49 protein-coding genes (2 of these 49 only partly in view) are annotated in these 57,671 nt (G+C 55.2%); 27 read left to right on the forward strand and 22 right to left on the reverse strand.

Annotated elements, in window-relative coordinates; genetic code table 11:
* The 4 genes from SH678x_RS10620 to ribH all read right to left on the reverse strand — a co-directional run.
* Window positions 1-1,026: the 5' portion of an ammonium transporter gene (locus tag SH678x_RS10620; RefSeq protein WP_496922884.1), read on the reverse strand. Its footprint begins 447 nt before the window's first position; the window shows 1,026 of its 1,473 coding nt (coding positions 1-1,026); its start codon is at window positions 1,024-1,026; the stop codon falls past the left edge of the window.
* 362 nt (window positions 1,027-1,388) lie between these two features.
* The gene (gene ftsY / locus SH678x_RS10625; RefSeq protein ID WP_496922885.1) at window positions 1,389-2,330 is read right to left on the reverse strand and encodes a signal recognition particle-docking protein FtsY; all 942 of its coding nucleotides are present in this window, start codon (window positions 2,328-2,330) and stop codon (window positions 1,389-1,391) included.
* Window positions 2,331-2,437: 107 nt separating this feature from the next.
* Window positions 2,438-2,839 carry a transcription antitermination factor NusB gene (gene nusB / locus SH678x_RS10630; protein WP_496922886.1) on the reverse strand — a complete coding sequence of 134 codons (402 nt, stop codon included), beginning with the start codon at window positions 2,837-2,839 and terminating at the stop codon, window positions 2,438-2,440.
* Window positions 2,840-2,990: 151 nt separating this feature from the next.
* Complete coding sequence (gene ribH / locus SH678x_RS10635) at window positions 2,991-3,464, reverse strand: 6,7-dimethyl-8-ribityllumazine synthase (protein WP_496922887.1); 474 nt, start codon at window positions 3,462-3,464, stop codon at window positions 2,991-2,993.
* A 104-nt stretch (window positions 3,465-3,568) separates the two neighbouring features.
* Here ribH and SH678x_RS10640 point away from each other — a divergent pair, with 104 nt between their 5' ends.
* From SH678x_RS10640 to SH678x_RS10650, 3 genes are all read left to right on the forward strand, one after another.
* Complete coding sequence (locus SH678x_RS10640) at window positions 3,569-3,991, forward strand: EamA family transporter (protein ID WP_496922888.1); 423 nt, start codon at window positions 3,569-3,571, stop codon at window positions 3,989-3,991.
* 98 nt (window positions 3,992-4,089) lie between these two features.
* Entirely contained in the window at window positions 4,090-4,830 is a 741-nt protein-coding gene (locus SH678x_RS10645; protein ID WP_496922889.1) for a methyltransferase family protein, read from the forward strand.
* 125 nt (window positions 4,831-4,955) lie between these two features.
* Entirely contained in the window at window positions 4,956-5,552 is a 597-nt protein-coding gene (locus SH678x_RS10650) for a transposase (protein ID WP_496922890.1), read from the forward strand.
* Window positions 5,553-5,672: 120 nt separating this feature from the next.
* Here the strand turns inward: SH678x_RS10650 and SH678x_RS10655 are convergent, their stop codons facing one another.
* The 3 genes from SH678x_RS10655 to SH678x_RS10665 all read right to left on the reverse strand — a co-directional run bounded on the left by SH678x_RS10655 (window position 5,673) and on the right by SH678x_RS10665 (window position 9,440).
* Entirely contained in the window at window positions 5,673-7,115 is a 1,443-nt protein-coding gene (locus SH678x_RS10655) for a DnaA ATPase domain-containing protein (protein WP_496922891.1), read from the reverse strand.
* A gap of 540 nt (window positions 7,116-7,655) precedes the next feature.
* Entirely contained in the window at window positions 7,656-8,561 is a 906-nt protein-coding gene (locus SH678x_RS10660; RefSeq protein ID WP_496922892.1) for a GNAT family N-acetyltransferase, read from the reverse strand.
* A 30-nt stretch (window positions 8,562-8,591) separates the two neighbouring features.
* The gene (locus tag SH678x_RS10665; protein WP_496922893.1) at window positions 8,592-9,440 is read right to left on the reverse strand and encodes a DUF6690 family protein; all 849 of its coding nucleotides are present in this window, start codon (window positions 9,438-9,440) and stop codon (window positions 8,592-8,594) included.
* Window positions 9,441-9,669: 229 nt separating this feature from the next.
* On the opposite strand from SH678x_RS10665, the gene SH678x_RS10670 reads away from it, so the two are divergent.
* The 5 genes from SH678x_RS10670 to SH678x_RS10690 all read left to right on the forward strand — a co-directional run bounded on the left by SH678x_RS10670 (window position 9,670) and on the right by SH678x_RS10690 (window position 14,886).
* The gene (locus tag SH678x_RS10670) at window positions 9,670-10,839 is read left to right on the forward strand and encodes a THUMP-like domain-containing protein (RefSeq protein WP_496922894.1); all 1,170 of its coding nucleotides are present in this window, start codon (window positions 9,670-9,672) and stop codon (window positions 10,837-10,839) included.
* Window positions 10,840-10,906: 67 nt separating this feature from the next.
* Complete coding sequence (locus SH678x_RS10675) at window positions 10,907-11,770, forward strand: sugar phosphate isomerase/epimerase family protein (RefSeq protein ID WP_496922895.1); 864 nt, start codon at window positions 10,907-10,909, stop codon at window positions 11,768-11,770.
* Complete coding sequence (locus SH678x_RS10680; RefSeq protein ID WP_496922896.1) at window positions 11,767-12,687, forward strand: UbiA family prenyltransferase; 921 nt, start codon at window positions 11,767-11,769, stop codon at window positions 12,685-12,687. The genes SH678x_RS10675 and SH678x_RS10680 overlap by 4 nt, the downstream gene beginning before the upstream one ends.
* A gap of 31 nt (window positions 12,688-12,718) precedes the next feature.
* Window positions 12,719-13,558, forward strand: coding sequence for a sugar phosphate isomerase/epimerase family protein (locus SH678x_RS10685; RefSeq protein ID WP_496922897.1), 840 nt, complete (start codon window positions 12,719-12,721; stop codon window positions 13,556-13,558).
* A 2-nt stretch (window positions 13,559-13,560) separates the two neighbouring features.
* Window positions 13,561-14,886 (forward strand): alkaline phosphatase family protein, encoded by a 1,326-nt coding sequence (locus SH678x_RS10690; protein WP_496922898.1) that lies wholly within the window; start codon window positions 13,561-13,563, stop codon window positions 14,884-14,886.
* 145 nt (window positions 14,887-15,031) lie between these two features.
* Here the strand turns inward: SH678x_RS10690 and SH678x_RS10695 are convergent, their stop codons facing one another.
* The gene (locus SH678x_RS10695) at window positions 15,032-15,751 is read right to left on the reverse strand and encodes a PEP-CTERM sorting domain-containing protein (protein ID WP_496922899.1); all 720 of its coding nucleotides are present in this window, start codon (window positions 15,749-15,751) and stop codon (window positions 15,032-15,034) included.
* Window positions 15,752-16,452: 701 nt separating this feature from the next.
* Here SH678x_RS10695 and SH678x_RS10700 point away from each other — a divergent pair.
* The gene (locus SH678x_RS10700; RefSeq protein ID WP_496922900.1) at window positions 16,453-17,538 is read left to right on the forward strand and encodes a hypothetical protein; all 1,086 of its coding nucleotides are present in this window, start codon (window positions 16,453-16,455) and stop codon (window positions 17,536-17,538) included.
* A 61-nt stretch (window positions 17,539-17,599) separates the two neighbouring features.
* Here the strand turns inward: SH678x_RS10700 and SH678x_RS10705 are convergent, their stop codons facing one another.
* The 6 genes from SH678x_RS10705 to SH678x_RS10730 all read right to left on the reverse strand — a co-directional run bounded on the left by SH678x_RS10705 (window position 17,600) and on the right by SH678x_RS10730 (window position 25,640).
* Window positions 17,600-18,412 (reverse strand): TatD family hydrolase, encoded by an 813-nt coding sequence (locus SH678x_RS10705; RefSeq protein WP_496922901.1) that lies wholly within the window; start codon window positions 18,410-18,412, stop codon window positions 17,600-17,602.
* A 13-nt stretch (window positions 18,413-18,425) separates the two neighbouring features.
* Window positions 18,426-18,683, reverse strand: a complete 258-nt coding sequence (locus tag SH678x_RS10710) for a hypothetical protein (RefSeq protein WP_496922902.1) — start codon at window positions 18,681-18,683, stop codon at window positions 18,426-18,428.
* 14 nt (window positions 18,684-18,697) lie between these two features.
* Window positions 18,698-22,285: a cytochrome c biogenesis protein gene (locus SH678x_RS10715; protein ID WP_496922903.1), complete on the reverse strand. Its 3,588-nt coding sequence runs from the start codon at window positions 22,283-22,285 to the stop codon at window positions 18,698-18,700.
* A gap of 94 nt (window positions 22,286-22,379) precedes the next feature.
* Window positions 22,380-23,480 (reverse strand): hypothetical protein, encoded by a 1,101-nt coding sequence (locus tag SH678x_RS10720; protein WP_496922904.1) that lies wholly within the window; start codon window positions 23,478-23,480, stop codon window positions 22,380-22,382.
* A 97-nt stretch (window positions 23,481-23,577) separates the two neighbouring features.
* Window positions 23,578-25,197 (reverse strand): hypothetical protein, encoded by a 1,620-nt coding sequence (locus tag SH678x_RS10725; protein WP_496922905.1) that lies wholly within the window; start codon window positions 25,195-25,197, stop codon window positions 23,578-23,580.
* Between the two features lie 104 nt (window positions 25,198-25,301).
* On the reverse strand, window positions 25,302-25,640 hold the full coding sequence (locus tag SH678x_RS10730; RefSeq protein WP_496922906.1) for a hypothetical protein: 339 nt from the start codon (window positions 25,638-25,640) through the stop codon (window positions 25,302-25,304).
* A gap of 209 nt (window positions 25,641-25,849) precedes the next feature.
* Here SH678x_RS10730 and hisN point away from each other — a divergent pair, with 209 nt between their 5' ends.
* From hisN to bioA, 7 genes are all read left to right on the forward strand, one after another.
* The gene (gene hisN, locus SH678x_RS10735; RefSeq protein WP_496922907.1) at window positions 25,850-26,680 is read left to right on the forward strand and encodes a histidinol-phosphatase; all 831 of its coding nucleotides are present in this window, start codon (window positions 25,850-25,852) and stop codon (window positions 26,678-26,680) included.
* A 103-nt stretch (window positions 26,681-26,783) separates the two neighbouring features.
* Window positions 26,784-27,059: a 50S ribosomal protein L28 gene (gene rpmB, locus SH678x_RS10740; protein ID WP_496922908.1), complete on the forward strand. Its 276-nt coding sequence runs from the start codon at window positions 26,784-26,786 to the stop codon at window positions 27,057-27,059.
* A 47-nt stretch (window positions 27,060-27,106) separates the two neighbouring features.
* Window positions 27,107-27,397 (forward strand): Asp-tRNA(Asn)/Glu-tRNA(Gln) amidotransferase subunit GatC, encoded by a 291-nt coding sequence (gatC, locus tag SH678x_RS10745; RefSeq protein WP_496922909.1) that lies wholly within the window; start codon window positions 27,107-27,109, stop codon window positions 27,395-27,397.
* Between the two features lie 24 nt (window positions 27,398-27,421).
* Complete coding sequence (gene gatA, locus SH678x_RS10750; RefSeq protein ID WP_496922910.1) at window positions 27,422-28,960, forward strand: Asp-tRNA(Asn)/Glu-tRNA(Gln) amidotransferase subunit GatA; 1,539 nt, start codon at window positions 27,422-27,424, stop codon at window positions 28,958-28,960.
* Between the two features lie 90 nt (window positions 28,961-29,050).
* Window positions 29,051-30,526: an Asp-tRNA(Asn)/Glu-tRNA(Gln) amidotransferase subunit GatB gene (gene gatB / locus SH678x_RS10755; RefSeq protein WP_496922911.1), complete on the forward strand. Its 1,476-nt coding sequence runs from the start codon at window positions 29,051-29,053 to the stop codon at window positions 30,524-30,526.
* Window positions 30,527-30,535: 9 nt separating this feature from the next.
* Window positions 30,536-31,324, forward strand: a complete 789-nt coding sequence (locus SH678x_RS10760) for an SAM hydrolase/SAM-dependent halogenase family protein (protein ID WP_496922912.1) — start codon at window positions 30,536-30,538, stop codon at window positions 31,322-31,324.
* A gap of 13 nt (window positions 31,325-31,337) precedes the next feature.
* Window positions 31,338-32,717: an adenosylmethionine--8-amino-7-oxononanoate transaminase gene (bioA, locus tag SH678x_RS10765; RefSeq protein ID WP_496922913.1), complete on the forward strand. Its 1,380-nt coding sequence runs from the start codon at window positions 31,338-31,340 to the stop codon at window positions 32,715-32,717.
* Here bioA and SH678x_RS10770 read toward each other — a convergent pair whose 3' ends face one another.
* Window positions 32,718-34,127: a hypothetical protein gene (locus SH678x_RS10770; protein WP_496922914.1), complete on the reverse strand. Its 1,410-nt coding sequence runs from the start codon at window positions 34,125-34,127 to the stop codon at window positions 32,718-32,720.
* 378 nt (window positions 34,128-34,505) lie between these two features.
* Between SH678x_RS10770 and polA the strand changes: the two genes are divergently transcribed.
* The 3 genes from polA to rho all read left to right on the forward strand — a co-directional run bounded on the left by polA (window position 34,506) and on the right by rho (window position 39,791).
* Complete coding sequence (gene polA, locus SH678x_RS10775; RefSeq protein ID WP_496922915.1) at window positions 34,506-37,361, forward strand: DNA polymerase I; 2,856 nt, start codon at window positions 34,506-34,508, stop codon at window positions 37,359-37,361.
* 74 nt (window positions 37,362-37,435) lie between these two features.
* Window positions 37,436-38,044, forward strand: a complete 609-nt coding sequence (gene coaE, locus SH678x_RS10780) for a dephospho-CoA kinase (protein WP_496922916.1) — start codon at window positions 37,436-37,438, stop codon at window positions 38,042-38,044.
* Between the two features lie 268 nt (window positions 38,045-38,312).
* Window positions 38,313-39,791 (forward strand): transcription termination factor Rho, encoded by a 1,479-nt coding sequence (rho, locus tag SH678x_RS10785; protein ID WP_496922917.1) that lies wholly within the window; start codon window positions 38,313-38,315, stop codon window positions 39,789-39,791.
* A 79-nt stretch (window positions 39,792-39,870) separates the two neighbouring features.
* Here rho and SH678x_RS10790 read toward each other — a convergent pair whose 3' ends face one another.
* Window positions 39,871-40,575, reverse strand: a complete 705-nt coding sequence (locus SH678x_RS10790) for a carboxylesterase family protein (RefSeq protein ID WP_496922918.1) — start codon at window positions 40,573-40,575, stop codon at window positions 39,871-39,873.
* A gap of 151 nt (window positions 40,576-40,726) precedes the next feature.
* Here SH678x_RS10790 and SH678x_RS10795 point away from each other — a divergent pair, with 151 nt between their 5' ends.
* The 3 genes from SH678x_RS10795 to SH678x_RS10805 all read left to right on the forward strand — a co-directional run bounded on the left by SH678x_RS10795 (window position 40,727) and on the right by SH678x_RS10805 (window position 44,267).
* Window positions 40,727-41,752, forward strand: a complete 1,026-nt coding sequence (locus SH678x_RS10795) for an SMP-30/gluconolactonase/LRE family protein (RefSeq protein WP_496922919.1) — start codon at window positions 40,727-40,729, stop codon at window positions 41,750-41,752.
* 186 nt (window positions 41,753-41,938) lie between these two features.
* Window positions 41,939-43,195: an MFS transporter gene (locus SH678x_RS10800; protein ID WP_496922920.1), complete on the forward strand. Its 1,257-nt coding sequence runs from the start codon at window positions 41,939-41,941 to the stop codon at window positions 43,193-43,195.
* 70 nt (window positions 43,196-43,265) lie between these two features.
* A complete protein-coding gene (locus SH678x_RS10805; RefSeq protein WP_496922921.1) occupies window positions 43,266-44,267 on the forward strand; it encodes a DUF1559 domain-containing protein in 1,002 nt (333 codons plus the stop codon).
* A 9-nt stretch (window positions 44,268-44,276) separates the two neighbouring features.
* Here the strand turns inward: SH678x_RS10805 and SH678x_RS10810 are convergent, their stop codons facing one another.
* The 6 genes from SH678x_RS10810 to SH678x_RS10835 form a co-directional block, all read right to left on the reverse strand.
* Window positions 44,277-45,221 carry a phosphatidate cytidylyltransferase gene (locus tag SH678x_RS10810; RefSeq protein ID WP_496922922.1) on the reverse strand — a complete coding sequence of 315 codons (945 nt, stop codon included), beginning with the start codon at window positions 45,219-45,221 and terminating at the stop codon, window positions 44,277-44,279.
* A gap of 2 nt (window positions 45,222-45,223) precedes the next feature.
* Window positions 45,224-45,826 (reverse strand): lysophospholipid acyltransferase family protein, encoded by a 603-nt coding sequence (locus SH678x_RS10815; protein ID WP_496922923.1) that lies wholly within the window; start codon window positions 45,824-45,826, stop codon window positions 45,224-45,226.
* A 149-nt stretch (window positions 45,827-45,975) separates the two neighbouring features.
* Window positions 45,976-47,163: a glycosyltransferase gene (locus SH678x_RS10820; protein WP_496922924.1), complete on the reverse strand. Its 1,188-nt coding sequence runs from the start codon at window positions 47,161-47,163 to the stop codon at window positions 45,976-45,978.
* Complete coding sequence (locus SH678x_RS10825; RefSeq protein ID WP_496922925.1) at window positions 47,160-48,665, reverse strand: lipopolysaccharide biosynthesis protein; 1,506 nt, start codon at window positions 48,663-48,665, stop codon at window positions 47,160-47,162. Before SH678x_RS10825 ends, SH678x_RS10820 begins: the two co-directional genes overlap by 4 nt.
* Window positions 48,666-48,705: 40 nt before the next feature.
* Window positions 48,706-49,590, reverse strand: a complete 885-nt coding sequence (locus tag SH678x_RS10830; RefSeq protein WP_496922926.1) for a polysaccharide deacetylase family protein — start codon at window positions 49,588-49,590, stop codon at window positions 48,706-48,708.
* Between the two features lie 12 nt (window positions 49,591-49,602).
* Entirely contained in the window at window positions 49,603-50,751 is a 1,149-nt protein-coding gene (locus SH678x_RS10835) for a GNAT family N-acetyltransferase (protein WP_496922927.1), read from the reverse strand.
* A gap of 338 nt (window positions 50,752-51,089) precedes the next feature.
* Between SH678x_RS10835 and SH678x_RS10840 the strand changes: the two genes are divergently transcribed.
* The 5 genes from SH678x_RS10840 to SH678x_RS10860 form a co-directional block, all read left to right on the forward strand.
* Window positions 51,090-52,673 carry a GumC family protein gene (locus SH678x_RS10840; protein WP_496922928.1) on the forward strand — a complete coding sequence of 528 codons (1,584 nt, stop codon included), beginning with the start codon at window positions 51,090-51,092 and terminating at the stop codon, window positions 52,671-52,673.
* A 29-nt stretch (window positions 52,674-52,702) separates the two neighbouring features.
* On the forward strand, window positions 52,703-54,115 hold the full coding sequence (locus SH678x_RS10845; protein WP_496922929.1) for an O-antigen ligase family protein: 1,413 nt from the start codon (window positions 52,703-52,705) through the stop codon (window positions 54,113-54,115).
* A 17-nt stretch (window positions 54,116-54,132) separates the two neighbouring features.
* On the forward strand, window positions 54,133-54,903 hold the full coding sequence (locus tag SH678x_RS10850) for a WecB/TagA/CpsF family glycosyltransferase (protein ID WP_496922930.1): 771 nt from the start codon (window positions 54,133-54,135) through the stop codon (window positions 54,901-54,903).
* A gap of 39 nt (window positions 54,904-54,942) precedes the next feature.
* Window positions 54,943-56,064, forward strand: coding sequence for an alkaline phosphatase family protein (locus SH678x_RS10855; protein ID WP_496922931.1), 1,122 nt, complete (start codon window positions 54,943-54,945; stop codon window positions 56,062-56,064).
* Between the two features lie 209 nt (window positions 56,065-56,273).
* Window positions 56,274-57,671, forward strand: the beginning of a protein-coding gene (locus tag SH678x_RS10860; protein ID WP_496922932.1) for a hypothetical protein. The gene runs 2,370 nt beyond the window's last position; only the first 1,398 of its 3,768 coding nucleotides appear in the window; its start codon is at window positions 56,274-56,276; its stop codon lies beyond the right edge, outside the window.

The raw sequence follows: 57,671 nt of genomic DNA on the forward strand, positions 1-57,671 counted from the left end.
GCCGTTAAGGGCCATACCCAGGTCGGGCTTGCCAAACAACAGCCAAGAACCGAACGTTCCCGCAGCGCCACCAGCGGCAGCAGCCAAGGTCGTCGTGACCGCAACATGCATGACAATATCGATTTCAGCCGTCGCTTGGAAACCAAGTTGGCTGCCGGGATTAAAGCCAAACCACCCCAGCCACAGGATGAACACGCCGAGAGCGGCCAGAGGCAAGCTATGTCCGGGCATCGGCACGGCCTTGCCACCGACGTAGCGACCAATACGAGGTCCGAGCAGCATCGCACCAGCCAAACCGGCAAATCCACCGAGAGCATGGACCACACCCGAACCGGCAAAATCTTGGAAAACCATGCCGTCTTCGAATTGTGTTAACCAACCGCCGCCCCATTTCCAGAAACCGCTGATCGGATAAACAATCGCACAAATGAAAGCACTGTAGACGAAATACGCACCAATCTTGATACGACCGGCCACGGCACCCGACACGATCGTCGCGGCAGTCGCGGCGAACATGCATTGGAAGAACCAGTCCGTCGAAGGACTGAATTCCCGAGGACTCGAAGCTTCGTACAATCCCGTGCCACCGAACGCAAAGTATTTGTGTTCAGTGACATCGACTCCATAATTACCCGGATACATCAATCCGAAACCTACGAAGTAGAACAGGATAGAGCCGATGCAGAAGTCCATCGTGTTCTTGAACAAGATGTTGATTGCATTCTTCGAGGCATTAAAACCTGTTTCCACCAAGGCGAAACCGGCTTGCATGAAAAACACGAGACAGGCACAGACGAACAACATGATGTTGTCCAAAGCGTAGCCCAGACCAAGATCCGTGGGTGCTTCGGTTTCGGCCTTTTCTGCCTCAGCAGCTTCGGCTTCCGGAGTTTCCGCGGGGGCCTCTTCGGTTGCGGCCTCTTCTTGTGCCCAAGAAATTTGGGTCATCATTGGTGTCGCTTGCAGCGACAAGATTAGGGCAACTAGCAGATACTGCCAGCTGCGCAGTGTCAAAACACTTGACATAAGATTCGCCCTTATTGGATTGTCAGAAGGATTAGTCAATCAGGACCTGGAAGTATCTAGAATTCCGCCTTTATAGTCCTGGAAGCGTCACGACAACGCTTCTTGGGTCGCCAGAGAACGCTGAGTCCTTGCATCTATGGCGACATCCGAATCGGTTGGCTTTGCGGAGAGCAATCCCCATGCCATGCCTGGCTTCAGAATGGGCAGGATTGCTGTAAAGTGCCAATTGGCAAGAGTTTGCGCCTGCGGCTTGAGCAAGAAAATCTGGTTGTCACGAGCGCAACCTTACGATTTTGCCAGCAAGGTAATCACACCATGTCGCGCTTGTAGGCAGAAGCCGCAGGAAAAAAAGAGCAGCAGCTTTAGGCAGATGCTGGGGCGGTCTTCTCGATATCTGCGAAGAGCGCGGCCACGAAGTCGCCAGGGCTAAAGAGAGCCCAATCTTCGGGCTGTTCGCCCACGCCGACATACTTCACGGGCAGACCCACCCGCTGTTTGATGGCGACCACAACGCCCCCCTTGGCCGTGCCATCGAGCTTGGCCAGCACGATCCCCGTGCAATCGACTGCCTCGGTAAACTTTTCCGCCTGGCTAATGCCATTTTGGCCCGTCGTGGCATCGAGCACCAGCAACACTTCGTGCGGCGCGGTGGGAATCAGTTTCCGAATCGACTGCTGAATCTTCGTGAGCTCGCTCATGAGATTCTTCTGCGTTTGCAGTCGACCTGCTGTATCGACAATGCAAACATCGGCACCCGTGGCGAGGCATTCTTCCACCGCGCGATAAGCCACCGACGCGGGATGAGCCCCCTGCTCTCCCGTCACGATATTCACACCCAACCGCTTGGACCACAGCGTGAGCTGCTCCACCGCGGCGGCACGGAACGTATCTCCAGCCCCCAGGACGACTGATTTCCCTTGGGATTTCAACAGATGCGCGAGCTTGGCGATCGACGTCGTTTTGCCAGCACCGTTGACGCCGCAGACCATGATCACGGTCGGTCCCGACTCGGCAAAGCGGATCGGCGAATCGGCCTGACCCATCAGCTCGGTGAGCTTCGCTTTCCAGGTGGCCACAACATCTTCCAGGTGAACGACCCGACCGCGGAAATTCTTGGCCACCTCGGTGACGATCTCTTCGGCCGAGTCGTAGCCCATGTCGGTCTTGAACAAGATCGCTCGCATTTCGTCGAGAAATTCTTCGTCGATCAGCCGGCCTTCGCTCTTGAATAAATCTCGAACGTCGGTGAAGAGAACATTCTTGGTCTTCTGCAGACCGCTCTTAATCTTGTCGAAAAAACCCATGAGCTTTTGAAAGTGGTCCTGTGATTTATGTAGGCCGGAACGAGCGGTAGCACTGTTCCGGCAGTTTCTCGGATGTTGCGCCGGAACTGCGCTCGGCTTGTTCCGGCCTACGCTTTCTTCTCGATCAACTTATCCAGAATTCCATTGACGAACTGCGAGGAATTCGCGGCACCAAAGCGTTTGGCCAGTTCCACGGCCTCGTCGACGGCCACTCGTGGGGGTGTGTCGGTGTAGCGAATCTCGTAGGCCCCCATCCGCAAGATATTGCGATCGGTCGCGGCCATTCGCCCCACACTCCAGTTATCGGCCTTGGCGGCGATCAAGGCGTCGAGTTCATCACGATTGCGCAGCACGCCCATCACCAGCGACACGGCAAAGTCGCGGAGATCCGGTTCCTTGAGGCGGTTCTCTAGCAATGGCATGACCTGATCGCGGGAATCTCGGGGATTGAGATCCTCTTGAAACAGGGCCTGCAAGGCAACTTCTCGAGCTCGTGTACGTCCAGCCATCTTCTACAACGCAATCTATGAATTTCTAAAACACCTGCCGTCTCATTCAGCAAATGCAGAACGCTAATCGACGCTTATAACCACTAATCTGGGATCAGTGATGATTAGCGCGGATTAGCGTTCCGTTTCCTCGTGGTCGGCTATCCCTATTCTATTCGGGCGGGCAATTCTTGAGCAATCCGACCATTTTTAGGGCCGCTTCGGCACATTCTACCCCTTTATGGCCAACGTTTCCGCCAGCCCGATGGACCGCCTGTTCCATTGATTCGCAGGTGAGAACGCCAAAAATCATCGGTACTTCGTTGTGCAGGGCAATTTCTTGCAGTCCCAAGCTGACCGCCCGATTGATGTGCTGGTCGTGCGTGGTTTCTCCACGAATCACAGCCCCCAGCGAGATCACCGCGGCGTAGAGCTGACTCTGCGCAAAACGCTGAGCCACAATCGGAATTTCCCACGCCCCCGGCACCCAAGCGACGTCGATATTCTCAGCCGCAACGCCAGCCGCCGTGAGCGTTGTGACGGCACCATCCAAAAGTTTGCCGGTGATCGATTTGTTCCACTCAGCGACGACAATCGCGTAGCGATCTGCAGCATCATGCGGAGCGGGTTCAATAATATTCGCCATCAAAGCATTATCGCACTTAAAAGGAGCTGGCGTAAGCCGTTAAAATAACGCTCAAGAAATCAAATATCCCGTAACGCGAAATCCGAAAGCCAGGAATCTCATCCATGGAACGCTGGGTCATCTTTGCCATCATTTCGATGGTCTTCGCGGGGCTGACAGCGGTCATTGCCAAACAAGGCCTTACGGGAATTTCCGGCGAGCTGGGCCTCGCGGTGCGGACATGCTTTGTGTTCCTTTTCGTGATTGCCTTTGCAATGTTCGCTGTTCCCAAAGCACAGATTCAGCAGCTCACTTCGAGAAATTATTTCTGGTTAGTTTTATCCGCATTAACGACGGCGATCTCGTGGGTTTTCTATTACAAGGCCCTTAAATTGGGCGAAGTCTCCACGATCGCCTTGATCGATAAAGGGAGCTTCGTGGTTGCCGTCTTGCTGGCGTGGCTATTTTTGGGTGAGAATCTCACCCCGCGGATTGCCGTCGGGAGCCTACTGATTCTGGCGGGATTGGTCGTCGTATCCGGAAAGTAGTCAGCAGTCTTAAGGAATCGTAATTGAACTCGTCATGACAGCTATCTGGACTCGCCATACAATAGCACCACATTCCCTAACTCGCTGGAGCAACCGCCTTGTCACTGAAATCAGAAATGGAATTGCACGGCGAATGGTTATTTCGTCGGCGTAGTTATTTGCCGCTTATTGCCGTTCCAATTCTTATCGCCGTGCTGGCAAATATGGTCTGGCCGTTCGGCAGTCTTGAGTTTCACGAAACTTGGGAATTCATTTGTCTGGCGATTTCGTTCGTCGGTCTTGGTGTGCGCATCATCACAGTCGGATTCGTCCCCGAAGGGACTTCGGGCCGTAATACCAAAGGGCAAGTGGCGACTGTTCTCAATACGACCGGTATTTATTCTACGATCCGCCACCCTTTGTATCTGGGAAACTATCTGATCGGCTTGGGTGCTGTCCTTGTGCCGTTTGAGTGGTGGCTCCCGCTGCTCTACACGACGGCTTTTTATCTTTATTACGAACGGATCATGATTGCCGAAGAAGCGTTCTTGCAACGTAAGTTCGGCGAACAGTTCGATCACTGGGCGAGTCGAACGCCCGCGTTCATTCCACGTTTCTCTCAGTGGAAAGCAGCTACGCGCGGTTTTTCGTGGCGCACGGTTTTGCGGCGCGAATATACCGGCGTGTTCATGGTGATCTTGCTGCACACCGCCATTGAGGTGATCGAGCATTGGTTTATCGAAGATCGGCTCACGCTCGAAGCGGAATGGTCGCTACTCTTTGCCGCAGGCGGCATCATCTATTTGCTGCTGCGCACGCTCAAGAAGCACACACAGATTTTGTATTGGGACGAAGTGTAGACACCATAGGAGCCTCCCGCGTCAGCGGGGGGAGCTCTTTCTAAAAATCTCCAAAAACAACCCTCGACAAGTAAGTGTTCGTAAGTACACTATCTGCATCATTCCTTGCATATAGGATTACTCACATGCCTTGTTGGCTCATCACATCGACATTCTATGGCCAATGGTTGCCGGGTAATAAACGAGGGTCCGTGACGAATGTTCGAGAACGGCGCTCCAACGACGCATTGTCATCAGTGCGGCGTGAACATTCTCAACCCGGGCAAGCCTTCGACGGTTCGATGCCGGGGCTCTATCAAGCAGCGCTTGAGCAATTGAAAGGTCAGCCTGTTTGTGTTGATCTCGCACAAGCCGATCAGTTACTCGACCAATTTTTAGAAACGGCTGCCTATCGTGGTTGGGTGCTGGGTGCTGTGTCGATTATGGAGAACCATGTGCATTTGGTCGTAGAGCCTCCCGCGTCAGCGGGGGGAGGCATCGCCATGAAAAGCCAACTCTTGCGAGATTTTAAAGGTTATGGATCGCGAAGGCTGAATCGCTTATTCGGTGAACGCGAAGCGGGGACTTGGTGGTCGGATGGAGGATCAGCTCGGATTGTGAAGAATAAGGCTACGGCGATTCACTATGTTTGTCATTGCCAACCATGGCCGTTGGTTGTGTGGAGTCGTGAACGCGGGAGAATTCCCGTGGAAGAGTCGAGTGTGGGGAATAGGAGATACTGATAAGTGCTGGCGCTCCCCCCGCTTACGCGGGAGGCTCGTGAGCTGACGCGGAAGTTTCCTTGTTCACATACGAGCCTTCCGCGTAAGTGGGGGGAGTTCTTCGCATCAGAGCAAGCCTTTTCACGCTCGGCGCAATTTCTGCTGTACTTTGCGGATTGCTTCTTCGACGCTGCAGTTGAGATGGCCCGTGGAAACGTTGTCACCTTGGCTGACCATCCGCTCGATTTTCTTCTGCGCGGAGATGACCGTGCTATGACTGCGGCGGCCAAAGAATTCGCTGATTTCACCAAGTGCCGACCGCGTAAATTGACAAGCCAGCCACATGGCCAGCATACGTGGCTCGGCCACGTTGCGAACCTTGCTGGCCGACTTGAGACTGCTCGCCTCGACGCCGAACACTTCGCACACGGCCCGTTGAATATCAGCCAGACGCACGGTCGGCGTGATTTGCTGCATGTATTCCGCGAGAATGCTGCGGGCGAGGTCCGCGGTGAGCGGCTTACGCAAGGCTTGGCTGGTGACGATCAAGCGATTGATCGCTCCGCGCAGCTGCCGCGCACTGCCGGCGACTTGCGTGGCGATCACGACAACCGTCTCGTCGTCGATGGCCATGCCAATCACGGGATGCATCTCGGCGATAAACTTCCGCACCAAGGTTTGCCGCGTGGCGAAGTCAGGCATTTCCAATGGCACGGCCAATCCGCCAGAAATTCGCGTTGCCAATTCCGAGCTGACTTTCAGCAAGTCCGTGGGGCTCGTATCACAAGTCAGGATGACTTGCTTTCCCTTTTCCTGCAGCGAATCGATCGTGACCAAGAGCTCGTCGAGTGTGGCCCGTTTGTTGACCAAGAATTGGATGTCGTCGATCAAGAGCACGTCGACCGAACGATACTTATGACGAAAACTCGCCAAGGTGCGCTGATTCAGGGCATCGAGAAATTCGGTTGTGAATTGCTCCGCCGTGAGACGCAGCGCTCGCACGAGCGAATTCGTGCCGCGCAGGTGGTGCAGCATCGCATAGAGCAAATGCGTTTTGCCGATGCCCGAGGGACCGTACAGAAATAAGGGGCCGTAATGGCCAAGGCGTTCGGCCACGGCGATGGTCGTGCGGTGGGCTAATTCATTACAGGGCCCACTCACAAAATTGGCGAACGTCGACCGCGACATGGCCGAGCCCGCAGACCGCGGCGGCTTTTTTGTTGCGACAGGCGGTTGCTGGATCAGCGTGGCGGGCATGACATCGTTGACGGGGGCTAGCGATTCGTCGAGCAAACTTTGCTGGACCAACTTACCATCGGTCTTCACAGGAAGATTTTCGGCCAATTGCACAAAGTATTCAATCGCGACGTCGTGACCGCAGATCAATCGGCAACTTTCCGCAAAGCTGGCATGAACGTGACGGCGAACGCATTGCAACTCGAACTGCGAGCGAGCACCGACTCGCAAAGCGTGTAGGGTAAGCTCAAGCGACGTCTGTGGCCCGACCCACAGTTCGTATCGCTCTCTTCCCAATCGCTTGACAAGTTCAGCGCGCAACGCGGACAGCCTGTCCGAATCGTCCATGTTCACTTCCTGCAAGATCCGATTATCGACTTTCCAAGGCGAGTATCCAATAACTCGCAGTCCTCATTTCCGAGAACCTGACTCCCGCTTGAAAATCGGAGAAAAAGATTGCCCAAAACTCACAGCCGAACTGGCATGTCCGTTTGTCACCGTTTTCCGCCATCAGAAGGTGACTCGCGGTTTCCCTGCCCCGTCGGCAGCCCAATCATTTCCTGTGTGGGGGCTGATTCTAAGAGTGCTAGCACTCGGTTGCTAGGTCTTGACTGTTGCTATGCTCGTGTCCCTTTTCAGACGGTTCACTAAAGCCCAATTTCTGGCCACTTTCTGAGAGCAAAAAGTTGGAAAAATTCTTTCCAAACCCTGACCACCCCTGTGGATAATCTGTTTGTGTGTGACGAGAGACTCGGCGGTCGTTCATCGCAGTGGGGAAGTCGTCGAAATCGTCGAGTAACCGACGGGAAATAAGCGTCACCACAAAATCCTGTGGCCTCTGTTTGCGAGTGACACACAATTTCAACTCGCCCAATTTAACATGTCCGTTTATACGCCACGGCCACGCAACCTGGCATAAACCGTGCGACGATCCCACATCACAAAACCGAGCCGGCGATATAACTCAAATGCCGGAGAATTGCGCTCATCGACGGCCAGCACTAAGCGTTCAGCATTCATTTGCTTGGCCCGTTCGATAGCAAACCGCACAATCTGCTCGCCAAACCCTCGGCCACGCGCGTTAGGGGTAACACCCATGTACACAAGTTCACAGTTTTCGCCCGGTTGGTGCTCGGCGAGGATCAACACACCCACATCTTGATTCTCGTGCCGCACAAGAAACCAGTTTTGGGGATTGAACTCTCCTTGAACCTTGTAGCCGTCGATCACCTCGGCGGGCGTGCGTAAATCGTTCAACTCGGGGCAATCGAGCGTTCCGGCGTACGACTGTTTAATTGCGATCTCCAGACGCTGCTGATGCTGGTCCGCGTGGGGCAAGAATTCCAAAGTGTGACTGTTGGCGAACTTGGGAAAATTGGAACGCTCGAGCGTCAGATACGCCAAATCGACAAGCCGGTGAAATCCGCCAACAGCGAGCAGGTCTTCACGAACAGATTCTGTGGCGGCGATCACGATTTGTGCGAGCGCGATCTGGTTTTGCTCCAAAAGCTCGCCGACAGATTGGAAGAGTTGCTTGGCGGCGGGGCTGTCAAACCCAGGCGGCCACACGACTGCTGCCTGGCCGGGCGTGAATTGAATCCACGTTGCCGCGATCAAATGGCCATCAGACTTGGCAACCAGCAAACCCGCAAAGATCGATTCGTCACCCCCGCGCAACAAATCAAGCGTCTGCACCAGTGACGCTTGTTGATCGACGGAAAGCCCGTCGTGCAAAACCTTGAGCGCGGCTTGGAAATCGGTGGCAGCACAGCGCGATATTTCAATGGAACTCATCGCGGCAGCATACCAAGCGTTCGACACTTACTACCAGATGCGGTCCTGCCGCTCCAAGTTTTTCACTTGCTCGGCGGGGATACGGCTGCGGGGAAAAAATGTCTTGAGCGATTCCGAAAAGCTCTTTTGCTCTGCGGGAGCTTCAGTTTCCGCAGGGCCTGCAGCTTTTGCGGTCGTGGCGGCTTCCTTCACTTCTGGCAGCGGCGCGAGTTTCGGCGGCAGCGGCGTCATGGCCTCCGGGCGTTGCAAGTCCATTTCGACGGCAAAACTATCGTGTGGTGAACTCGACCACAAAACAGCCGACGGTTTAGTGCGGACTTCGCTAAACACGTCGTCGCCACGTTTCATTTGAAAAAGTTGCTCGCCCACGATCGGTGAAATTTGTTGTTGCAATCCTTTTTGCTGCGCAAGCGCGAGTACGCGGGTTGTATCACCCGTGTGGCCTTTGAATGAAATCCGCTGGACTTGGCCAGCTCGATCAAAGAAATATGTGAGCGAACCCGCGACGTCGTGAATCTGTGTCCCACTCACCAACGGCACGCGCACTCCATAAAGGCCAAGCTCAGCCAGTGCTGTCGACTTACGGGCCCAGCGTTGGTAGACCCATTCCTTGGTCACATCGAAGCGAAACACTTCTTCAAGGCTGGCACTAGCATCGCCCTCGAGCGGAGTGCTGATGGGATAGATTTCGTGCCCCGGACCTTGCGGCAACGGATCGAAATGACGGGCCTCCGGAACTTCTGCTATATCAACGTCGGCCGGGGATGACGCGCTGGCCGAGTTCCACATCTCTTTGATGCCGTCGGTCCCTTTTGAGAAATACGGGACGGCCACGGCCGCACCCAAAATCACGGGGATTGCCAAAGCTCGCGAGAACATGTTGAGAATGCCTGCATTTGTACCGCCCAGCCATCGAGACGGGTGGGGGTCAGGAACGTGATCCGCTAAAATCGTGGCGAGGCCACGCTGGTTTGAGGAATCCGTTCCTATTGTGTTTTATCGACCGCCGGGTTTCTTTGCTTGCCCCGGCGCCGACTAGCCGGTGCAGTTTGCTTGATAGTGCCGACAGGCCCTAGCTTGCTTGCCAAGTAGTAACAATGAGGAAAACTTGACCGATCTTGCCGACTATCAGTGGCTCGTGAGCGACGAGGCCCATCGCTGGCTTGCCGCATGCGCGGGTCAGGAACCATCGGCGCGGCTGCAAAACCAACTCCGCAAAGAACTTTCCAGCGATCGAGCTCGCCTAGTCGCCGAACAAGCGATTTTGCGGCAGAAAGCGGCCAAGAAATTTGGTGAACCTGCGGCGCAAATGTTCTTTACCGACATTGGCCTGCAACAAGCGACCGACTGCTGGGTCGCCGCCTATAAGGCCCAGCGATTTCGTGCGGATCAACCAATCGTCGACTACTGTTGTGGGATCGGCGGGGACTTGCTGGCCCTGGCGGGACATGCACCGACGGTTGGTTGGGACCGTGCTCCTGAAATAGCGCTCTTCGCCGCGGCGAATTTGAGAGCATGGCAATGCAAAGCCGATGTGCGAACGGGACTTGTCGAAGAACACCCGCCGCAGCAGGATGAACAATGGCACCTTGATCCCGACCGGCGCGTTGATGGCCGGCGTTCGATTCAATTTCAATGGCATTCGCCGAGTGAAGTAATCATTCAAAGTTGGTTGCAGCGATCCCCGTCGGGAGCGATTAAACTCGCCCCCGCGGCAGAACTCTCTGCAGAATGGCAGGCAAGCGCCGAGTTGGAATGGATCTCGCGCGACCGCGAATGCCGGCAGCAAGTGGCTTGGCTGGGTGATTTAGCCCGTTCATCGGGAAAACGACGTGCGACTTTGGTTACCACAGAGACTCATGCCTCATTTGTGGGTGAGCCCGATGTGCCGGCCGAGATCGCGGACAGCGTGGGCGCTCACGTGTACGACACAGACACCGCCATTCGTGCCGCGCGGCTGACCGGTGCGATCGCCGAGTCGCTTCAGTGCCATGTTCTGACCCCCGGCGAAAGCTACCTGACTGCGGACCATAAAATTGAACATGCGTTGCTCTCTTGTTTCCAAGTTCTCGATGTCTTGCCGCTGCGAACAGCGGACCTTGTCAAGCATATCAATACACTTCAAATCGGAGACCTGGAAATCAAAACTCGCGGCGTCGCTGTGCGGCCTGAAGAGCTGCGTAAAAAACTCAAGCTTTCCGGCAGCAAATCCCTCACTCTTTTACTCACCCGGCATGGTAAAAAAGAAATCGCGATCCTGGCCGAGCGGCAAACATAGGGGTAACAGCCGTGGCCTGGAACATTAGAATAGATCGCTTACTGCTTTTGCTTGCCGGAACAATCTCGTGAAACTCGCCTTCAGCTCCAACGCTTACCTCGCCTTTTCCATTGAAGAAACCATTCGCCGCATCGCAGGCATGGGCTATCGCGGCATTGAATTGCTGGCCGACGTGCCGCACGCTTGGCCCGCGGGCTTGCTGCCCGAACGCCGCGAAGCGATTCGGCAATGTTTAGATGATTACCAGCTGACGATCTCTAACATCAACGCCTTTATGATGAACGCCGTCGGCGATCCGCGGCAACCCTATTGGCACCCGGGTTGGACCGATCCCGATCCGCATTATCGTGCGATTCGCCGCGAACACACCAAGCGTGCCTTACAACTGGCCGCAGATTTGGGCGCGCCGCACATCACGACCGAACCCGGCGGGCACCTTGCGCCCGAACAAATACGCGAGCAAGCGGGCAACATCTTCTACGAAGAAGTGATGCCCTGCGTTGAAGTGGCTGAACAATTGGGCGTGATGCTGCTGATCGAGCCCGAGCCCGAGTTGTACATCGAGCGGTTTGAGGAATACCTGGAATTTGTCGCGCGGCTTGATTCGCCGCTGGTAGGACTGAATTTCGACGTGGGACATGCTTACTGTGTGAGCGAAGACCCACAGGATTGGGTCGCACGGATGGCCCCCCACACGGTTCATTATCACTTGGAAGACATCGCTGCCACCCGCGTTCATAAGCATCTGATCCCCGGCCATGGTGCGATTGATTTCCCGGCCACACTTCGTGCAATCGCAGATACGGGTTATCAAGGCTGGCTAACCGTCGAGCTTTATCCCTATATTCACGTGCCGGATGAAGCCGCCCAAGAAGCACGTACATTTCTCACGAACACGCTCAACGTTCTAGGCATCGCGGAGTCGCCGTGAGTTCTTCCCGCCCGATTGATTGGCCGGCGTGGTGGCAAATCCTGCGAGCCACCAATGTGTTCACCGCGGCGTCGAACGTCATCGCCGGGTATCTGTTAATCAATCACGGTTGGCAACCGCTCACGCCGTTGCTGCTATTGATCGTTGCGTCGGTCATGCTTTACGAAGCGGGGATGGTGCTCAACGACGTTTGCGATGCCGCGCTCGATGCCAAAGAGCGCCCCGAGCGACCGATTCCAGCAGGGCGAATTTCCAAGCAGGCAGCGAAATACGTGGGAATGAGTTTGCTTGTTGGTGGAGTTTTTGTAGCTCATGTTGTGAGTTGGCTTACTCATCAATGGCTAACAACGCAAATCGCCTTGGCGCTGGCGGCAACAATCGTCGGTTACAATGTTGGTGTGAAAGCCACACGCTGGGGGCCCCTGGCGATGGCCGGCTGTCGCATGATGAATGTGCTGCTGGGGGCGAGTCTTGCGGGAACGATGTCCGCCGACTGGTCGAGCGCCTGGCTGTTGGCGTGGGGGCTTTTCTTCCACACGTATGGGCTCACGCGAATTGCTCGGCACGAAGCGGATTCGATCGACCACTTGGATTTGTGGGCTGGCTGTATCGCCGTGATCTTGGCCCTTTTCTGGATCGTGGGTTTGCCACTGGCCATGGAAGAGACGGCCATTTCGCTCAAAGCGTGGTTTCTCGTTTGGTTGGCGCTGTTGAGTTGGGAGATCTATTTGGCTTACCCCCTGCTTACGGTTCCAAATCAAATGTCAGTTCGTCAAACCGTTGGCAGTTTGATTGGCGCGTTTCTGCTGATCGATGCAGCCGTCGCCACACTGGCGGCAGGTTGGGTGGCCGGGTTGGTCGTCCTCAGTTTTTGGATTCCCACGAAACTGCTCGCACGCCGAATCGCGATGACTTGAGCGCGCACCGACATTGGCGGACAATCGATTGATGCGTCTTGGTTACAACACAAACGGGCTCGCCCATCATAGCCTGCCGGCGGCGATTGAATTGCTAGCCGAGATTGGCTATTGCAGCGTGGCGATCACGCTCGATCACGCGACGCTTAATCCTTATGGTTCGCATTTACGCGAAGAACTGAATGCCGCTCGATCAATGCTCGAAAAACATGGGATGACTTCCGTCATCGAAACCGGCGCGCGTTATCTGCTGAATCCACGCCTCAAACACGAACCAACGTTGCTAACAGCCAATGCGGCCGATCGTGAGATCCGCATCGACTTTCTGAAAAAAGCCATCGACATCGCCGCTGAACTGGACAGCGATTGCGTTTCGCTCTGGTCGGGGATTTTGCCGACAGGTGAATCACGTATGGCAGCAATGCAGCGTTTGGTCGAAAGTTTGCGAATCGTTCTCGATTACGCCCACGCAAAGAAAGTCGTCCTAGCGTTTGAACCCGAGCCGGGGATGCTCATCGACACGATGGCCAGTTTTCAAGAATTAATCGATCAGATCAATTCTTCTCAACTGATGCTCACACTCGACGTGGGTCATCTGCATTGTTTGGGAGAAGTTCCGATTGCTGACGTGATACGCCACTGGCATGACCGCCTTGCCAACATTCACATCGAGGACATGCGAGTGGGTGTCCACGAGCATCTCATGTTTGGGGAGGGGGAAATGGATTTCCCACCCATTGTCGCCGCGCTGTGTGATGTGGGCTATGATGGACCACTCAATGTGGAATTGAGTCGTCATAGCCACATGGGCCCCGCCGCGGCGCAGCGGGCTTTTGATTTTTTGAAACCACTTATTGAACGCACGAAATAACAATGTCTGAATATGTTGTCTTGCTCTCGGTCCCCGGTCTGCGACGGCAAGACCTTGCTTTGATGCCGCGGCTGTCCGCACTTGTTGGCGATGGCGATTCCACGGAGCTTGTGCCGAGTTTTCCCGGCGTGACTTGCACTGTCCAGGCCAATATGACGACCGGACTCATGCCGAATGAGCATGGCGTGGTGGCCAACGGATTTTTCTTTCGCGATGCGAACAAAGTCGAGATGTGGACTTCGCCAAATAGCTGCATCCAACGGCCGCAGTTTTGGGATTTGATGCACGAGCAGAATCCCGAACTTACCGCCGCGGCTTGGTTTCCGCTGCATAGCATTGGTGCCGGTGCGGACGTCATTTGCTGGCCTGCTCCCAAACACAATCCCGATGGCAGCGAATCACTGTGGTGCTATACGAAACCCGAGTCGCTCTACCCTGAGCTGCTCGAAAAGTTCGGCCACTTCCCGCTGCAGCATTTCTGGGGGCCGTTTGCCAACATCAAATCCACGGAGTGGATCGTCACATCGGCCCTCTTCGCCGCCGAGCGCTATCGCCCTAACTTGTTTTATATTTATCTGTCGCATCTCGATTACGCCGCCCAAAAAGAAGGTCCCGACAGCCCCGCTGCGTTGCGAGCCGTGGCGGAACTCGACCAGCAGATTGGCCGACTCGTCGACGGTTTTTCAGCGGCCTACAAGGATGTAAAACCGCTGTGGCTCGTGGCGAGTGAATATACGATCACGCCGGTCGATCATGTCACGTATCCCAACCGCTTGCTTCGTGAAGCGGGCCTCTTGCAAGTGAAGCTGGAAGATGGCCGCGAACTGCTCGATGTCGCGGCAAGTCAGGCTTGGGCGTTGGTCGATCATCAATTCTCGCACGTGTTCGTTTGCGATTCTAATCCCGCGGTTGTCACTCAAGTCCGCGATCTTTTCGCCAATCGAGAAGGCATCGCGGAGGTCGTGCCGCACGCGGAACTCGACAAGTACGAGCTCAATCACGAGCTGGCTGGCGACGTCGTACTGATTTCCTCGCCCAACAGTTGGCAGGCCTACTATTGGTGGTTCGACGATGCGCTGGCCCCCGCGTTTTCACGCACGGTCGATATCCATCGCAAGCCGGGCTACGATCCCGTCGAGATGTTTTGGGATCCGATCAATAAGGGCATACCACTCGACGCCAGTTTAGTTCGCGGTTCCCACGGCGCCCCCGCGCGGCAACCCAACCAGCGCGGGGTGTTGCTCTGCAGCGAACGCGGCGTGTTCGTGGAACAACCGCTCGCCGACACCGACGTAGCTGATATTGTGCTGCGGCAGTTTGGGATTTGAGCGAAGCCACAAAGCCGCGACCGCCGGTTGCGGAGGATCGCAACTCATTCACCTTTTAGCCACAAAGTGGCGACCCTAAGCCAGCCCAGGCCAACGGCCTGGGTGAAAGGGAAAAACATTGATACATAGCCTCAACGGGGCGGCATTACTTGCTACGCCGTCGCGTCCCCCAGCAACACCCCAACATCCCCGCTCCTAACATCACCAACATCGCGCTACTCGGCTCCGGCACGGCGTACATCGCTATGTTATCGATGTCATACGAAACGCCCGTTCCATTGATTTGCGATGAAATGCTAAGCAAAGCCGTAGATGACGACGCGGTATAGAAAAAACGAAACTGCGTCCAATCTGGAATATTTCCAGGCGAGTATGCCGTGAAAAGATAGTCGCCGTTTAGGGCCACGCCAAAGCTGGGCACATCGAGCGGCAGGTTGGTGCCGCGAATTTTTCCTTGGCGATATTCGCCTGAAATCAGATAAGACTGGTTGAGCACAAGATTGGTGATGGTTTGGCTCGCCGTGGGGTCGGATAAGGATGACGGATTGACGTTATCCAGTTGGACTCCTCCGGGAGGATTGCCAACGCGGGAGTGATAGCCAAAACCGCCAGGGGTATTCGCGACGGTCCAGCCATTCGAGTTGGCGTTGAACCCACCATTCATCACGAGATTCTCTTGTGCCTCGACCAAGTGAGTCATGACGAGCGACAACCAGATCATGAGAGCTAAGAAAGTATTCTTCATTACGCTAACACCCGAAGAAAAGAAGTTGTCGGTCAGCACGGAGTTGGCGTCCAACTGGGAATCTATTGTCCCTAGCGGCAAGCGGCGGTCAACAGAGAGGTGGCCAAAAATAATTTCCATCTCAAGCCATTTTTTACGACTTCTAAATGACAAGTGCCTCTGAGCAACGCCAAAAAAGCCAGGGGCTTTTTTGTAGAAATTGTGCCACGACTTCTGCTATGGTGACGGTTGCAAACGTGATGCGTTTACGGGAGCAGATTATTCGCAGGCCGCGAACGAGTTTCACAAAGTTCCGGCAATGGCTTCGAGACGTGAGAAATGGCAACCTAGATTATTTCCGCCTTCGGCGGACCTATAGGCTCCCTCAGAATGACCAGGAGTGTGAAGCACGGCCATTTGCAAGATTCAGCCAAGAAGGAGAAAAGCATTTGCAAGACCGAGGGAACTTGTTCAATCTCCAGGCGTGATCAAGTTGATGAAGTTGAGCAAGATGACAAAGTTGCTTGGCCACATTTGATCTGCTGCAAACCTGGAAAACCTCGCAAACCTGGCCAAGCTGACAGCGGTTTTGTAGGCCGCGAACGAGTTTTACGAAGTTCCGGCAAGAAGCGGTGTACGCAGCGCGTTGCCGGAACTGCGCGTAGCTTGTTCGCGGCCTACACATATCGCCGGTGATAGCACGGAATTCAGGCAAGCTGGGAAGACTCTGTCTGGCGTGTCGGTTGAACCGAATCTCCAGCCTCTGGGTTCCGATACTCCTGAGGAGAGCACCCCGCAGAGCGCTCCTGCCCCAGACCATTCACCTTCGCCGGGAATGAATTATGAAACATACATTTGGTCGCTGCATTTCCGCAGCCGTTTGTGCCTTAGTTTTGGTGAACACCGCCACTGCCGCTCGGCCGCTGATACCGGGTACGGGCGCGAGAATCGACTACGTTGGCGACGATTTTGAGGACACCGAATGGAGCTTTATCCACAACTTCCCCAAGAGTTCGCGTGAACAGGATGAGCGTTTGCGTTCGCCGACGGGCCGTTCTACAAACGGCTTGTGGGTGGAAGGCCCTGAACGTGGCCAACCCGATCACATGCAAATCGTGCCCACGCCCGCAGGTGGTTTGCCTGGCAGCAAGCACGCGTTGCTTGTTCGCACGTTGAACTCCGGCATCCCCGGTTACATGTCACGTGACACGCAGCAAGACGACCTTGTGGCCAACAGTTTGGCTCGCATCGGGACGATTCCCGTGAGCGAAATGCCGAGTGCCACGATTCGTGTTTACTTGCCCGAAGCTGATGAATGGGAGAATCGAACCGGTCCTCACTTTGGTTTCCGCATTAGCACGTCGACCATCAACACCAAGTCGGAATCCAAGGGCGGATTCTTCGGCGGTTCGCGGACCGTCACCGAGAACGAACCGTATTGGCCGGGCTTGTGGATTCACTTCCGCAGCAAGGGCCACAAGGGTGCCAAGGAAGATTCTGCCTTCTTGACCTATCGCGGCGATACCCGTGGCCGTGATATTCGCTGCAAGGAAATTCCCGCCGATCAATTCGGTTGGTGGACGTTGGGGTTGTCGGTCACGCCCGATGGTCAGGTTCACTACTACGCCAAGCCAGGTGTTGAAGATCTGACCGCTGCTGACTACATCACCTCGCAATTCCCGTACGGCTTCAACGCTCAACGGCTGCGGACGTTCTTCATCGACGTGTGCAACAACAACGACGGCAAGACTTGGTCGACGCCATTCGTGATCGATGATCCATCGTTGCACGTGGTGAATTCATCGCGCATCGAGAGCATCGTTCAGCGTAAGGTTGACCGCGAAATCCGCAATGCCGAGGCTCGTGAAAAAGCCAAAGCCAAGCGGCAGCAGCAAACAGCCAACCGCTCGCGTCAATCGAACAAGTAGGATTTAACACCTACTGATGATTTCAAACCAACGCCCAGGGATTGCAATCCCTGGGCGTTGGCTATTTGGGTTCAACGAACTTAAATCCGCGGCTTTGACCGAAGAACCGCAGGGGGTTGTCATAAACCACCTGTCGGATGAGCGCTTCGCTGTGACCCCGGCGGCGCATTTCCATGATGAAGTCGGGCACGGCCGTTGGTTTCGAAGGGCCCCAATCACCCGCGGAATTCACGAGCAAGCGCTCGGGGCCATACATTTCCACCATGTCTGCTGCGCGGGCGGGCGTGCATTTGCTGACGGGGTAGAGCGTCATCCCCGCCCAAAAGCCGGCTTCCAGCACGGGCCGGATCGTGTGTTCTTCCACGTGATCGACGAGCACCCGGCTACGATTGAGGCGGCTGTCGCCCTTCAGCATGTCGAGAATCATCCGCGTTCCTTGGTGTTTGTCTTCCAAGTGCGGTGTGTGGATGAGGATTTGCTCGTCAGTCTTTACGGCCAAATCGAGGTGCTCGAGGAACACGATGGCTTCGTTCCGGGTGTTCTTGTTGAGTCCGATCTCGCCGATCCCCAGCACGCCGGGGCGGTCCAAGAATTCGGGAATCATCGCCAAGACTTCGCGTGAGAGCGACACATTCTCGGCTTCCTTGGCATTGATGCAGAGCCACGTAAAGTGCTGAATGCCGTAGCTGGCCGCGCGTTTGGGCTCGAAACCGGTAAGTTGAGTGAAGTAGTCGCGAAAGCCGTCGACACTCCCCCGATCGTAGCCGGCCCAGAAAGCTGGTTCGCTCACCGCTACGCAACCCATCTTCGCGAGGGTGTCGTAGTCGTCGGTCGTCCGCGAGACCATGTGGATATGGGGATCGATGTAATACACGTTAAGCCGCCTGCTACTTCACACCCAAGGTCTGCCGCCAGTTTTCGTCAAACGCGCGACTGAATAAGAGTTGCACTTGCTCGGCGCGATCATTCTCGTCGTTAAGCAGCAATTGAATTGCCGTTTGCAGTTGCTGCCAGCGGGGATCGTCCGGCGTGCCACTCCCAGATCGCGAAACGCGATCGAGAGCCGCCGCGATTTCGAGAATCTTCGCCCGTGTGGGCAAATATTCGCGATCCATGATCTCGCGGCTAGATTGTGGAGACGACATGGCAGGACTCCAGCTTATTCCGCTTCGACCACGGACTTGTTCGATGAGGAACTAACGGCAAGGCCGAGCACCATCACGGCCAATTGGCTCAATACGAAAAGCAGCAGCCATTTCACCCGGCCTTCCGTAAAACCGTAGGAATGCAAGCCTACGCCCATCAAGTTCACGCCGAACCAGGACCAAGCGGTCACGACATTGCCAAAAACGGCGAGAATCGCGAGACCACGATGGGCGATCATGCCGCCCCAACGGGCATGCAGCACGAGCGCATTCCAGAGCACGATAATCAACGCCCCGTTTTCCTTCGGATCCCAGCCCCAGAAGCGACCCCACGAATCGTCGGCCCACAAACCTCCAAGAACCGTTCCCACGAAGCTGAAGAACGTCGCGAAACAAAGTGTGCCGTAAGTCATGCGAATGAGTTGCTTGCGGCTTTCTTCGTCCAGTCGTTTGAGCCACAAAACCATCACGACGTACACGATCCCCATCATGCCGGCGAGAATCGTTGTCGAATAACCCAGCGTAATGCAGACCACGTGAGTCGCTAGCCAGAACTGCGTGTCGAGCACGGCCTGCAAAACCATGAAGGTATCGCCGTCACCGGCAAGGTTGTAAGCGATGAACAGCGTTGGGAAGCCGACAATCGCGGCGAGCAAATTGCCAAGTCCTTTGCGGTAGACATATTCATACACGAGGGCAAACAACACCGCGGCCCAGCCGATGAACACCGCCGAAGAATAGAGATTCGTGACTGGCGGACGGCCAGAGATATAAATCCGGGCAACAAGCGCATAGGTGTGCAAACCGAACGTGAACCACAGCAACCAGTTGGCCGAGCGATTGAGAATCTCGGACCAACCCAACCACGAACAAGCCGCGAGTACGAAGCAAACCAGATACAACGCCATCGCCAACACGAACGGATTGAAGTGATTGAAATAGGCCTCGTAAGCGATGCGGCCCAAATCGAGTTGCTCGGCAGTCTTGCGTTCCCCAGCGGCCTGTTCCTTCACGAGTTCTTGTTGGTAGGCGGCATCAGCTACGGCACGTTCAGCCACAATCTTCCGGTAGCCAGCCAGCGAGGTGTTGAACTTGTCCAGATCGTCGGCCCGATAAGCGTCGAGGATCGCACGAAACGCTGGTGTGGCTTCGTTTTGCGGCTTCTGCATGAGCCCATTCACGGCGTATTCGACTTCCGCGGCAAAGACGATTTGCCAAGGCTGATCGGGTTCGACAGGTGGAATGGCGCGTGGCCCCGCTTTTTCCAGCCGCTGCATTTCTTGGCCGATCATCGCCAGATCAGCCCGTAGATTTTCTTCAGTGTCGGTACGAATCGCGGGATTAGCAAACGAATCTTGCAGCGCCGTGTAGAGGAAAATCCGCTTGGTAAGCTCCAGCATCTTCTTTTGCTCGAGCGTTTGTTTTTCAGCCGGAACTTCTCGTGCGAGTTGCCATTGCTTGAGCGTTTCTTCCCGGCGATCGGTGAGTTCAGAGACACTGTAACGAAAACCGTCACGCGGCTCTAATCCGAGGGTTTGCAGCAGGTCGAGATTCTCGATTCTGAAAACTTGATAATCCTGCGCCCTGGGTGAACCGGTAATGACATCGAGCAGCCATTTTGTTGCAGGAACTTTTGGCTTGATGCCAAACAGGCTTTCTTTATCGAGTTCCACCGTGCCGTGGCCAGAAATGACGGTCAGCACATTACGAGCCAGCGTATCGAAAGGCTGAATGCGTCCCTCATAAGCGAGCGGCAGTTGGCCGAACTCATAGACATTCATTTCGTTGGCCGGAATTTTGGGGGCACGAGCACGTCCCGACACCCAACCGGCGAAAACGAGGACCACCAAAGTTGGAACCCACACCGCAGGGGATTTCCAGTTGGCCAATAATCCCGAGGCTGTTTCGCTGCGAACTACAGATTTGGGCGACGTTTTACGCTCGGCGAATCGTACGAACGTCAAACCGAAGTGATAAAGCATCCCCGTGCCGACCAACATGCACGACACGTAGGGGATCATCCAGCCGGTGTTGCTCACAACTTGCAGCACTGTCCCCTTTTCGGTTTCTTGATCCCAACTCGCTTGATAAAGCGTGTCGGCCCCGTAGCGCAAAGGATTGTTCATCCAAATCTTGGCCGTGCGATCGATGTTGTTATCCGGATCAGCGAGGCGTACTTCCGACGAAAAATCTTTGGGAGTGTCCGTCCCCACATAGCGTTTGAAGCTGAAGTCAATCAGATGCACCGAATAAGGTTTGTACAGTCGTTCGAAACGCATTTCGATTTCGTAGGTTTTGCCGTCCACGCTCACAACGTCGCCCTGCGCCACCGAGGAAGGCAATGCCCAAGCCAAATAGAGACCGAGCGGCTTGTGATCTTTCTTTGAGAGGATCTCGATAGTGGCGGCGGGCAGATCTATGCCTTGTTCCGAAGAAGCTCCCGTGCTCCTGGGGCGTTCTTCAATGACACGCAAACTTCCCCAGCCGGAGTCGACTTGCGACGTTTCGCCCGGTTGAGCCAGCCGTGTTACGGCGTTGGGATAGTACTCGGTCACGCGAATGGCAAAAGGAAGCTCATCGCTTTCAATAATCTCTTTCGAATCAAATGCTTGCCACAACAAATCGCCGGGGATGACCGTTACCTTGTCTTCTTGGATGTTCGACTTGTCGATGATCGCCAACTCCGTGTGGCGAGTGTCTTCAGCAAAGTTGACGGTTTGGCCTTCGGTGATGCTCATCCGGGCTTCTTGGTAGTTCAGCCCCGTATGGAGTTCGCTGAACATCAACAACGCGATGCCGCCGTGCAGCAGCACAACACCGGCTCGCTTGCCAAAAACAAAGTAACAACCGGCCAGCAAAATCAATCCCGCGGCAGTTGCTTTGAGCAGCTGCCACATGATTCGCAATCCCGACGGATCGAGCTTCGCTTGGGGATTCAGGAACAACCAGATCGTCACAGCAGCGAGCGCGGTGCAGCAGGCTGCACCCAGCCACCATAACCAAGCAGAACCTGTGGCCAGGCGGTTGCGATAGGACAGTGCGAGTCCGTAACCAAAAAGCAGCGTGCCGCCACCCAAGGCAAATCGTAATGCGTGCCACAATCCGTTGGAAAAGCCCGAAGATAGTTCGCTGCGCACCGTGTCGCCCAAGCCGCTTTGCACGACGGCATAAGTAAAGAACATCCCGAAGGCAATCAGCCCCACGCCCAACCATAGTTGACGACCGTGGCCGGTGACTTTGAATCGCGTGAGGTGCGCGGCGAGCAGGTTGGCGGCTAAAAACGCTCCCAACATCCACCCGCCGGGGAAAGGAAAAGCTCCGCCTACGTTCCATTCACGCGGAAAGAAAATCTTGAATTCGATCCAGGCGATCCACGTTCGGAAGTACTCGTGAACCACAAACCACACATCGTGATCGATTTGCGCGAGCGTCCCGGCTAGCACCAGAAAAATGCTCAGCGCGAACAACACAACCGTCAGACGTAGCGAGGCAAACGCCGACAGGGCCGTGGAAAGGACGCCAGCATGATCAGCAGCGTGTACCGGGCGAGAGTGAGGAACTGAACTGGTCTTTTCGTAATTTCCGAGATCGGTAGTAGCCACGACAATTGCCAAGTGGGTGGGGAATCCGCCTGTATGATTCTTTAAGTTTACCGCTCTAGGCCCAGTTCGGTAACGCCACTCCGCGGGAATTCGGCTATTTGAATTTCACGGCGTCCGTGAGTTTGCGGAAATTCTCGGTTTCTCGTTCGACAAGTGGTGCAGCTCCAAAGAGCTTGAAAAACCAGACTTTTCCACTGCGCACGATCATCGCTGCCAACATCGCCTGCCGTGGATTGGTCCCTTCTGGCCCGACGAGATTGACGAAACTTCCCTCGGTGCCGTCGATCTCAATTTTTTCGACAAGCCCCGCCAGTTTGTCGTCAACGGGAAGTCCAACCTGTGCCGCCCAGCGCTGCACGTTGGCCATCACATCGGTAATTTGTGCCCCACCTGAGGCGGGCAAATCAATCAGCGTGAACTCGGCCTGTTGATCCCCATCGGCGATCACAAACGCGGCTTTACGCATCGCCGAGACGCGGCCCGGCTGCCAACCGTCGGGAGTCGCCAGCGTGAACTCGGCACTTCCTGCCGCCGGAGGAGTTGTGCTCGCAGCAGGAGGAGTCATCTGGGCTGGTTCGGTAGTGCCTGCCATGTTGCCATGAGGGTTCATCGCCATCGTGTTTTGCATGATGCCGACAAGCTCAATCACCGTGGCCGGTCCGGCGATGGTTTTCGTTTCCTTGGTCAGGTTGAGAATTGTCTGCCGTGGCAATTCCCCTTGTCCCAGTTGGCCCAGCCATCGATTCACGTTCGACGACACGAACTCGCCCCAATTGTCGGACTTCGGCAGCGACGAAATCGCAATCTCCAGGTCGCCCGCTTCATCAGGGACTACAATTGTGTTAATCCGCATTTCTGAGGGGCCTTTTTCACTCCAACCCGTGGGCAACTTCCAGGTGAGTGGACTTCCCGTGTCAACATCGGCCAAGAAAGCCTCAAACTCCGAGCGATGGCGGTCAATGGCCGCGCTCTTGCCGACCAATTTGAAGAAATAGACCTGATCACCGACAGGTAGCATCGCAGTGAGCATGCGATCGAAATCAGCGGCGACATCTTTCGCAACGATCGCCTCGCGTGGAGGCCGCGTGCGTTCAACTGTGTAAGTGCTGATTTCGCCTTGTGGCTTGCAGCCCAGGCAAAGAAAAGGAATCAACGAAGCCAGACCGATAAAATGTCGAACACCCAAGGTGGTCATGAGAGAACCTGATCACGTCATGCAGTTGTCGGGGAGCCAAAACTGCAGCGTGACCGATTCTATTGATGTTCGCAAGGCGTGACACCGGCGAGCGGAATTAGCGTAAGCCGAAGAGCCCCAGAATAGCGTCGAGCATGGAACTGTTGACCGTGTAATTGCCGTTCCAACTCCAGACGTTCTGCAGCATGTCGAGCATCATGAAAACACCGAAGCCAAGGAACATGACGCTCGCAACTAACAACAAGATGCTGCCAATGCCGAATTGAGCCTCGGGGCCTGCCACAGGCACGGCGACCGCGCCTGCATAAGCGGCCATGCCAAGGTCACCAGCAGGGGCTTCGCCAAAATCTTCCGTCAGGACAACACCCTCGTCATCCGCCGAGAAGCCATCTTCCAGCAGGCCGGCACCTTCTCCATCGAAGCCACCCAGATCGGCATCCAAGGCAATGACTTGCGAGCTGCTGTCGCCGTCGTCCAAGCCCCCTTCGCTCAATGGGGTCAGTTGGAAGTCGTCGTCGGTTTGAAGAGCCGCACCCGAGGCACCCGCACCGACATCGCTCCCCAGCAGCGAAATCTCGGGGTCAGAACCTTCTAGAGACAGGGAACTCAAAATCGCCGAGCCGCCGACATCCAAGGGAATGTCGTCGAGAGCGAGGCCGCTGTCCGAAGGCGAGATAAGATTGATACCGCTGTCGCCGCTGTCGAGCGTGAGGTCGCTGCCGCCCGCGTCGGCGAGGATCAGATCGTCATCCCCCGCGAGTTCCAGTTCCACGTCGCCGTCGGCTTCTTCGAGATTCGTGCCCACGGCCGCCAAATCTTCCAGAGGCACGTCGGTGGAGCCCATATTGCCTTCGTCTTCGGACTCTTCGTCGCCCAGCTTGAGATCGCTATCTCCCTTGGGGCTCGTTAGCGACTTGCTCGCCTTCTCTCTGGCGTCAGCCACATCGGCAGGGTTCAAGGCAAGACTCGACTCCGCGGCGAGATCGATTTCCAATTCTTCGAGATCTTTGAACGCTTTCTTGGCATCGGAAAGATCTTCCATTTCGTCCAGCACACCCGAGCCGGCAACGGTCGAAGAAAGCACGTCCGAGGCACCTGCCGCTGAGAGCTTGGTGTCTTCTTCGTCGGTGACGTCGTCGAGCTCCAGTTCCAGGTCTAGATCGGCATCCGGCAAATTCAGTTCTTTGCGGCCGATAATTGTGCTCAAAGAACCGGTGACCGATTCTCCCAGTTCTTCATCGCTCAAGAGAATCGAATCCGTGGGATCGCTCGGTTCGTCGGGAGCATCCAAGGAGAGATCGCTCGTTCCTGCCGTGACCGTATCTTCTAGTCCAGCAAGTTCGAGTTCGCTGCCCGCCGATATCGAATCGGTATCAGCCATTCGAAGATCGAGAGCCGATTCATCGGGTTCGCGTGAAGAGCTTGGCTCATCGAGATCGATCTCGGGCAGATCCGCGAGGCCCAGATCGTCGTCAAAGTTAAAGTCGGGTAGCGGCTCGGCGTCGACCAAATCAGAAGGGTCGATCAAGCTGATGTCACTCGGCGGAGGCAGATCGGGAACGCCTTCGTTTGACATCCGATCGATTTCTTCACTCCGAAACTTCCAGCTCGAGCCATCGCGATAGGCCCGCAGCATATTGTTCTCGCGCAACTCATTGAGTTGTTCTGCCGAGATGTTGAGTTTCTTGAGTGCGTCTTCAAAATTGACAAATTCCATCGCTGCCTCTGGTGTTCCAAATGGTTTGGATTCACGTTTCGGCTCGGCGCTAAAACCTCCATGCGAGCAACGAGCATTTATCTAAATTGTCGAATCGTTCGAGCTTATTGTCGTTCCAAGGTATTTTGTATGTCGGCGGGCGAGAGGGTATCGCTGTTGAACTGCAGCATTTGCAAATCGGCGTTGAAATTGCGAATGCTTCTCGGCTGGATCTCACCCGTATCGCGGCTGATGTCGTACACGCCCATCACACGCTGAGCGGGGTCGATCATCACCACCCGCAGCAGCTTGTTATCAAGTTCTTGCACATGAGTAATTAGGCCCGTCGATCCCAGGCCGGCATTGAGTGGAGCGGCAAATGCCGTCTCGTGACCCGACTGCCAACCATTGGCCAACAAACCCAACCCGAGGGCTACCACCGCCAAGACAATCCATTGCCGCATCGCTCGATCTCCTCCATTTTGGGTAGAATCAACAGCGGGTGACCCTCAACCTCTATTCTAAGAGCCGACCCCTCCACTTCAAGGAAATTTCACCCCATCCTATTGCGCCATCTGGATTTACTCAAACAGCATAATCGCCAGAATCACACCCACGGCCCTCAAGAAACCGCAACTAGGCGATTTTCGGGGCGTTTGCTAACTTGGCAGCCATGAGCAACGCAGAAATTACAAGCCGGTTGGAATATGCCGTCGAAATCGCTCGAAAAGCAGGCGATTTCACCTTGCAGCACTACCGCAAACCGGGGCTGGCCGTGGAACGCAAAGGGGATGGCTCGCCGGTGACAGTCGCCGATCAAGGTGCCGAGAAGCTGTTGCGGGAGCTCATTTCGCTGCGTTTTGCCGACGACGCCATCATGGGGGAAGAATTTGGAAAAACGGCTGGCACGAGCGGCTACCAATGGATTTTGGACCCTATCGATGGAACCAAATCGTTCATCAGCGGGGTGCCTTTGTACACAACCCTGGTCGCCGTCATGCAGAACGACGAGCCGCTGATCGGGGTAATTTTTGCCCCAGCCGTGGATGAAATGGTGTACGCCGCCAAGGGGCAAGGCTGTTGGCATGTCGTCGACGATGGGGAACGGCATTCGGCCAAAGTTTCCGAGGTTAGTTCCTTGGCTGAATCCGTTTATTTGACCACCTGCGTGCGTTCCTACACGTTGGACCGCCCACAGGATGGGCGAGGGGTTTTCGATAAATTGGCCGAATCCTGCCGGGTGAGCCGTACTTGGGGCGATGCGTTTGGATACATGCTCGTCGCCACGGGCCGGGCGGAAATTATGATCGACCCCATCATGAACCTCTGGGATGCCGCCGCATTGCAGCCGATTATCGAGGAAGCCGGGGGACAATTCTTCGATTGGCAGGGCGGGCCGACCGTTCACAGCGGCGAGGCCGTGGCGACGAATGGCGCCCTGGCCGCCCAAGTTCGGCAAATCCTCAGCGATTCCTTAGCTGAAGAAATTGCCGATTTGGGCTAAACTCTGTCCTGAACAGCGGTTGCGTTCTTTTTGCGAATCGCTATATTCAGGAGTTTACCCAACAATCAATTGAATATAGCTCTGTTTACGAAGGACCAGCGACATGGCCCGACAATGTGACGTTTGTGGCAAAGGCCCCCAAGTCGGTAACTCGGTGACGATCCGCGGTAAGAAGAAGTACCTGGGCGGCGTCGGTACGAAGATCACCGGCATTACCGCTCGGCAATTCAAGCCGAATCTACAACGCATCCACGTGACGACTCCTAACGGCACGCACAAGACGATCCTGGCCTGCACCCAGTGCATCCGCTCGGGCACGATCACCAAGATCGTTCGTCAGGCGCCGTTCAAGGTCCCCGATCAACCGGCCACGACCTAAGTTTCGAATCCGTGACGGTTGTTCGCGGTTCGTAGGTGGGGATTCTCATGGCGATCACACGTGCCGACGTCGAGAATGTGGCGTTGTTGGCCCGTTTGCAATTGAGCGATGCGGAGCTGGATCGATTGGCGGGGGAACTCGCGAATATCGTCGGCTACGTGGATCAACTCGCCGAAGTCGATACCACGGGTGTTGAACCGATGGCCCACGCGGTCGAAGTTCACAATGTGTTTGCCGACGACGTGATCGAGCCGAGCTTGCCGCGGGAAGCTGCCTTGTCGAATGCACCGCGGCACAATGAACGTGGCTATCTTGTTCCCCCCGTGCTTGGTGAATGAAATTTCTCTGTTTGGGTTTTCGCAATGTCGCTTGTCGAGACGTCGGCCACCGAGCAACTAGAGCGACTTGCCTCCGGCAATATTACAGCCGTTGAGTTGACCCAGGCCTATCTCGATCGTATCGCTGCAATCGATGGAAAAGTCGGCGCGTTCTTGCGAGTCGAGAGCGATGCCGCCCTCGCTCAAGCTGCAGATGTCGATGGTCGCCGCAAGGCAGGCAAACCACTCGGCAAACTGGCGGGGCTACCTGTTGCCGTGAAAGATGTTCTGTGCGACCGAAGTACGCTGACGACTTGTGGTTCGCGGATGCTCGAGAATTTCCGCGCTCCCTACGATTCCACGGTCGTGGCGAAGTTGAAAGAGGCGGATGCGGTGCTGATCGGCCGCACCAACATGGATGAATTCGCCATGGGGGGCTCGACGGAAAATTCCGCTTTTCAACTCACGAGAAATCCCTGGGATCTGGAACGCTCTCCCGGCGGTTCGAGTGGCGGCGCCGCAGCCTGTGTCGCTGCTGAGATGGCGCCACTTTCTATCGGTACCGATACAGGGGGGTCGATTCGCCAACCCGCGGGATTGTGTGGCGTTGTAGGACTGAAACCGACCTATGGCCGGGTGAGTCGTTACGGCCTAGTGGCTTTCGCGAGCAGCCTCGATCAAGCAGGACCTCTCGCGCGGACAACTCAAGATGCCGCGCTGCTGTTGGAAACAATCGCCGGGCATGAGCGCCGCGATTCGACGTCGCTAGATAAAGCGGTTCCCGAATTTTCTAAGACCGTAACGCAACCTCTCAAGGGTTTAAAGATCGGTTTGGCGCGCGAACACTTCGCCGCGGGGCTTGATCCTGAAGTGGAGCAAGCAGTTCGCGAGGCGGTCAAAGTTTATGAATCGTTTGGAGCGACCGTCAAAGAGGTCTCGCTGCCCAATAGCAAATACGCGGTGGCGACTTATTACGTGATTGCCCCCTGTGAAGCGTCCAGCAATCTCGCTCGTTACGACGGTGTCCACTATGGCCATCGCACTGATGAAAAAGCGATGCTGGCCGACCTGGCGATGGAACGCAAATCGTTGGAAGCCGCTGGCGATCAAGTTGCCCTGCGGCGACTCGACTCTTCGCTTGTGCGGATGTACCGGCGTTCGCGATCCGAAGGTTTCGGTGCTGAAGTGAAGCGTCGGATTATGCTTGGCGCCTATGCTCTGAGTGCCGGTTACTACGATGCATATTATCTCAAGGCATTGAAAGTCCGCCGATTGATTCGTCAGGATTTTGATGCAGCGTTTGCGGGTGTTGATTTGATTCTCAGCCCCGTAACGGCCCAAACGGCTTTCAAGATTGGCGAGATGGTCGATGACCCGCTTGCGATGTATTTGGTCGATCTTTACACCGTGAGTGCGAATCTCGCGGGTTTGCCGGGAATCAGCTTGCCGTGTGGATTCAGCAAGGCGGGCCTTCCTATTGGCTTGCAATTGATGGCCCCGCCGCTGGCAGAGGAATCACTTTTACGCGCGGCTTACATGTACGAAAACGCGACCGATTGGCACAAACGTCGGCCGAAAATTTAACCACGAAACACACGAATGACACGAAAAAATAAAAGAGTTTATCCCTTTATTTCGTGTCTTTAGTGTCTTTCGTGGTCAAAAACGTAGACTATGTCAAAACCTTACACCACCATCATCGGTTTGGAAGTTCACGTGCAGCTTGCCACGAAGAGCAAGTTGTTCTGCCGATGCAGCACGCAGTTTGGTGCCGAGCCCAATACGCAAACATGCCCGGTTTGTATCGGTTTGCCTGGAACATTGCCCGTGATGAACCGCGAGGCTTACGAGTTGTCGCTCAAAACGGCACTCGCGATTAACTGCGAGATTCCTGAATTCACGAAATGGGATCGCAAACAGTATTACTACCCCGACTTGCCGAAGGGCTACCAAATTAGCCAGTACGACTTGCCGATGTCGTCGAACGGTTATCTTGAGATTGCTGACGACAAAGGCGCGTTCGAGCCCAAGCGCGTTCGCATCACACGGGCCCATCTTGAAGAAGACGCGGGCAAGAGCGTGCATGATGAAGTCGCTGGTAAGGCCGACAGCGAAATCGATCTCAATCGCACGGGCACACCGCTGTTGGAAATCGTTTCCGAGCCTGATATGCGTAGCTCGGCCGAAGCGAGAGCGTTTTTGCAAGAGCTAAAACTGCTCCTGATGCACATCGCGGTCTCCGATTGCAACATGCAAGAGGGAAGCCTGCGAGTTGACGCCAACGTGAACCTGCACATCGACACACCGCAAGGCAAAATTGCCACGCCGATCGTCGAAATCAAAAACATGAACAGCTTCCGCGCGGTCGAGCGGGCTCTCGACTACGAAGTAGAGCGGCAATATCGCGAATGGCAAGAAACTGGCAAGAAAATTGGTGATGCCCCCAAGCAAACACGGGGTTGGGACGACGTTGCGGGAGTGACACGCGGGCAACGTAGCAAGGAAGAATCGAGCGATTATCGTTATTTTCCCGATCCCGATCTTGTTCCCGTCGTCGTGACCAAGGAGCAAATCGAGGGTGTGCGGAACTCGCTCGGCGAATTGCCCGCGGATTTACGCAAGCGATTCACGGAGCAACTCGGTCTTTCAGCGTATGACGCCAACGTGATCGTGAATCAAGGCCGACCGGTCATCGAATATTTTCAAGAAGCTGCTCAAAAGTGCGGCGATACCAAAGCTGCGTGCAATTGGATCTCACAAGACATTCTGCGTTACTTAAAAGATCACGAACAAACCATCGCCGAGTTTCCGATTTCGGCTGCAACACTTGCCGGCATGATCTCGGCAATTAATGACGGCCAACTTCCCAAGCCGCGGGCCAAAGATGCGTTCGAGCTCATGCGGAGCGAAAGCCTAAGTGTCGCGGAGGCCATCAAGAAGCTTGGAATCGAGCAGGTTGATGAATCGGCCATTGAGGATCTCTGCCGGGATTTGCTCACGAAAAATCCCAAAATCGTGGCCGATGTCCGGGGTGGCAAAGCTCAGGCCGTCAGTTCGCTCATCGGGCAGGCGAAAAAGCTGAACCCTAACATCGATCCTGGACGTTTTCGCGAAATTTGTCTGGCGCTGATCGAGAGTGGTAAAGTGTAGAGGAAGCCTATGTCCTCCACGATTATCACACTTACCACCGATTTTGGCGTATCGAGCCCATATGTCGCGGCGATGAAGGGGGTGATGCTCGCGATCAATCCAGCACTGCAGATCGTCGACATCACCCACGCGATTCCGCCGCAGCAGATTGCGCTTGGAGCCATGGCCCTTGCTGATACGACCCTGTTGTTTCCCGCAGGGACGATCCACATCGCGGTTGTCGATCCCGGCGTTGGCAGTTCGCGAGCCATTATTTATGCCGAGATTGCCGAACAGCGGTTCGTTTGCCCCGATAATGGGCTATTAAGTCGGTTGGCGGACCGGCAGCCACCTACTAAGATAATCCACATCACTGCGGAACAGTATTTTCGTCAACCTGTGGCACCCACGTTCCATGGCCGGGACATTATGGCCCCGGTTGCGGCGCGGCTCAGCTTAGGTTTGGATCCCGATCAACTTGGTCCAGCACACTTGGAATTGCAGAAACTGGCTTGGCCTGGAGCAACGAGAATGGCAAATCGGATCGAAGGAAAAGTGGTGGCGGTCGACTCCTTCGGCAACCTGATCACCGATATCACGCGCGACATGCTCGCCGACGTGCCGACCGACGAATCGGTGACGGTTCGTTGCGACGAGCACGAAACACAGTGCATTTTCAAAACCTACGCCGACCAACCGCCGATGACGCTCGTTGCCTTGATCGGATCCAACGATCAACTGGAAATTGCCATCGTAGACGACAGTGCCAAGATCATGCTCGGCGTCGGCGTGGGTGCTCCCGTCGAGGTTTGTTGGTAACCCATTGAGTTCGATGCCCACTTCCGCAGAACTTATCGACTGGGACCGCCAACATTATTGGCACGCTTTCACCCAAATGGCGGAATACGTACCGTTGGTGATCGAACGTGCCGAAGGGGTTTGGCTGTACGACGTTGAGGGGAATCGCTATCTCGACTGCATCAGCAGCATGTGGTGCAATCTGTATGGCCACCGCCATCCCAAGATCGATGCAACGATTCGCGATCAATTAGATCAGGTGGCCCATGCCACTTCTCTTGGTATGGCCACTGTGCCGACGATTCAATTGGCCAAACGATTGGCCGAACTGGCGCCTGGCGATCTGAATCACGTGTTTTTTGGCAGCGATGGTTCCTCCGCCGTCGAGGCCGCGATCAAGATTGCGTTTCAATATTGGCAGCAATGTGAAACTCCTCAGCCAAAGAAGAAACGTTTCATCGCGTTGGGCGAAGCCTATCATGGCGACACGCTGGGTAGCGCCAGCGTGGGAGGCATCGACCGGTTCAACGCGATGTTTCAGCCGCTCTTATTCGACGTGCTTCGCCTGCCGATCCCCGATCGGGAGAAATTGCCCGCGGGGGCCGATGCGAGTCACTATCTGGCCGATTTGGAGCGTGTGCTTTCCGCGGAACATGAAAACATTGCTGCGATGGTGATCGAGCCGTGTATTCAAGCCGCCGCGGGGATGATCTTTCATCCCGCGGGCTATTTGCATGGCGTGCGCGAGCTGACGCGGAAATACAATGTGCTGTTAATCGCCGATGAGATTGTCACCGGTTGTGGCCGCATTGGTAGAATGTCGGCCTGTGAACTGGAAGGCGTAGTGCCCGACCTCTTATGCTTGGGCAAGAGTCTTTCAGGGGGATATTTGCCGATCTCGGCGACGATTGCTACGTCTGAGATTTACCAAGCGTTTCTTGGAACCGCCGCCAGCGCGCGATCCTTTCGTCACGGCCACACTTATGCCGGCAACCCGCTCGCGGCGGCAGCGGCATTGGCGGCGTTGGAAATTACTCAAGATTCCATCGGCGCGCAAGAAGTAGGCAACCGCCAACAGCAACTGGACGAGATTTTAGCGAGACTCGAACGTCTACCACACGTGGCCAGCACGCGACGGCTGGGGATGATTGCCGCCGTGGAATTCAGCCCCACGCGACAAAAAGACGTACCTTATCACACTGATTTAAGAATTGCCTACCAAATCTGTCGCGAAGCGCTCAAGCGTGGCTTGTGGCTGCGACCCCTCGGCGACACGCTCGTGATTATGCCGCCGCTGTCGATCACGCGAGACGAACTCACATTCTTCGGCGAAACGTTGCACGATTCAATAGCAACAGTGACAGCCAATCCGCTTCCGCCCGATGAAGTGGCACACCTCGCGGGTGATGATTGATCAGTACGTGGGCTGCGGTTTACGTGGGCGGAATTCCGTAGCACCAGCAGAGGTGCGGGGGGGCTTATATTCCCCAGGTTTTTTAGCTGGAAAGTCATCAGGCTTGGCCGAGGGACCTAAAGTCACCGTTCTGCGATCCGCTTTCCAGCCCATGAGATTTAGAAATTCATCAAGCGTGATTGTTTCGATTCCTAGACGGTCGGCGGCTTCTGTCATCGATTCCCAAGCAATCCGCTGGTTTTCGGCATTGGCAACGGATGTCTCAGGAAACTTGCCAAGAATCAGGTAACGAGTATCAACGGTCATTTCACCCGCAACTTCGCCATTTTCGGCCGGTTGGGCGTCAACTTTACCGTTGTTTAAGGCGATGACGGTTTTCAGCTCTTCGATGTCGGTCTTGTCGTCACCATCCATATCAAGAATACCTGCCAAAGCAAAACCCACTTGACGGCCACGATTCCAGACTTGGCTGTAAATCTTGTCACCTTCCATCAAAGGCCGAGTGGGAATATCGTTGGTAATGCGTGCCTCGGCCAGATGCGGGCTCAATATCTTCGTGACTTCGATGCTTCCCTTGGTGTCGGCTTTAAGGGCATCGGCTTCGTCGCCGCTATAGACGCTGAACGTCACCTGCGGACGCAGGGCATCAGCTTCGCCAATGTTGATCCAAACTTTGCCCTCTTTTTGATTGACCCAACTGACCAAGCCGTCTTCGGGCTGGGCGAATGGATCCGGATCAAGTTGATTACCACGCAAGATTTCGATGTCCTGCTTCATTGCGGTCACTTCTTCAAGTTGCTTCTTTGTAGCTGTGGAAGCGTCGGCGTTGACCTTGTCGATTTGGCTGCGTTGGTCGGCCAGTTGCTGAGAAAGCTTTTGGTTTTCAGTATTCATCGCGGCCCGGGATTGGTCGAACTTGGCCCGCTCCGCTTTCAGGTCTTCTACGGCCTTGGCGGCTTCTTTGCTGAATTGCTGAATCTGTAAATCTTTCTCTTTCTCCGTGGCGAGCAATTTTTCTTTCAACTGCTTATTCTCGGATTTAGCCGTAGCTTCGCTCTTAGAAAGATTTTTATTCTCTTCAGACAAATTCGCTAGCAGCGGGCTGTAAAACCGGTCGTTCTCTTCAAACGAAGTGCCGTACTTGTTAATATCTTCCTCGAACGATTTTTGGATCGTTTCTAGTGTGTCGTCTTCACCAAAACCCATCCAAGTCTTGTAGCTGTTGGCTTCAGCCTGCAACTCGCTGAGCGAGCTTTGAGCTTGCTGAGCCTGTGTCGAGGCATCATTCGCGCGCGATTGTTCCGTTTTGCGTGCATTGTTCAGCAGAAACAAGCCCACGAACATCAGCAACAAAAGCAGCACGAGCGCGATCACGACGCCCTGCAAAGTTGTGTTCTCTCGAGACGCCATCTTTTCTCTGTCCTAGAAAAAGCTGTGAACGGTGGTGTGCTGGGCTTTGCTAAAAGGGGCCGCCCATCAGTTCGCGATGTTTCGTCTATTGTAGGTACGACGATGACCGCGAAGCAAAAACGAATAGAGCGCTGCGAGTTTGCCACGGAATCGCAACTAGGAAAATTCGTCCTAAGTCGAGCTTAATTGTGGGATTACGTCATGTCAACAAATGGCGGTTAGGCGCTTTGGGAAGAGCTGCCAACCGGCACGGCCCTGGTCATCAGGCGGTCCGTTGAGCGATACTTAGGAGACTCGTCGGGTCGAATTCTGGCCGGGCAATTCACACAATCCGTCTTTCCGTACTGCCGCATCCCCCTGCCACCCTGACGACCCTCCATGGCCAAGCAATCCCAACAACCGTCACTCCCCGGTATGGAATACGACGAGCCAGCCGTGGTGCCCCCCGTCGCAACGTTGGCCCGCCAAGAAAGGCCGGAAAGTCAGCCCAGTTCGCTCGAAGGCTGGAACATCGTGGCGGTGGATGCTCATTCGCTGATTTTCCAGGTCTTTCACGCGATTCCGGAAATGACCAGTCCTCATGGCGAGCCGGTGGCAGCTGTTTACGGCTTCACGCGCGACGTGTTGCAGCTTTGGGAAACGCGGCAACCCGACGCGATCTTCTGTGCCTTTGATCTGCCGGGTCCCACGTTCCGTCACGAGTTTTTCGACGCGTACAAAGCAGATCGCGGCGAGATGCCCGCCGACCTTCAGCCGCAGATCCCCAAGATTTGCCAAGTGCTCGATGCCTTGGGCATTCCGGTGCTAACCAGCCCAGGGTTTGAAGCCGACGACGTGCTGGCCACCTTGGCACGGCAATGCGATGAACGAGGCGCCAACCTGCTGATCGTCACGGGAGATAAAGATTGTCGGCAGTTGATTACCGATCGTGTGTCGCTTTTCAATATTCGCAAGAATGAAGTTTATGATGCCAATTCGTTGATGCAGGACTGGGGAATCCGGCCCGATCAAGTGGTCGATTTTCAAGCCCTTGTCGGGGATAAAGTCGACAACGTGCCTGGCGTACCACTGTTTGGCCCCAAGCTCGCTCAAGAACTGTTGGCCACGTATGACACGCTCGAAAATGTGCTCAATAATGCTTCGAAAGTCGCGGGGGCGAAGCGGCAGCAGAACCTCATCGAGCATCGTGGCGATGCGTTGCTCTCCCAGCGACTGGCGCGGCTTGATACCAACGTGCCACTGGAACCCGATTGGTACGACGCCCGGGAAAGGCCGATCAATCACGACGAAATCGAGCGACTGTTTCGAGAGTTTGGATTTCGTTCGTTGGGTCAACGCATTTCGGCTTTGGATCAAGCAACGCCAACGCAGGTCAAGGCGGCTGCCTTCGCACTGCAAGTGCAAGTCATCGACACACCGGAAAAACTTGCCGAGTTCGTCACCAAATTGCAGCACCAGCAATTAATTTCCATCGACACGGAAACAACAAACATCGACGCACGGCAGGCCGAAATTGTTGGCTATGCGATTTCGATTGTGCCCGGCGAGGGTTATTACATTCCCGTCCGCGGTCCGGCGGGAGAAACCTTGCTTTCCCCAGAGCTTGTGGCCGATACTTTGCGACCGATTCTCGAAAACCCAGCCATTGCCAAAGTTGGCCAAAATCTGAAATACGATTACGTCGCCATGCGCGGGGCTGGAATCACGCTTGAAGGCATCAAGTTCGACACGATGATTGCCAGCTATTTGCTCGACGCGGGCGAACGGAGCCACAATCTTGATCAGCTCGCTCTTCGCTACCTGGAACACGAAACGATCAAAATCGAATCCTTGATCGGCACGGGCAAGAACCAAAAACGCATGGACGAAGTGCCCGTCGCGCAAGTGGCTCCTTATGCGGCGGAAGATGCTGAAGTCGCTTTGCGATTGGTGCCGCTGTTGACCGCGCGCTTGGAAGAGCAAGGACTGGAATCGCTCAACGAGGCGGCGGAAGTGCCGCTTGTGCAAACCTTGGGAGACATGGAGTTTGCCGGGATCGCGATCGATACGAATCGCTTGGCGGAACTCAGCAAGCAATATCGGACGAAACTCGATCAGCTCACGATAGAAATCGAGGAGCTAGCCGGGCATCCGCTCAATATTGCTTCCCCCAAACAGCTGGCCGAATTGCTGTTCAGCGAGTTGAAACTGCCTGTCATTAAGCGGACAAAAACGGGCGCAAGTACTGATGCCAGCGTATTGGAAGAACTTGCCGAGATGCATCCACTCCCCGCGAAGATTGTCGAGCACCGCCAGTATGCCAAGCTACTCAATACGTATGTCGACGCTCTTCCCACGATGGTGCATCCGTTAACTAAGCGGGTTCACGCATCGTTCAATCAAGTCGTAGCCGCGACCGGGCGACTCAGTTCGAGCAATCCCAACCTGCAAAACATTCCGATTCGCACCGCCGAAGGGCGTGAAATTCGCTCGGCGTTCAAGGCGGGGCCAGCGGGTTGGAAATTGCTCGCCGCCGACTATTCCCAAATCGAATTGCGAGTGCTCGCGCACTTTTCCGGCGACGAGACATTGCTCAAGGCGTTCGCCAACAATGAAGACATTCACACGCTCGTGGCGAGCCAAGTTCAGAATGTGCCACTCGAGGAAGTCGACAGCAGTATGCGCCGTAATGCCAAGGCGGTGAATTTCGGAATCATCTATGGCCAAAGTCCGTTCGGATTGGCCAAGGGATTGGGGATTTCCAAAGAAGAAGCAGCCGCGTTCATTGAAACCTACTTTGCCAGATATCCGGGTGTGTTGCGGTTCATGACCGAAACGCTTACTCGCTGCCGGCAACAAGGCTATGTCTCCACGCTTTTGGGCCGACGGCGGTCAGTGCAAGGCGTGCGCCCGGTGCCACTGGGACTGCGTGAAGAGAAATCGGGGCTCTTACGACAATTGAATTTAGCGGAACGGACGGCCGTGAATTCGGTAATCCAAGGCTCTGCCGCTGACTTGATGAAGCTGGCCATGATCGGTGTCGCGCGAAGACTCAAAGATTCGCAATTGCCAGCGACGATGCTACTGCAAATCCACGACGAACTCGTGTTTGAAGTTGCCCCCGACAGCATCGATGCGCTCGCACGGCTGGTGGTGGAAGAAATGAGTGGCGTCATGTCACTGGCTGTTCCATTGCAGGTCGATGTTAAATTTGGCGATAACTGGGCCGAGTGCGAATCATGGCAAGATTCGTAACCTTTCATCATCCCTATTGGACTTGTTGGAAATCGAATGGATTCCCACCTTCGCGGGAAAGACGGTAACGAAACATGCTCATCATTGGACTGACCGGTGGGATCGCGAGTGGCAAATCGGCTGTGGCTGAGGAGTTGGCGGCGTTAGGGGCCGTGGTTCTCGATGCCGACAAAGCCGCTCACGAAGTCATCAATTTCCCCGAGGTGAAGAACGCGCTCACCGAGCGTTGGGGCAGTGAAATCCTGCAGGCCGACGGTAACGTTGATCGCAAGGCGGTGGCCGAGCGAGTATTTTCGGCCCAGAAGCCGACACTCGTGGAACGCAAGTTTTTGGAGAAAATCCTCCACACCCGCATCAAAGATGAGTTTGAATATCAACTCACGCGGCTGAAAATTGCCAAAACTCCCGTGGCGGTGATCGATGCTCCGCTGCTATTGGAGGCTGGTTGGCAGCAAGGTTGCGATATCGTGCTGTTTGTCGACAGTCCTTTGGAAGATCGCCAGCTGAGGGCGAAATCCTCGCGAAATTGGACGGTGCAAGATTTCGCAACACGAGAAGCTGCCCAAATGCCGATAGAAGAGAAAAGACGCCGAGCCACGCATGTGATCGCGAATGATGGCACGCTCGACGAGCTGCGCCAGCGCGTCGAGGAGTTCTGGAAGTCGCTTTCCCTGCCGATATGACGGGGAAACCGCATCCGCGACTGCTTCCCTCGTGGTGGTTTCTGTGTCATAATGCTTGCATCGGTCGCTGGTTCACCACCAAGGCCGCCCCGCCTGACACGAATCGAGTGTCAAAAAAATCCCGCCAAATTCGCTTTCCATTTTGTTTGCTTTCCTGCCATAATGCGGAGTATCTCCACTGGAGTGCCTCCTCATAGATCCGCGCTTTTAACTTTCCCGCCGGCGCCGTTCGCGCGCCAATACCCTCGCTTTTCAGGAGTTTGTTGTCATGTCCGAAACCGGCAACCACGGTACAAGGTCTGGCCGTAGTTTCTCGCAGCACCGCCATCGTCGTCCCCTCGAATCCAACGGCACTTACATCGACCGCGAAGCTCTCGCCGAACTTGAGCGCGAAGAGCCCCTTTCGATTGCCGAGGAACTCGACAAGGCCGCCGAGCGGGTGCGTCGCGTTGGTAAGTCCATCGAGCGGACCGATAAGCCCGATGCTAATATGCACATCGCTGCGCTGCAGAAGATGGGCATGCCCGAATTGATCGAAGTCGCCGAGGCTGAAGGGGTCGAAGAAGCCGCTGGTCTCAAGAAGCAGGACCTGATCTTCCGCATCCTCAAGCAGCGGGTGAAGCTCGACGGCATGATGTTTGGCGAGGGGACGCTCGAAATCCTGCCCGATGGTTTCGGCTTCCTGCGTAGCCCCGATTACCACTATCTGTCGTGCCCTGACGATATTTACGTTTCGCCCAGCCAAATTCGTCGGTTCGGTTTGCACACTGGCGCGACCGTCTCGGGAACAATTCGTCCCCCCAAGGAAAACGAACGCTATTTCGCGCTCTTGCGCGTAGAAGCGATCAACGGCGAAGATCCCAATCTGCTCTCCCGCAAGGTGTTCTTCGACAATCTCACTCCCGTTCATCCCGACTCGCGAATTGCCCTCGAGGCCAGTCCCGAGGGAATCGAGATGCGCGTGGTCGACATGATCGTGCCGATCGGTTTCGGACAGCGCGGTTTGATCGTGAGCCCGCCGCGTGCCGGCAAGACGATCCTCATGCAAAAGATGGCCAAAGCAGTACTGGCCAACTATCCCAACGCGCATGTCGTGATGCTGCTCATCGATGAACGGCCCGAAGAAGTCACCGACATGGAACGCGAAGTCAAAGGTCCGAACTGCGAAGTGATCAGTTCGACCTTCGACGAACCCGCCGCGCGGCATATTCAGGTCGCTGAAATGGTGATCGAAAAAGCCAAGCGGATGGTCGAATACGGCCGGGACGTGGTGGTGTTCCTCGATTCGATCACGCGGTTGGCGCGGGCGTGGAACTCGGAATGCCCCAATTCGGGCAAAATCCTTTCTGGCGGTATCGATGCCAACGCGATGCAGCGGCCCAAGCGGTTCTTCGGTTCTGCCCGTAAAGTGGAAGAGGGTGGCTCGCTGACGATCATCGCCACGGCCTTGATTGACACCGGCAGCCGCATGGACGAAGTCATCTTCGAGGAATTCAAGGGCACCGGCAATCAAGAGATCGTCCTCGACCGCCAATTGGTCGATAAGCGCATCTGGCCGGCCATCGACATCAACAAGAGCGGCACCCGCCGTGAAGAGATGCTCATGGATCCCGAAGAGTATCGCCGTGTCTGCATGTTGCGGCGTGTTCTCAACGAAATGAATCCCGCGGATGCGATGGACTTGCTGACCACTCGCCTGCGTAAGACGAAGTCAAACGCTGAATTCTTGATGAGTATCAAGGAATAGGCAGCATTTCCAAAATCGCAGTTTGAATTATAAAACAACAGACCTCAAGTAGCGGCCTTGGGTATTAAACCATCCATCCCTATTCTGATTTACTGTGGCTTAGGAGCCATTCATAGAGTTTGGGATTCTTGTAAGTTTCGGTCCAACTGTCGTGGCCGGCATTAGGATAGACTGTGAAGCGTGCGTCGTTATCCACGGCATAAAGTGCGTTGATCATATCGGTCATTCCCGCAAGCGAGACCACGGGATCGAGCGCACCGTGAAAAGCCCAAACGGGAATATCTTTAATCTTGGCGGCTTGCGAAGGTTTGCCATGGCCACAAACTGGAGCAATCGCGGCGAAGACTTCCGGCCGGCGTATCGCGAGATCCCAAGTAGCGAATCCTCCCAAGCTGAGACCCGTGAGATAGACACGATCTTCGTCGACGGGTAATTCCTCGAGCACGTGGTCGACAAGGGCTGAGAGCATGTCGACATCCCAACGTTCATCAATGGGTGTTTGAGGCGCAACGATGATGAATGGCAGCTTCAAGTCAGCAACGGTCTTATAAGGGCCGTGAATCGCGACTTTCTCAAGATCGTCTCCGCTTTCACCACGTCCGTGCAGAAAGATTAACAACGGATAAGTTTTCTTTTTGCTATAACCTTCGGGGGTCACTACGAGGTAGGGAGCGGCGACTTCCTTAGTGATCGTTGCTGTGAATTTTTCGCCAGATTCTTCGCCGTGTGCGAGCGTGGATGCGATGCAGAAAATAGCGAGTGAAACCGAGAGGGATTGGATCATGATAGGTTTCCTGAATTAAAGGTTTTCGTCTTAAAACTCAATTTGTGCTGACCTATTGGTAAGGGCAAGCCCTACGTCTCGCGTTTATACACTTTAGAGAGTATTCTAGTGTGGCACGTGCTTTGCTTCTCGTTTGTGTGAGGGAGATTTGATGAAATCCGTGGTGTTATTCGCTGCGCTGTTGGCGCTTGGCGTTCAGGTTGGTTGGGCCCAGAACATGAGCAATTTTCCGACTATCGGCGAGGTGGTGCAGGATGATCCTGCGCTCAGTGAACTCGTGGATCCTGATGCCAAGATCGAAGTGCTGGCGATGGGTTTTGAGTGGTCGGAAGGGCCGGTCTGGGTGCCGCGCGATGGGGGATACTTGTTGTTCTCCGATGTGCCGAAAAATACGGTTTTCAAATGGCAAGAAGGCAAAGGAATCAGCGAATTCCTAAAGCCCTCCGGCTATACGGGCATCGGGCGTTACAGTGACGAGCCAGGGAGCAACGGTTTGACGCTCGGCGGCAAGGGGCAATTGATTTCCTGCGAACATGGCGACCGCCGGGTGTCGTCGATGGCCTTTGGAGAAGGCAAAGTGACGCTTGCCGATAGCTATGACGGCAAGCGCTTCAATAGCCCCAACGATGTTGTGGTTCGTTCGACGGGCGATATCTATTTTACTGATCCGCCGTACGGCTTGCCGAATCGCGAGAAGGATGAGCATCAGGAATACGGCTTCTGTGGCGTGTTTTGCATTCGCCCCAACGGCGAAGTGACACTCGTGAGCAAGGAAATGACGCGGCCGAATGGCATCGCGTTTTCACCGGACGAGAAAATTTTGTATGTCGCGCAAAGTGACGGCAGCGCGCCGATCATTCGGGCGTTTGATATTGCCGAAGATGGGGCGGTTTCTAACAGCCGAATTTTTTACGATGCTTTGCCGCTGGCCAAAAAAGGACTCAAGGGTTCGACCGATGGCTTGAAAGTCGATGCCAAGGGAAATCTGTTTGCGACCGGCCCGGGTGGGATTCATGTCATCACGCCGGCAGGGAAACTTTTGGGGCGGATTAACACCGGCGTGGCGACCGCAAATTGCGCCTGGGGGGGCGATGGCTCGGTGTTGTACATCACCGCGGACATGTATTTGTGCCGCATTCAGACCAAAACCCGCGCCGCGGGTTGGCGAATGGAATAGTTCTTAGCCGTGGAATTGCCTTTTCTAAGCGCGAACTTCCTTCTGATTGGTGTGGTCCGTGAGGAAGTCGGTCGGTAGGATTGGTCATGTCTTTCGGGACGGCACCATGGTCCTGTCCTAGCGGACAGCTGTGGCGAATTCCTGCCCATCTTCCCACCTTCTTGAATTTCCATCGACGATCTTTCCATGAGCCAAGGTGTCCTGCTCGAAGCTGACGCGAAACGCGAATTTGCGAGTGGCATCGGCCTCGCGTTCTTAGCCTTGTCGCTGGGCCATTTCTTTATCGATGCGTTGTCGACGCTGCTGCCTGCGAGCTTGGGACTGATCGAAGTTCGGGCGGGCCTCACACCTGAACAATCGGCGTGGCTGATCGGCTTGGGGTCTTTGACCTCGGGACTTGCGCAGCCACTCTGTGCCGTGATGAGCGACCGGTTCCGCACGCGGATTATGACCGTGGTGGGGATCTTACTCGCTGGGTTTGGGTTTGCGGCGATCGGCTTTACCGAAACAAGCACCCTGTTGGGACTGGCTTATATCGCCGGCATGATCGGCAACGGCGTGTTTCATCCCATCGCGGCGACGACCGTCGCCCAGATGTATAAGCACCGCCGCAATTCGGCGGCAAGCATTCACTTCGTGGCTGGCATGGTGGGTGGCGTGGTCGGTGCGATGATCTTTCCTCGCTGGCTATCCACGAGCTACGGATTCGAGACGCTGCCGTACATTGCGCTGCCAGCGATCCTCTTGGCAATTTTTGTCTATCGATGCCAATCCTTGCTGCCGGCAGTGCAGATTCATTCCAAGCAATCGCTCGATTTGAGCGTAATCAAGAACAATTGGAAGAGCGTGTGGTATTTGTATGTGTCGTCGGCACTGCGGTATTGCGTGAACACGGCATTGGTTTATCTATTCGTGCGTTGGGCTCAAGATAACGTCGCGGCGCAGCACACGAATTGGAGCTTGGAACACGTCGCAAAATCGGCGGCTCCGACGGTGGGAAATCTCAATGCTGCGATGATTTTGGGTATGGCGATGGGGGGCATTTTCGCGGGACGGTTTGTGCACGCCAACCGCGAGCGGATGCCGATGATTCTCGTGCCGCTGGTCTTCTCACCGGTGGTGGCTGTGCTGCCATTAATGCCCGTGAAGTTGGCTTACGTTTGCGCGGCCATGGCGGGGGTTGGTTTCTCGGCGATGATTCCGATTTCGATTGCGCTCGCGCAGCATTTGTTGCCGCATCGGGCGAATTTGGCTTCCAGCCTGATGATGGGGGGGGCCTGGACCGTGGCGACCATCGGCCCGCGGAGTGCTGAATTTGCCGTCACGCATTGGGGCATTAACACAGCGTTTCTGCTAACGGCGGGCATTTTGGCGGTTTCTGGGATCGTTTGTACCGGTTTGGCGGTACCTAGCCAGGAAAATCATGTTGCTAAACCCGTTTAAATAGGTGGGATACGCCGCCTGGGAAGACTATTCTAGAGGATGTTGTCGCACCTCCTCCGGATTAGCAACCTTGAATCGATCATCTCCATACTTGCGCCGGCCAACAGGCTTCACACTGGTTGAACTGCTGGTTGTGATCGCAATCATCGGCGTTCTGATCGCTCTGTTGTTACCCGCCGTGCAAGCAGCACGCGAGGCGGCGCGGCGCACGCAGTGCACGAACAACATGAAGCAGTTGGGCTTAGCTCTGCAGAACTATCATGCGGCCCATCAGAAATTTCCGTTTGCCGGTGCGGACTATGGTTGGTGTCGGTACCCAGAGCTTGCAGGCTCATGGGACGTTCGCAACTGGAATGGCTTAGTATTTTTACTCCCCTATTTAGAAGAACAGACGATTGATAGTCAATTCAACAATCAGCACGCAGCATCTGACGTGATGGCTGGTAATAATTCATGTTGTTCGCCGACTGATGCGAAAGGGCCGTTGATTGGTAACCCGGTTACTAGTGGCAACGCTCAGCTGTCGACGAATATCATTTCATTACTTCTTTGCCCTTCGGATTCGGGCGAAGTCTTTGTGCCTGCAAGCGGTTACTATGCAGCGGCTCCGGGAATAGCGGGTGCGAAGTCCAATTATGATTTTAGCTCAACTGCACGCTATGACTGTAAAGCATGGCATCGATTGCCTGAAAATGAGCGACCCATATTTGGTGAGAACAGCGTTGTTAGCGACAGAAACGTGAGCGATGGTCTATCAACGACGATCGCTTTTGCCGAGACTATGAGAACCGTTTACAACGGGCAAACAAGTGCCTGGGGATATCGGGCTTGGGTAATGACCGGCATAGATGTCGGACAGAATTTGATCAATGTTTACACTTGGCCCGGTGTGATAGCAGAACCAGACCGCGGTCGACTAAGATCATTTGGCTGCGCAGGCAGCCTGCACGGTGACGGCGCGAATATGGTTTTTGCCGACGGTTCTGTCCATTTTCTTAACGAAGAAACAGAGCAGAGCATTCTGGCATCGCTCTCTGCCATGGCAGACGGTGAAGTGGTTCAGTTGCCATAAGCTTGGGGATCACGCGGTTACGAAGAAATACTTTGTGACGTGATAAAACACCGGGGCTGCGAAGCAGATCGCGTCGATGCGGCTCAAAACTCCGCCGTGGCCTTCGATGAGCGTTCCTGAGCGGACTTCCCCACGATCTCGCTTGATGGCGGCCATGGTGAGTGCTCCCGCTGACGCCATAAACGCGACCAGCACCGACATGATCATCACTTGCCAGAAATATTCAAACGGCGTGGCCCAGTAGAGAATGATTCCTAGAACTGCGGTGGCCCCCGCCCCGCCGAGCAAGCCTTCCCAGGTGCGCGATTCGTCGATCGTTTCTGCAATGATATGTTTGCCAAACGAGCGGCTGCACAGGAATTGAGCGAGCTCGGAAAAGAGCACCATCGTAATGAAAAAGAACAGAAGCCGCGCGTTGACCGATGCGTCGGTGTCGGCCTGTTCGAGTTTCATGAAAAGCAATGCGGGTGCGAAGCTTAAGCAGTAAACGCACACCAGCAGACCAAATTGGATCTTGGCAACGCGCTCTAAAAAGCGGTGGAAATCACCAGAGATTGCCACACGTGTGGAAAGAAACAGGAACGCGTAGACGGGGATCAGAATGCTGTAAAAGCCATACAAGTTAAGTCCAACGAGAATAAACTGCATCGGCGTAAAGAAGCAGAACACCCAAAATAGAGCGCGATGATCGCCGATGCTCGTGGGGGTGAGCGTGATATATTCGCGCAGGGCCCAAAATGACAACAGCCCGAAGAGCACGACGGTCGTTGTGGGATGAAAAAAGGCAATTCCCAAGACGATCGAAAAGAACCACCAAACTTGGATGCGGCTGTTGAAGGAATCAACGGCCTTTTGATCCAAACCGAGCGTCGTTTGGCGCTTCAGCCATTGTCCACCGAAGGTGGCTCCGATCAAGAGCAGCAAAACAGTGCCGATCAATCCCCAGTTTTGCATGATCACGAATTCCTCAAATTCAGTACGGCCATACGGGCGCGATTCAAAAAATCCATTTTTGGTTCGCCGGCTTCGAGCCACATTGGAGGTCCGAAAGTCAGCGACGACAACAGCGGCACGGGGAGAAATTCGCCACGGGGTAAGATCCGATTCATGTTATTGATGTGAACGGGGATCAATTCCAGATCAGGCCGTTTCTTGGCCAGATAGTACAAGCCGCTTTTGAATTCGCCGACTTCTTCTCCTGGGCTACGGCCTCCCTCAGGAAACAAAATCAGTGAATGCGTGTTGCCAATTTCACGGAGCATCATGTCGACCGGGCTTTGGTGGACCTTGATTTCGGTGCGGTCGATGAGCATCGCGTTAAACACCTTGGCCAAATAAGGCCGCAGGATGCCGCGGTCCCAATAATCTTTGGCGGCAATCGGTCGTGTGAGATGCCGCACGTCGGACGGCAGTGCCGACCAGACCAGCACCACGTCGAGATGACTCGTGTGGTTGGCGAAGTAGACACGTTGGCAAGTGTCGGGCTGCGAATCGACCCAGCGCACGCTGACACCGCTGATAATGCGGGCGGTCCAAGTTAGCAGGGTCTCGGTAATCATGCGCTAGGTGTGAACTTTGGTTCGGATGGCAATCAAACGAGCCTGAACAAGTGGATGGAACTTTGCTGGAAGTGTTTGTGATCGATTTCCGTTTTGCCCTAAACCCTCTATCCTATCCAGCCGTTAGCCCTGACGGAAGAGAGTCCCGTCTACCGCATTCCGACGGAGGCGGCTTTACGGGTGGAACTTGTTGCCGGTGCGACGGATTGCTTGGTCTTGAGCGAATAAATTCGTGCGAGCAACGATTCGTAGCCGCGCACCATCGCATCGAGCGAACGACTTTCGATCACCAATTGCCGGCCTGCTGCGCCCAATTTTTCGCACAAGATGTCATTCTCCAGCAATTCGAGAACTGCGTTGACATAGGCAGTTTGATTTCCTTCAGGAAACAATTTGCCGGTTACATTGTCGATCACCGTTTCACTCACCGAGCCGACGTTGCTGGCCACGCAAGGAACGCCACAACTGAGTCCTTCGAGAATAGAAACAGGGCTGGCTTCATTGTGCGACGTGAGGGCCAACACATCGACGGCCTGCAGCACGTGCTCGACGTCGTGACGTGAGCCCAGGAATTGCGTTACGTCAGCCACGCCCCATTGTTGAGCGAGGTGTTCCAATTCGCCGCGCAGTGGGCCGTCGCCGATGATTAGAAATCTTGCGCGAGGTTCCCGGCGAAAAATTTCGGTCGCACCAGAGAGAAACATCGCATGATTCTTTTCAGGCCTTAACGCGGCCAGAATGGCGACGACTTTGGAATCGACGGGCAGTCCTAGATCTTGCTGGGCGTGCAATTTGTCACCAGGACAAAATCGCGCGGTGTCGATGCCGTTGTAAATGATCTGAACTTTCTCGGCAGGGAAATGCTCGTTTTCGATCAAGTGCTGGCCGTGGGCATCGGCCACACCGATGAAGGCATCGGTCAGCGGAGTAAGCATACGATTCAAGCGACCCACGGAATCGGGCCAGCCCGTGCTATGCAGCGCGGAAGCGATTACGGGCACGCCGGCGAGTTTTGCGGCCAGACGTCCCCAAAACATTTTGTCCCCTGCCCCGACGGTGACCACGGCGTCAATTTTTTGTTTACGCATCAACCGCCACAAACGAGGCAACACCAAGAGGTCGAACTTGCACGAAATCAAATTGTGATACACGGGCATTTCGCGTGCGAGTTCTTCGCCCAAGGGCCCGCGTTCTTTTAGGCAAGCAATCTGGGGAGAGAATTGCTGACGATTGAGGCCACGGACCAGATTGAGGAGCAGTGTTTCAGCACCGCCGACGGGCATGCTGGTCACGAGAAACAAAACGCGCAACGGATGATTATTTTCGTGGGCGTTCATAATGTTTCGGTTGTACGTGCTGGTGTGAGCTTGGGAAAAGTCGATCTCAGTTTGCTGAGAGCCATCTCCCACAACATGTGCATTTGGGAGCGTTCTTCGGCGTCGAGAATCAAGTTGGTGCTGAGTCCAACAATTGCGACTAGCACAAAGGCCGCGGTGGCGACGTAACTGCCGAAACCCAAGGTGACGGGCAGCGCGCAGGTGATCCACGTGCCGGGATCGAGCTTCATGCCGTGACGCTGGCTCAACAGCAAAATGATGGCCAGACATAGTACGGTCGAAATGGCCGTGGCCAACACGGCACCATGCAAACCCCACCAGGGAATGAACAGAAAATTGAGCATTATGTTGGCCAACAAGCCGATGGCCAATGGCAAGGCAGCGAGTCGTGGGTGCTCGGCACACCACAAGTAGTTTTGCGCGACGACATACGTTCCTGAGATCACACAGCCGGCGAGTGTCCACGGCAGCACGGCCAACCCATCGTTGTACTTGCCCTGCAAAATGACGTCGAACATGAATGCGGAGAGCAACAGCACTCCCATCCCCACGGCGTGCATACCAAGCGAAGAGAGCTTGACGGCGAGGTTCAATTGACGGCCAACCTGTTCGCGGCGGCCTGATTCCCAGTCATGACTCAGATGCGGCATAATCAGACCGCTGAGCAAATCGGCAAACGAGACCAACAACAGCGGCACGATTCGGCTGCTGTGGTAGTTGCCGACTTGTTCGAGGGCAACGACCGAATCCAGGCCACTGCAATGCAGGACCATCATGCGGTCGACCACGGCAAACAAGTGCGAAAGCAGATTGGTAACCCAGACAAATAAGGCAAACCGCAAAAGCCGCGACCAGAATGCAAGGTGCGGAATATGGGTCGTTGTTGCTTCTTCCGACTTGAGTCCCGGCCAGACCCACCAGATGCCCCACAGTGATGCGATCAGACAAGCAAACCCGTAGCCACCTACGATGCTCAACACACTGACATGCTTGGTGAGCAAGGCGAGTGTCAGACCAGCAAAGAGCAGGCTCTGTAGGAAATTCATGATCGTAACGACGCGGAACAGTCGCAGCGCCGTTAACAGCGAAGTCAGAGTGTGATGTAAGATGACTGCCGCCAGGCAAGCTGCAATCGCGTAAATACTGCTCACGCTGCCGTCGGTGCCAAACACAAGGCTGGAGAATTGCGGCGCGAAACCGAGCAGAATCAAGATCGAAACAGCACTACACACGGCTGTCCAAATCATCGTGCGTTTTAAGAACAAACGTAATTGGCCGCGCTGGCGGTAATGTTCCAGATAACGGCCGTACGAACCGGGTATGCCCAACACGGCGAGAGGCGCGAACAGCAGCAAAAAGCTGTACGCCATATCCCATTGGCCAAGCGTTTCTGGGGACAACCACCGGCAGAACAGCACGCCTCGGCCAAAACCGACGCTGCGCTGAATGACGGTTGCGACGATCAGTATCACCACGCTCGCGGCGAGCGTGTCGGTTCGCATGCGGGCATGTTGAGCCGAAGCCAAGTTTTCGTGTGGAGCGCTAATCGCGGGAAACCTCCGTCGAGAGGTTTGCTAGCAAAGCGTGACGGTATGGACCCGTGTCAAACGGAATTTGCTTGTAAATTTTGCGGGGGTCAACCGTCATCCAATTCAAGAAGCGTGACCACTGAGGATCGCCGTGAATGCGTTGAATGTGGAAGCTGTCGTCGCCGGGCATGTTGTACGCACCATAAGCCGAGCAAACCCCGGCGAAACCAGCTTGATAGGCAATCGCAAAACCGGCGGGGGTCATGTTCTCGTGCAAGCCGTAAGGAAACGCAAAATATCGCACGGGCTTTTCCAGCAAGGCCTCGAGATCTTGTTTCGAGCCGACTATTTCGTCGGTGAGTTCTTCGAGCGAAGTGACTCGACCTAAATCGGGATGAGAGCGCGTGTGGGCCCCGATCTCGATGCCTGCTGCGGCCATATCGATAATCTGTGCGGCGGTGTTCGGTGGCAACGGACAATTGGCGGCCAGATCATGAGGAAACGACTGGCCGGTGAGAATATTGTTGCTGGTGACAAAATAAGTGACCGGAATCTTTTGCTCGATCAGCCAGGGAATCGCCTTGTCGCAATTCTCGGCATAGCCGTCATCAAACGTGATGCTCACCGTCGGACGCGAGTTTTTGCCTGCGGCAATGCGGCGCTGCGCTTCTTCGAGCGAGACCAGATCGAAGTGCTGCTGCAGCCATTCCATTTCATAACGGAATTGCTCCCAACTGATCGTCCAGGTGTTGGGATGTGTGTCGGCAACGCGATGATACAAGAGCGACATAATCGGCACCGTGCCGGCTTCGCATCGCTGCTCAGCCGCTTGTCGCCTTTGAGGCAGTGTGGCTAGGTAATACAGTCCCAGAATCTGACTTTTGTAGTTGTCCAGCATTCACGCGCTCCGTTAACTCAGCAAGTTCGTGAATTGGCGGACCAGGCGGCCGGCGCGGCGAAGACCATTCCAAGAATAGTGCCGCAGTTTTGCCAGCGTACGTGGCGCGATTACTTCAATATCGCTTGTGGGTGTAGCCTCGGCGCGCCAATGGGCTTTGTACGGTTCATCACCTCGCAGCAATTCAAAGCGTGTGCAGCCCGCTGCGATGGCGCGTTCGATGCATAGTATCATCGAGAGTTGCCCCGGTTCGTCATCGCGACGTTCGGGATCGATGCCCCCTTGATAGGCATAGATGGCGCCATTTCCAGCAAGGTGATATTCCGCCGCGATCGGTTCGCCATCGAGTTCCACAACCGACAATCGTAAGCAGCCTTGAATCAGGAATTCCAAAGCGACTTCGCGATGGAAGTTGGCCCATTGGGGCGACGCGAAGCAACCCGGTTCTCCCAAGCTAAGGCGACGGCGCTGGTGGAGATCGATGAGAATCTCCCAAGCCACGTCAAACTCACGGAAGTCGCTAACTTCGTAGGCGGTGGCGCGCGGGCTCTCAAGGACTCGGCTTTTGAGTTGTCGGAGCTGCTTGCGGTGCGATTTCGACTGCATCGCAAGAAACTCTTCCCAAGTGGCTGGCAGAGGAATCGACCAGCAATTCACACCGGCCGTGCGATTCAATTCGCAGCTGGCCATTGTCAGGGCCACTAACAAGGAATCGAGATTCCGCGTTCCTTCGGCCAAAGCCGTGAGTTTGAGTGCGTCCCAATCGTCGGCGTGTGCCACGAGGTATTCAGCAAGTGCTTGGCTCGCTTCATCGAGTTCGTTAGGCACGCACAACAGATCGAGATGCTCACTGCAAACTTCGCCATCGCCCAACAGCCGCATGACGCTCCCTTGGGTGTGGCTGTGATCGATGTACAAGGGAAGTATGGCGACGAGCTGTTCGGCAGGTAGTGATTGGTTGCGGCAACTGACGTCAGCACTGCAACTTGAATTGTCGTCGTCAAAGAGCAACAGCACATTCAGTGAGCGGCCTGTGCCATAATGCTTCCACCAAGTGGTGAGCCATGTCCAACAGCGAAACGGACAATCCCCGGCAAGCTCATCCCAACGTGCTTGGAACGGCGCGAGATCGTCGATGTTGTTGATTGGGCGTACGAGCATGATTGGCTTCAAAAGCTAATGAGCGACGTATAACCTGTGCGTTACACAGGATTTCATGTGGTTACGGGTACTTAAACCTAGGACAGAAAACACAGATTTCGCCGCGGATTTGGGAAAAACACCGTGGAGATTTCGCCACATGTGGCGTTTTGGCAACACCGAACCGAGGTCACATGCCTAGCTGGACCCAATCGCTTGCTGCGTAAGCTACGTTCTAGTAGGGAAAACTAGCGGCCCATGCCGCGTGAAATCGTTCTTTTCCTCGCCGGCGGGTGATCACCCCGTGGGGTGGATGAGATATTTGTCCAGCCGTGGCGTGCCTTGGAAGGGAAACACTGATGAACAACGCCGAAACTTTTGACCTGACGCCCCAACGCTGTATCAAGCTGATTATCGAGCGCCGTCGTGATTGGATCATTCCGATGGTGGCTTGTGGCTTGCTTTCGCTAGTGTATGCGGCGTTTATGACTCGCAACTGGGAAGCATTTCAGGGTATGGTTGTGCGCGAGGAGGCTTCGGTCTCGACCGGCGCGAAGCAGCCCGGCAAGTTCGCCGACTTGTACGAAATGCGGACCTTTCAGGAAACGATCCTCGAACTCGCCAAGAGTCATCAAGTCGTCAGCGCCACAATCAAGAACGTCGATCGTGCCGAGGGCCTACCAGCCACGGAGCCTGATGCGGAGCAAATTGAAAAATTTCGCAAACGGCTCAGTATGACGCCACCCAACGGCGCGGAATTTGGCAAAACGGAAATCTTTTACTTCGGCGTGAAGGACCCCAGCCGCGAACGGGCGATTGCTTTGGTGGGTGAACTCTGCAAACAACTTTCATTGCGTTTGAGCCAACTACGGCAGGAACGGTCGCAAGGATTGATTAACGATTTGGAAAAGCAGGTGGAACTCTCCGCCGAAATTCACCGAGCAGAGAATGCCAAACTCAAGGAGTTTGAAGCCCAAGTCGGTAGCGATCTTGGTGAACTACGGATTCTGCATTCCGCCATGGGTGGACAAAGTGACCTTCGCCAGCAACTCGTGGAACTCGAAAAAGAAAGCCGGGCCGTCGAAGCTCGCTTACGCGAGGCGGAAGACCTGCTGATTGTGCTCCAAGGCGCTCAAGACAATCCACAAAAGCTTGTCGCGATGCCGGGGAGCTTGCTGAAAATTCAACCGACCCTGCAGCGACTCAAAGATGGTTTGGTTGACGCCCAACTGCAAGTTTCCAAACTCAGCGGCACACGAACGGCGGATCACCCCCACGTGCGAGCCGCGCAGGAAACCGTGGTTCGGATTCGGACGGAGTTGCATCGCGAACTGGCCGTGGTTGTCGAAGGTTTGCAAGTCGATGTTGGCTTGAGCCACAATCGATTGGAAGTTTTGAATTTGCAAATTGCCGGACTAAAAACGCGACTCAATGGCTTGGCGGAATTGCGGGCCGAATATTCAAGTCGGGTGGCGAGCGTCGACAGCAGCCGCGCCATCTTGAGCGAAGCCCGCAAGCAACTCAGTGAAGTTCGTGCCAAACAAGCCGCTGCCGCGAGTGCTCAACTCGTGACCCCGATCGATTCACCAGAGACGGGCCCCTACCCCGTGGGAATGGGACGCACGACCGTGGTGATGCTCGGTACCTTTGCGGGGATGGTGTTGGGTCTGGGATGGCTGTTCCTCAGTTTGCCAACAGCACAAGACGTAAAACAAACAGAACCCCAAACAGTTCCACTGGCCGAAGTTCCGCAAGTCACTCAGCCGGTTATTCCACGGCCTTCGACCGCGGGCTTTGATTTCAGCAGCTACACGAAAAAACTGCGCGAAGCGAATGCCATCCCCGCCCGCAAAGTGGAAACGACCAAGCCAGCGACTTCTTCCGTTGTGCTGCCACTGGGAAGTGGTTCATCGTTTGGCGTTCCCACGTCCGTTGGTTCGTAATACGTGCCATTTGCTAACGAGATGGAAACATGGAAATTTTGTTGGCAATCCTCGGCGTAGCGGGCTTGGCGTGGGCGTTGGCCTATAGCCGGCACGGCTCGTTGCTCGTGGGATGCACGGTGTTCATCGCTTTTGGGTATATTCTCACCCGAGATTTTTGGGAAATCCGGCTGGGACCGTTGCCGTTGACCGTGGATCGCGTGCTGATCGCAGGTCTTGTTTCGCTATTTGCTTGGCGGTGGTGGCGTAAGGAGTTTTCAATCGCGCCGCTTACAGGGGCCGATTGGCTGGGGCTGTTGCTCGTGGGCTATCTGACGGTGCGTTGCGTGCTGACGGAACCACCGGGCAGCGTGGCTTCAAGTGTGCCACCATTCTGGCGGTTGATCGCGACGTTCTGGATGTCGGCGGCGTTGTATTGGGTGGCACGGAATTCGGAGCTCGATCCCAAGCATTGGAAGTGGTTACTCGCGGGGCTGTCGTTGCTCGGATTGTACTTGGCCCTGACCGGCATCGCCGAAGTCAAAGAGCAGTGGTGGGCCGTGTTTCCCCGCTTCATTGCCGATCCGAAACTTGGCACGCATTTTGGTCGTGCGCGTGGGCCTGCGTTGATGTCGGCTAGCTTGGGCGTTTATCTAACGGTTTGTTTTTGGGCGGCGTGGTTTTTGTGGCAGCAAGTCGGACGCTGGGGCAAGTTAGCATTGATGGCTGCGATGCTGCTGATGTGTGCCGCGCTTTATTATACCTACACTCGATCATGTTGGTTGGGACTTGCGGGGGGATTGGCCATCATTCCGTTCTTGCACTTTCCCAAAACTTGGCGACCGGCGGTGATCGCTGGCTTGGTGTTGGGAACCGGAATAGGCGGCCTATTCGTCGGTGGCAAAGTCATCAACATGGGCCGCGACGATTCCGACGGCGATGCAGGGCATTCGGTCTATCAACGGGCCTCGTTTGTATATGTGTCGATGCGCATGTTCCGTGATGATCCGTTATTTGGGTGCGGCTTTGGCCGGTTTTACGACAAGAAGATGCCGTATTTGTCGGATCGCAGCCAAAAAATCGAACTCGAATCGATCCGTCCGCTCGATCATCACAACACTTTTTTAAGCATTCTTACTGAGACCGGCATCGTCGGTTTGACTCTATTTGTCGGCTTGCTGGTGGCGTGGGGACGTGCGGCCTGGCAACTGATGGCGAACACGAGCGCAGCTGCTTGGATGCGTAATCAAGGTTTATTTTCGCTCGCTGTGCTAATCGCTTATGTCACGAATGCACTGTTCCACGATCTGACACTTTCGCCCAGCGAGCAATGGGTCCTGAGTTTGACCTGTGGCGTGACCGTGGGGCTACAGGCTCTGTTGCGAGCACAAACCGTAAGGCAATCGAAGCCAGCGAACTCTGCATCCGTGCAAGACTTGAACGGCATGCGTTTGGCAACTTGAAGAGGAACCGGTCATCAATGCTCAACACGATTTCACTTTTCGGGATGAGAATTCACACGATCGACATGCCCACGGCCGTTGACACGGTGTTGGGGTGGTGTCGCACGACGGACAAAGTGCCTTGCCGTTATGTGGTAACGCCGAATGTCGATCACGCGGTGATGTTCCAAACTCGCAGCGACTTGCGGCAAGCATATGCCAACGCCGCACTTGTGCTGGCCGACGGCGCGCCCGTGGTGTGGGCATCGCGGTTATTGCAGCGTGCACTTCCCGAACGCGTGGCCGGCAGCGATTTGGTGCCAGCGTTATTCGAGGGATGCATGAATAAAAATGAGCCACTCCGAGTGTTTTTGCTTGGTGCCGCTTCCGGCGTGGGGCAACGGGCCGCGGCGAACATTCATGAGCGTTGGCCAAACGTCGACGTGGTGGGCATATATTCGCCACCAATTGGTTTTGAAAATGATCCGGCTGAGAACACACGTATTTTGAGAATGATCGCCGATGCCGATCCGCAACTTCTGTTAATTGGTTTGGGTGCTCCCAAGCAGGAATTGTGGGTCGAACGTCACGCCGACCAAATGCAGGCCCGCGTGGCCTTGTGCGTGGGAGCGACGATCGATTTCCTCGCCGGTGAAAAATCGCGGTCACCACTCTGGATGCGGCGGATGGGGCTCGAGTGGTTCCATCGCTTAGCGACCGAGCCATCGCGGCTGGCGATACGCTATTTGCGCGATGCCTGGATTTTCCCGCAACTTGTGTGGCGAGAATGGCGCGGCGCAAGGGCGTAGGCACTGCGCTAAATCGCTTCTATCCGCTATAGTAGTGCGATGGAAAATCGCTTGGCTTTGGTAATTGCGGTGGATGGTTTGCGTGCGTCGGCGTTGGGCGCTTATGGGAATACGGCGTTTCCCACACCGCTTTTCGATGAGCTCGCGAGCCGTGCACTTGTGGTCGAATGGCTGCTTGCCAAGTCCCCTGCCCTGGCTGATTTTTATCGTGAAGCATGCCCGCAGTTGAAATCGCCCACGCGGCGTTGGTTGATCACCGATAATCCCACGATTGCTGAGCAAGCCGATAGTTTTGATGAAGTGATGCACGTCGAACTCTCGACTGATCAGTCGGTCGACCAAAGTGAAGAGACTCATGGCGCGCGATTCTTTGCGCGAGTTGTCGAGCAGTTTGCCGCGTGGCAAAAAGATGCGGCGGAACATCAGGCCGATAGCTTGCTCTGGGTCCACTTCAGCGGATTGTGCGGGCCCTGGGACGCGCCGTTGGAATTGCGTGCAAACATGATGGATGAGGAAGACCCGCTGCCCCCGGAGTTTGTTGATCCACCTGCGAACTTGCAAGGCATTGACGATCCCGACGAGTTGCTGCAGTATCGTGTGGCTTACGCGGCACAAGTGAGTGTGTTGGAATTGTGCGTGGCAGGGACGATTGAAGCTTTTGAGGGTCTCGCTGGAAGTGAAAAGCTGGCGATGATCCTTGGTTCGCGGGGATTTTCTCTGGGAGAACATGGTTGCGTCGGCAGCGATTGTGCCACCCTCTACAGCGAGCAATTGCATTTGCCGTGTTTGATACTGACGCAAGAAAGTCTGGCCCCGCTGCCCCGAGTGATCGGATTTACTCAACCCGAGGACGTTGCGGCCACGCTGCGCGATTGGTTCCGCACCAGCAGTTCAGACGGAAAGTCACTACTGCCGGCATTGGGGGGCATGCCACTTACGCTCCGCGGCCTTGTCACAGCTAGCAATAAAGACCAGCAAATGGTGCGGTCGCCGGCATGGATGCTCGTTCGAGGTGAACATAGCGAGCTCTATGCCAAGCCCGACGACCGTTGGGAAGCGAACGACATTGCCAGCCGTTGTTCGGAAATTGTTACCCTACTGAGTGATAGCGCGACGGCCGAGCAAGCACTGCCCGACGAACTTGTTTCTCCTTGGCGATGAACTGCTAGCAACCGCGAGGCGCCTTCCAGAAATTCTCTTGGCTAGCACTCAACTGGTCTGGCTACCCATGATCGTGCTATCTACAATCCGCCACCCAATTTAGGCGATTTGCCAGCACGCGCAAGTTCAGGATGAATCTCGCGCGACGAAGCTGTTTCGCTCTTACTCTGACAATTTGGTGAGCCATGATCGGACAAGGACGTCCGAAAATGCGGAAGCTCTACGGCGGCGTGTGTCTCGCGATGCGCAGACAACGCTGGCTCACCCGTGCGATGCTCACGTTGCTCGCCACGCTCTTAGTGTTTTCTCAGTGCTTTGCCGAGGACATCACTCTGCGGTTGCGCGTTGCTTGGAGTAACGGCGATCGTGCTAAACATCGCTGGACGGGGCAGATCAGTTGCGCAGGTGCCAAGCTCACCGAACTTCAGCCGCTGGGCATGGAAGCCGATGCCCCCATCGCGATTCAATTGCGCGACAATCAGATCAAAATCGCTCCCTGGGAAAAGCGTGGCTTTGACGGCTGTGACATCACCATCGCGGGCGAGAGCGAATCGCTATTGCGATTTGAAATGCAATCGGAACAGGCGAGCGAACCGACAATTGTGGAAGTTCCGCTGAGCAAGTTGGCCAAGGAGCAGCTTCGCGAGCCGATCGATTCGTTGGGGAGCTATCTGTTGGCATACCGTTGTCCGGGAGATCGTTTCCGAGTCCTTCCATCACGCGAAAACTTGATTTTTGCCCCCAAGGAAAATTGGCCGTTGCGATTGCAAACTGATTTCACTGAAGAACTGGCCGTGGGACCGGTGATCTTCGATGCCGTCGTGCGAGCGATCGGTTCCGAGGCCATCGTTTGGCAATCGTCACAAACCCTTATGACAGGTTCACCCGCGAATGGGCAATTGGCACTCGACGTTGTGAGCCCCGGCGCGGAAGGAGCTTATCGTCTTTCGTTGAGCGCTAGACACGAAGATGGTTTCGCCACGCGGTTTGTTCCGGGCCAAGGGAGTAAGCCGTTCGCCACGCGCGAGATCGATTTCGTGGTGATCGACCCCAATCAAAAAGTCCCGACGCTCGGCGATCACTGGCTCACTGTGTTGTCGATTGATCCGGCCAATCCGAGTTGGTGGCAACGCTTTCCCACATGGGCTCAAGTTTCCAGGCTCACCGGCAAGCCCCCAGGAGCGATCGGCAATGTGCGTTTACTAGCACGCGAGGGCGACACTCATGGGCTCGTGGAACTCCCGCCGTCAACTAATCCGCAGGATCCTTCGTGGCAGGCATTTACACTGCCCGTGCTCGAAGTGGGTGTGCCCCATTTGGTCGAGATCACCTATCCGATCAATGAGAAACAACATTTGGGCGTAAGTTTGATCGAACCCGATGCCGCGGGGCGTGTGACCGCTCCGGTGCTTGATTCGGGACTGCATGTCGATGACGTGATTACCACGGATCCCTCACAGACGGCCACTCACCGCGTCGTCTTTTGGCCACGGACGGGCAGTCCCCAACTCTTGATTGTGAATCGGCACGCGACGCAGCGGGGCGTGTTTGGAAAGATTACCTTATCGCGGCACGATGATGCGGCTAGTGCCTCGGTTACTGAAACG

This window comes from Bythopirellula superficialaquae (genome assembly GCF_059632245.1).

Coding starts and splice junctions, on each gene's coding strand:
- SH678x_RS10835 (WP_496922927.1), bottom strand. CDS start 50,751: ATGCTCGTACGCCCAATCAACAACATCGACGATCTCGCGCCGTTCCAA.
- hisN (WP_496922907.1), top strand. CDS start 25,850: ATGAGCAACGCAGAAATTACAAGCCGGTTGGAATATGCCGTCGAAATC.
- rpmB (WP_496922908.1), top strand. CDS start 26,784: ATGGCCCGACAATGTGACGTTTGTGGCAAAGGCCCCCAAGTCGGTAAC.
- SH678x_RS10855 (WP_496922931.1), top strand. CDS start 54,943: ATGGAAAATCGCTTGGCTTTGGTAATTGCGGTGGATGGTTTGCGTGCG.
- SH678x_RS10810 (WP_496922922.1), bottom strand. CDS start 45,221: ATGCAAAACTGGGGATTGATCGGCACTGTTTTGCTGCTCTTGATCGGA.
- SH678x_RS10690 (WP_496922898.1), top strand. CDS start 13,561: ATGTCTGAATATGTTGTCTTGCTCTCGGTCCCCGGTCTGCGACGGCAA.
- SH678x_RS10725 (WP_496922905.1), bottom strand. CDS start 25,197: ATGGAATTTGTCAATTTTGAAGACGCACTCAAGAAACTCAACATCTCG.
- polA (WP_496922915.1), top strand. CDS start 34,506: ATGGCCAAGCAATCCCAACAACCGTCACTCCCCGGTATGGAATACGAC.
- gatC (WP_496922909.1), top strand. CDS start 27,107: ATGGCGATCACACGTGCCGACGTCGAGAATGTGGCGTTGTTGGCCCGT.
- SH678x_RS10655 (WP_496922891.1), bottom strand. CDS start 7,115: ATGGACGATTCGGACAGGCTGTCCGCGTTGCGCGCTGAACTTGTCAAG.
- SH678x_RS10830 (WP_496922926.1), bottom strand. CDS start 49,590: ATGCTGGACAACTACAAAAGTCAGATTCTGGGACTGTATTACCTAGCC.
- SH678x_RS10695 (WP_496922899.1), bottom strand. CDS start 15,751: ATGGAAATTATTTTTGGCCACCTCTCTGTTGACCGCCGCTTGCCGCTA.
- SH678x_RS10700 (WP_496922900.1), top strand. CDS start 16,453: ATGAAACATACATTTGGTCGCTGCATTTCCGCAGCCGTTTGTGCCTTA.
- SH678x_RS10845 (WP_496922929.1), top strand. CDS start 52,703: ATGGAAATTTTGTTGGCAATCCTCGGCGTAGCGGGCTTGGCGTGGGCG.
- SH678x_RS10710 (WP_496922902.1), bottom strand. CDS start 18,683: ATGTCGTCTCCACAATCTAGCCGCGAGATCATGGATCGCGAATATTTG.
- ribH (WP_496922887.1), bottom strand. CDS start 3,464: ATGGCGAATATTATTGAACCCGCTCCGCATGATGCTGCAGATCGCTAC.
- SH678x_RS10815 (WP_496922923.1), bottom strand. CDS start 45,826: ATGATTACCGAGACCCTGCTAACTTGGACCGCCCGCATTATCAGCGGT.
- SH678x_RS10650 (WP_496922890.1), top strand. CDS start 4,956: ATGCCTTGTTGGCTCATCACATCGACATTCTATGGCCAATGGTTGCCG.
- SH678x_RS10795 (WP_496922919.1), top strand. CDS start 40,727: ATGAAATCCGTGGTGTTATTCGCTGCGCTGTTGGCGCTTGGCGTTCAG.
- SH678x_RS10840 (WP_496922928.1), top strand. CDS start 51,090: ATGAACAACGCCGAAACTTTTGACCTGACGCCCCAACGCTGTATCAAG.
- SH678x_RS10660 (WP_496922892.1), bottom strand. CDS start 8,561: ATGAGTTCCATTGAAATATCGCGCTGTGCTGCCACCGATTTCCAAGCC.
- SH678x_RS10685 (WP_496922897.1), top strand. CDS start 12,719: ATGCGTCTTGGTTACAACACAAACGGGCTCGCCCATCATAGCCTGCCG.
- SH678x_RS10850 (WP_496922930.1), top strand. CDS start 54,133: ATGCTCAACACGATTTCACTTTTCGGGATGAGAATTCACACGATCGAC.
- SH678x_RS10790 (WP_496922918.1), bottom strand. CDS start 40,575: ATGATCCAATCCCTCTCGGTTTCACTCGCTATTTTCTGCATCGCATCC.
- SH678x_RS10640 (WP_496922888.1), top strand. CDS start 3,569: ATGGAACGCTGGGTCATCTTTGCCATCATTTCGATGGTCTTCGCGGGG.
- ftsY (WP_496922885.1), bottom strand. CDS start 2,330: ATGGGTTTTTTCGACAAGATTAAGAGCGGTCTGCAGAAGACCAAGAAT.
- rho (WP_496922917.1), top strand. CDS start 38,313: ATGTCCGAAACCGGCAACCACGGTACAAGGTCTGGCCGTAGTTTCTCG.
- SH678x_RS10720 (WP_496922904.1), bottom strand. CDS start 23,480: ATGACCACCTTGGGTGTTCGACATTTTATCGGTCTGGCTTCGTTGATT.
- bioA (WP_496922913.1), top strand. CDS start 31,338: ATGCCCACTTCCGCAGAACTTATCGACTGGGACCGCCAACATTATTGG.
- SH678x_RS10730 (WP_496922906.1), bottom strand. CDS start 25,640: ATGCGGCAATGGATTGTCTTGGCGGTGGTAGCCCTCGGGTTGGGTTTG.
- SH678x_RS10825 (WP_496922925.1), bottom strand. CDS start 48,665: ATGCGAACCGACACGCTCGCCGCGAGCGTGGTGATACTGATCGTCGCA.
- SH678x_RS10820 (WP_496922924.1), bottom strand. CDS start 47,163: ATGAACGCCCACGAAAATAATCATCCGTTGCGCGTTTTGTTTCTCGTG.
- gatA (WP_496922910.1), top strand. CDS start 27,422: ATGTCGCTTGTCGAGACGTCGGCCACCGAGCAACTAGAGCGACTTGCC.
- gatB (WP_496922911.1), top strand. CDS start 29,051: ATGTCAAAACCTTACACCACCATCATCGGTTTGGAAGTTCACGTGCAG.
- nusB (WP_496922886.1), bottom strand. CDS start 2,839: ATGGCTGGACGTACACGAGCTCGAGAAGTTGCCTTGCAGGCCCTGTTT.
- SH678x_RS10665 (WP_496922893.1), bottom strand. CDS start 9,440: ATGTTCTCGCGAGCTTTGGCAATCCCCGTGATTTTGGGTGCGGCCGTG.
- SH678x_RS10770 (WP_496922914.1), bottom strand. CDS start 34,127: ATGGCGTCTCGAGAGAACACAACTTTGCAGGGCGTCGTGATCGCGCTC.
- coaE (WP_496922916.1), top strand. CDS start 37,436: ATGCTCATCATTGGACTGACCGGTGGGATCGCGAGTGGCAAATCGGCT.
- SH678x_RS10800 (WP_496922920.1), top strand. CDS start 41,939: ATGAGCCAAGGTGTCCTGCTCGAAGCTGACGCGAAACGCGAATTTGCG.
- SH678x_RS10760 (WP_496922912.1), top strand. CDS start 30,536: ATGTCCTCCACGATTATCACACTTACCACCGATTTTGGCGTATCGAGC.